Source organism: Nostoc sp. (assembly GCF_036916655.1).
Classification (GTDB): Bacteria; Cyanobacteriota; Cyanobacteriia; order Cyanobacteriales; family Nostocaceae; genus Nostoc.
In genome coordinates this window covers 115343-173013 of record NZ_JBALFY010000068.1, presented here as the reverse complement: position 1 = coordinate 173013, position 57671 = coordinate 115343, and the positions used below count along the sequence as shown (strand labels likewise).

The following is a 57671-nucleotide window of genomic DNA, read 5'->3' as shown; positions in this document are numbered from 1 at the left end:
ATCGTGATCGGAGATTGCCCTATACAGAGCTAGAAAAACTGGCAGATAGCGGACTCCAGGGCATCACCGTCCCCAAAGAATATGGCGGGGCTGGCGTTTCTAACGTCACCTTAGCAGAAGTCATCACACTTCTGTCTGAAGCTGACTCCAGCATTGGACAAATCCCGCAAAATCACCTTTACATGGTAGAGGCAATTCGGCTTAATGCCACTCCAGAGCAAAAGCTCCACTTTTTTGGGCTAGTGCTGGAAGGTAAACGCTTTGGCAATGCTTTTACCGAAGTTAGGACTAAAACTGCTGTAGCTTTCAAAACTCGCTTGACCCGCACAGATACAGGTTATGTTTTGAATGGCAAAAAATTTTACTCCACTGGCGCTTTATTTGCCGATATTGTCCCGGTAGTTGCCTTAGACGATGATGACAAAACCGTAATTGTGTTTGTCCTTCGCCATACTCCTGGTTTAAACGTAATTGATGATTGGTCAGGTATGGGACAGCGTACTACCGCCAGTGGAACTACAATCATTGAGAATATCCAAGTAGAAGAGCGGGATATTTTACGCCATTATCTAGCATTTGAAGAACAAACAACCATCGGGGCCGTTGCTCAAATTATCCATGCCGCAGTTGATGTCGGCATTGCCAGAGCAGCCTATAAAGACGCAATTCACTTCATCCGTAATTATACTCGACCGTGGATAGAAACAGACTTAGAACATGGCTATGAAGAACCATTGATTATCTACGGCGTAGGTGAAATATCAGTGAAACTTCATGCCGTAGAGGCATTACTAAAACGAGCCGGAGAATTTATCGATCGCGCCTTTCAAGAACAAACTCCAACCACTGCTATAGAAGCTTCAATTGCAGTTGCCGAAGCGAAAGCATTTGCCGATGAAGCCTCGATTTTTATCACCAACAAATTTTTTGAACTCAGTGGTACAAAATCCACCTTAGAAGAATTTAACCATCATCGCCACTGGCGCAACGCCCGCACTCATACCTTACACGATCCCGTGCGCTGGAAGTATATCAACGTAGGTAACTATTACCTCAATGGCGTTAATCCTCCTCGTCACGGTGCGTTTTAAGGAGTGCTGAGTGTTGAATATTATTCTTCTCCTGCCCCTTTGCTCTCTTTCCCAATTCAAATAAAGGTAATGAATATGGTTGTAGCTGCATCTAGAGAATCAAAAGATTACATTACTTTGGCTAGTGCGATCGCAGAGGAATTTGCTCAAACAGCAGTTGAAAGAGATATCAAAGGTGGAACTCCCACAGAACAACTGGATCGTCTGCGTGCAAGTGGTTTACTCAAGCTTCTAGTTCCACAAGAGTATGGCGGGTTTGGTAGCGACTGGGTTACTGCTTTGCAAGTAGTACGGGAAATTGCCAAAGGTGACGGTTCCCTTGGTCAACTGATTGGCTATCATTACGTGAATCTAGCAAATACTGGATTATTGGGACGACCAGAGCAAATAGCTAGATTTTATACAGAAACCGCTCGTAATAATTGGCTTTGGGGTGATTCGGTTAATCCCCGCGATCCCGATTTAATCCTGACCCCAGATGTGGAAAATTTCCGTCTCAACGGCACTAAAAACTTTTCCACCGGTGCAAGAAGCGGAGATATCATAGCGATCGCTGCCATCCGCGAAGACCTGGGTAATCTTCTCTTTGCACCTCTACCCAACAATCGAGAAGGTATCGTCCTCAATGACGATTGGGACTACATCGGACAGCGCCAAACCGATAGCGGTAGCGTTGAGTTTCATAACGTTCTCGTCTATCGAGATGAAGTACTAGGAAATCCCGATTCCACCGATCATCCTAGCCCCTTCGCTAGTCTAATTACCCCGCTCATCCAAATTGTGTTTGTCAACTTCTATCTAGGAATTGCACTAGGAGCATTTGAAGCAGCCCGAAAGTATACCCTTTCCACAACCCGTCCTTGGATTTTTTCGCCTGCTGAAAAAGCCTCCCAAGACCCTTATATTATCGAGCAATATGGTAATTTGTGGGTGGATTTGAGAGCAGCCATTAGTCATGTGGATTATGTGAACACCGTCATCCAAGGTGCATGGGAGAAGGGAGAACAACTGAGTGCCGAAGAACGGGGCGAAGTTGCCGTTACCATTGCCACAGCGAAAGTATTCAGCACACGAGTTGCCCTAGAGACAACTAGCAAGATTTTTGAAGTGACAGGCACTCGTACTGCTGCCAAAAAATATGGCTTCGATCGCTTCTGGCGCAACGTCCGTACTCATACCCTGCACGATCCAGTAGTTTACAAAGTCCACGAAGTTGGCAACTGGGTACTTAACGAACAAATCCCAGTTTTCACTTTGTATACGTGAAGGAGGCAGGAGGCAGGAGGCACAAGAGAATTTCTCCCCAATCCCCAATCCCTAATCCCCAATCCCCAATCCCCATATACACAATTTGAACAATGATCCTTAGCCACCACCCTGGTTCAATTGTCGGTTGCGATCGCTTTGCGGCTCCGACAGATTTTGCCCAAAGCCCCCTCTCTCAAGCATTGAAACAGCCTATATTGTTGGGGTTGTTTCTGCCAATCCAGGCAGGCGGTTGGAGTGCCTCCACACTACCACGTACCACCGACTGGAGCTTTGAATACAATAAAGCTCTTGTGCAGCACGCTGAGGCGCTGGGCTTTGACTTGGTGTTTGCGCTGTCACAGTGGCTACCCAAAGGTGGTTATGGCGGTGTGTTCAACGGTCAAGCGCTAGACTCTTTCATGACCACAGCTGCGCTCACAAGCCTGACACACAAGATTATGCTGATCTCTACCATCCATGTGTTATATGGGCCAATTCATCCATTGCACTTAGCCAAGTACGGCGCAACTCTAGACCATATATCAGGAGGTCGTTGGGGCATTAACATTGTGACTGGACATCGTGCTATTGAACACGAGATGTTTGGTTGGAAACGCATTGAACACGATCATCGCTATGAAATTGCCGCCGAGTTCATCGAAGTGCTGCAACGCCTGTGGGGTGACGATGAAAACTTCTCATTTGAAGGCAAGTCTTCATGGAAGCTTAGTGATGCTTACGTTACACCTAAACCGAAATACGGCCGTCCAGTGCTAGTCAATGCCACTGGCTCGGACGCTGGTATTTCCTTCGCTGCACGCTACTCTGACATTGTGTTTATCACTAGCCCAGGGGGTTCTGACTTCGCTAGTGCCATTGAAGTGCTACCCACACATACCCAAAGAGTAAAGCAGGCTGCACGCGACATTGGCCGCGAAGTCCAAACACTCCTCAACCCGATGGTAATCAGCCGTGAAACTGAGCGCGAAACTTGGGCTTACCACGATGCTATAGTCGCACACGCCGACCTAGCTGGTTTTAGCAGATTCGACAGTGACGCGCACGCTTGGAAAGGTCGGGTGGGTAAAGATGCACCAAAGCGCCGAGCTATTGGTGGTAATATCGAGGTCATCGGTACACCAGAGCAGGTAGTCGAGCAGTTTGTACAGTTGAAAAAGGCTGGTGTTAACGGTCTGCAATTGAGCTTTTATGATTTTAAGGAAGACCTAGAATTTTTTGGCGATCGCATCCTACCTCTGATGAAACAGGCGGGTCTCAGGTTATAAATCCTTGTCAATCTGGGAGCAATCTGATAGCGATCGCGTGCGGTTGATTTTTAACCGATCTCATAGAAATAATGTCAACTGCCATAAAGTTACAGAAAACAATCGCACCTCCTTTTATTCCAGACTTCGAGGTTTGATAGTACAGACAACGCATAATGGACTAATGGACATAGACGAATTGAAGCGATTATTACTGAAAGCTTTCTCGCTTCCTGCGATCGCCTAGCCAATAAATACCCCATCTAAAATAGGTGGGGTTAAATACTTACATAGGGTTTTACAAAGCCATTCCATAAAATGTAATCTTCAATCCCGATGGAAAAACCCTTATTATTTGGAACTTAGATCGGATTGCTTTAGCTCCACTCCTCAATAATGCCTGTAATTGGACATGAAATTATCTCACATACAGCCAGAATATACCAGAGATAAGCATTTATGCGATGGTATCGGCACTGCTCAAAAGTCACGTTGCTTATCTACAAGACACTGCGCGTAGCAATATCCTCAAAGCATTTCTGAATTCAAAATATGTATTTTCATCCAATTATTTTTATTTCTGTGAAAAAATACTGAACTATTGAAATATAAAGTAAAAATTTATAAATTTTTAATATTTGCTATAGCATAAAGGCACTCTCGAATTTACTAAAATTTAATGTGTTGTGTTATCTTTGATAGATTCGTAAATGCCAACATTAAATATCTAATAGCAAAGATTTTATGCTGGTTGGCTAGTGAAAAATTTGCTAAACTCAGGAGTATTTATGTCTCTATCTTCTCAACGAATATCTTCTTCATTAGGTTTAACAAAATCAGATATAGAGAGTCTTTTGGTGCTTTTGTATAAGCTGATAAAGCATAATAAAAGCTCATTGCCATTTACAGAATATGACTACAATTATAATTATGTTCCGCCACTGGCTTTAACAGGTGCTACTTCATTACCAATCATTCAAGTAGAATTACCAATTCAAGAATTACCTGATTTAAAATGGGTACTTTTAGTAGCTCAAAAATTAACACTCATTTTGGTAAATGATGCTCTAAGTAATTTTTCTAGCTTCTTCGAGAATGGCATTTCTTACGGACTGGATAATGATACCAAAAGCAATAGTTTAGCCCTGAACATCAAAGTCCAAAGCTTAGAAGATATTGAACAAAGAATAAAAGATGCGGAAAGTAAACAAGATTTAGAAGAAATTGCTTTAAACCTGGCATCGATTACTCAAGATATTACTGAACAACTGATTGCAGCCGATCCATCTAATGTTGTGTCATTTGACCCAGGAGAAATCTCTACATTTGAGGAACAGCTTCAGCAGATTGACGAGCAATTTGAATTGTATCAAATAGGTGTAAATTCAGGAAATATAGGATTTTCATCGCCTTCTGATGTAGAAGATTCAATCACAGACTTGCTAAGTTCCGCTTTCAAAAAAATCATTAAATCCAATGCTAAATTATTGGAATTAGAAAGTACTCAAACATCGCCTATAGAAGTAGAATTTTCTACACAAGCATCTACAATTAAGCCAAGTCTTGAGGATTATAATAAACTATTTATCAAAATCCCTCTCCCAGAAATTAGCGCTAGATTTCAAGAGGATGTGGTTTTTGCCTATATGCAGGTTGCAGGGCCAAATCCACTCATGCTTCAAAAGGTATCAGAACAGGAACAACCTTTACAAATTACCAACGAACAATACCAGCAAATTATTGGTACATCGGATTTGCTTGAAGTTGCGAAGAAAGAAGGTCGGCTTTATAAAGCTGATTATTCTAAGTTAAAAAATATGGAAAATGGTAATTTCCCTAACAAACAAAAGTATATCTATTCGCCTTTGGCATTATTTGCAGTACCACCATCTGGTAGCTCATCTCGCTCTTTAATACCAGTAGCTATCCAATGTCAGCCACAAGATCCAGTATTCACACCTCTAAATGGCGACAACTGGAAGATCGCTAAGAGTATTGTCCAAATGGCGGATAGTAACTACCACGAACTGGTTAGCCACCTTGGTCGTACTCACCTATTTATCGAACCTTTTGTAATTGCTACTAAGCGACGATTACCAGCAAGCCACCACTTAAGAATTTTGCTGGAACCTCATTTTGAGGGAACTATATTAATCAATTACGGCGCGCATAAAATTTTGATTGCCCCTGGTCGTGAAGTAGATGCGATTTTAGCTAGTAAAATTGAGAGCGATCGCCAGCTAACTGTTGAAGCTGCCCAAGATTATTTGCATCATTTCAACGATCTTATATTTCCCCAAATTTTGGCAAGTCGCGGCGTTAATAATACTTCTCAGCTACCTGAATATCCTTATCGAGATGATGGACTGCTAATTTGGAATGCTATTCATAAATGGGTGCGTGCCTATTTAAGCAGTTACTATACCAGTGAACAGCAAATCTTAGCTGACCAAGCGTTACAAAATTGGGCCAAGGAATTAATTTCTGAACAAGGAGGTCGCCTCCAGAATTTTGGTGAAGATATTTCAGGCACAATTAAAACGCTAGATTATCTAATTGATGCTGTTTCTACAATCATTTTTATTGCTAGCGCCCAACACGCTGCGGTTAATTTTCCACAAAGCCAACTCATGACCTATGCACCTGCTTTTCCTCTAGCAGTCTACTCTCCAGCACCGACTAATCCTGACCAACCAGGCGACTTTATGAGGATATTACCCCCGCTAGACCAAGCTAAAACCCAACTGAAGTTAACTTATTTGCTTGGCTCGGTCTACTATACGCAGCTAGGGCAGTACTCTAACTCATACTTTAAATCTAAGCCAGAACTGAGTTCGGCACTGCTTGCTTTTCAAAATGAACTCAAAGGAATTGAGCAAGAAATTAATCAGAAGAATTCTAAAAGGATAATGCCTTACAAATTCTTGCTACCTTCCCAAATTCCACAAAGTATAAATATCTAGCAAATATACCAGGCGATTAGAAATCGCGGCTACACAAACAAAGTCCGCCTACGCGGACTTAAAGAATTTGAAACCCACGGAGGTGGGTTTTGTCTGTATAGCCGCGAATTCCATTCGCCAGGGCAGGTGTGTTTTTACTTGCCCACTCGACAATTAATTTACGCCCCGCAGTTTGCGAGTGTTATCAACTAAACTCTGAGCAAATTGATCGAATCTTTGGGAAAGTTTCTCATCCAATAACTTACCTTCAGGAGTAAAAGCACCATAAGCCTGTCCGATCGCAATTTGTTCGGGAATCACCCAACCATGTACCCACCGAACAATTAGCCGTAGGTCATTTAAGGCGTTGCTATTAGGCTGACCACCCAAGACGCTAATTAGTCCTGTCACTTTATCAGATAATTGCTCAAAGCTCATCAAATCCAGAGCATTTTTCAGGACACCACTAACGCTACCATGATACTCAGGTGTCGCTAAAATTAATCCATCAGCCTGACTGACAGTATCCTGCAACCGCTTAACATCTGGGTACTCTGAATACTCTTTTGCCCCAGTGCAAAATGGTAGCTGCAACTGCCGTAAATCGAGAATTTCTACCTCTGCACCGAGGGCTTCTACCCTTTGCACTGCTACTTGTAAAGCAAGCTGGGTATAAGAGTTGGATCTTAAACTACCACCAATGCCAATAATTCTGACCATAATTAACCCACAAACTATTAATTAGCTACTAGTACCAGATTTCTTAAAAACGGAATCGTTATGACTATGCTATCTTAGCGATTTGTGTCAGAATGTGTCAAATTAGTATCTACTGGGGACTGGGGGAGAAGCAAGGGAGCAGGAAGCACAGGAAGAAGATATTTATTTTCCCCCCGCACCCTGCCCCTCTACCTCTTTGCAATGCCTACTCTTAAAACTGCATAAATCTAGATAACGATCCAGGTTGCTTAACTTCATGGAATAGTCGGCAGAAAATTGGGAATGGTTTTATGTGGAAGTTAGACTAGATAAGAAAAGTGTAATTTCCAGTTATTACAATTTTTAATAGAAGAATAGGCATAAACCATAGCTCAACTTGTGCCAGCAGACAAAGGGTAATTATTATGACAAACTTGGGAAAAAAAGCATTGATAAAAAAGCAGTCCTTAAACCGCAGCGCTTGGGTTAGTGCGTTGGCAAAACCCGCCGTAGGCATCGCTGCTAGTTTGATTATGTTGCCAGGAATTTTTGTTGGTACTCCTGTCATGGCACAAAAAGCAGAAACCACCTCTCTAAATTATGGCGACTTGATCAAAAAAGCAAAGGCGGGAGAAATCCAAAAAGTAGAGCTTGACGAAACCGAACAGCTAGCAAGGGTTTATCTCAAGGGGCAAAAGGATGATGCACCACCGCAACAGGTGAGACTTTTGGCGCAAAATACAGAGTTAATTAACATTCTCAAAGAGAGGAATGTTGATTTTGGTGAGGTTTCTTCTGCTAACAGTCGAGCTGCTGTTGGACTGTTGATTAATCTCATGTGGATTTTGCCACTGGTGGCTTTAATGCTATTGTTCCTCCGGCGCTCTACGAATGCTTCTAGCCAAGCGATGAATTTCGGCAAATCCAAAGCCCGCTTCCAAATGGAGGCAAAAACTGGAGTTAAATTTGAAGATGTCGCCGGCGTTGAAGAAGCGAAAGAAGAACTCGAAGAAGTTGTTACTTTTCTGAAACAGCCAGAAAGATTTACCGCTGTAGGCGCACGGATTCCCAAAGGAGTGCTGTTAATTGGCCCTCCTGGTACTGGTAAAACTTTACTAGCAAAAGCGATCGCCGGCGAAGCAGGTGTACCATTCTTCAGTATTTCCGGTTCGGAATTTGTAGAAATGTTCGTTGGTGTAGGTGCGTCTCGTGTGCGCGACCTCTTCAAAAAAGCCAAAGAGAATGCCCCTTGCCTAATATTTATCGATGAAATTGATGCAGTCGGTAGACAACGGGGTGCTGGTATCGGTGGCGGTAACGATGAGCGCGAACAAACCCTCAATCAACTGCTCACCGAAATGGATGGTTTTGAAGGGAATACAGGCATCATTATTATTGCTGCCACAAACCGCCCAGATGTTTTAGATACAGCGTTACTCAGACCAGGACGCTTTGACAGACAAGTGATGGTAGATCCACCCGATCTCAAAGGGCGACTAGAAATTTTGAAAGTCCATGCTCGGAACAAGAAAATCGATCCTAGCGTATCATTAGAAGCGATCGCTCGCCGCACTCCTGGTTTTACTGGCGCAGACTTAGCCAACTTACTCAACGAAGCCGCCATTCTCACCGCGAGAAGACGCAAAGAAGCTGTCACCATTTTAGAAATTGATGCGGCTGTAGACCGAGTTGTTGCAGGTATGGAAGGTACTGCCTTAGTAGACAGCAAGAGCAAGCGCTTGATTGCCTATCATGAAGTTGGACACGCTTTAGTGGGCACATTGCTTAAAGACCACGATCCTGTGCAGAAAGTGACATTAATTCCACGGGGACAAGCACTGGGATTAACTTGGTTTACTCCCAACGAAGAACAGGGGTTAATTTCCCGTTCTCAACTTAAATCCAGGATTACTGCTACTTTGGGTGGTCGCGCCGCCGAGGAAATCGTTTTTGGGAAACCAGAAGTGACCACAGGTGCTAGCAATGACTTACAACACGTGACAGGGATGGCGCGGCAGATGGTGACACGCTTCGGGATGTCAGAATTAGGCCCATTGTCACTAGAAAATCAGAGTGGAGAGGTATTTTTAGGGCGCGACTGGATGAATAAATCAGACTATTCTGAGGAAATTGCCGCCAAAATTGATTCACAAGTACGCGAAATTGTCAGCAATTCTTACATCAAGGCCAAAGAACTGTTGGAAGAAAACCGCGTAGTTTTGGAGCGTTTAGTCGATTTGCTAGCTGAACAAGAAACAATTGAAGGCGATTTATTCCGTAAAATTGTTGCCGATCATGTTCAGGTAGCCGATGAACAATTGGCTGTACCTCATTAGAAATAATGTAGAGATGTAGCAGTGCTACGTCTCTACAAGGGTTTCGGATAACGCATCTTTAATTTTTTCATCAAATGTCTATTAAGGAATAGGGAAAAGTCAATAGTCTATAAACTTTAGACTACTGAAAATCCAAAGATTAAGATTCCCAACTTTTTTCAGAAGTTGGGAATTTTTTTGTTGTAAAAAAATTACATGACTACCTCAGCCTTCCCAGAAAGTAGCACACCTCAAGTCTTGTCACTGTCAAGCTTAGGCTATTGTATTATATATACCCAAACGATGTACTACAAATAGACATAGATATTATGAAACATAGATTTTGGGCAAGCTATCTGCTTGCTACTTTAGCATTTCTCTCTTTCGAGCCTGTAAGTACTACTCAAGTTTTAGCAACAGAATCAGTTTACCAACTAGCACAAGCTAAAGCAGCTTACACCCAATATATGCTGCTTGGTTATAATGAAACTAAACGGAGAAACTATAGAAAAGCTTTATTGAATTTTCAGCAAGCAGAACGCCTACGTCCTGGAGACAAGTATGCTACTTCTGCAATTAGAAATGTTACAAGTTACATCCAACGGGGTAAAAATCGTATTGCCTTTGTTCCAGGTAGACCTGGTAGGGTCAGGTCAGCAGGAACACGGGGAAGTTGCTTTCAAGCTGGACAACATCTTATTCCCCTGACACCAACAGATAAGGAAGCTCAACGAACCACAGCAGAACATCCCACATTTTTTTTCTACCTTCCTCAAACCTCTACAACAGTGCAAGCCCTAGAATTTGTTTTGCGGGATGGTGATAGCATTGACCCATTATATAAGGGAACTTTCAAACCTGTTGGGCAGAATGGTATTGTTAGTGTAAATATACCCGCCGATCAGTCATCTCTACAAATTGATAAAGAGTACAATTGGACTTTTTCGATGATTTGTGATACCAATAACCGCGATAAAGATTCTTATGTAGAAGGTACAATTGTGCGATCGCAAGATGAAAACCTATCTCTTCAGCTAAATCAACCAACTACAGACTTAGATCGTGCAGTTTTATTTGCTACAGCCGGATTTTGGGAAGATGCTCTGAGAACTTTAGCTAATTTACGCCGCCAGCGCCCTAACGATCCTGAAGTTGAGAAATATTGGGAAGATTTATTGAATTCAGTAGAGATTAAAGAAGTTGTAAACAAGCCTTTATTGCCCTGTTGTACTGCCCAGAAATAAGTTAACAATTATTTAAAAACCTACTTTTGATAGAGGAGCCGGGTTTTTACCCTTTCATGCCTAAGAGGCTGTTTCAAAAGTCTAATTTAATACCGGCCCTGGTGATTAGAAATCGCGGCTACACAAACAAAACCCACCTCCGTGGGTTGAAGAACTTGATTTTGCGTTAGTCCACGGAGGCGGACAATGCCAGTGTAGTAGCGAATTATATGACTCTGTTGGCGAATTGCGATCGCTATCCTCAAAAGCTTGAGATGTCGTAGCGTTTCACCCCAGGAATTGCGGTTTACATGAATTCGCCAACAGTCTCATTATATTCGCCCAAAACTTTTCAAACATCCTCTAATACAGCACAGTTGAAATGTAGGGTATTATAAGGTTGTTAAGTCTAGCTAAAAATCAAAATTCATGGAATTTTTAGACAAATAATATGCAAACTGATAAGGAAACTCAAGAAGTAATCATCTTTATCCCTGCATTTACTTCTAAGGAAAAGGATTACTATATCAATCATTATTTAGCAATTGGTCTAACAAACAGATTAGAGAACCAACGAATTTATTTAGAGGCAGAAGAGGTTAAAATTTCCGGTCAAACCGGAAGAAGATTTTCTTGTGAAGACACCGATGGGATGAAGAAAACAGTAGATATTTATGAAATATATTGGAAAGATTTAATTGACGATCTAAATGACAAAAGCATAAGGGAGAAAGTTTTTAGAGGAATTTATTTATTTTTTTATTGGTTTTTTGCTTTATTTAAAATTGGAAAAGTGTCTAAAATATTTTTTCTGCAAATACTGATTATTTTATTTTTAATAATAGCTTGGGAATATAGCACCTTAACTATAGCACTTACTGCTATTGGAAATGATCCCAATGCACTTGGATTTAATGTGCCAAAAGATATAGCTGATACATTAGGTAACTTAGGTAAAACTTTTGGTAGCTGGCCGATCTGGCTAATTACTAGCGCTTTACTTAGTATATTGCCAATACCTGCAAACTCACTAATTAATTTGCTTGATTTTATGGTTCGTTATGCTGAAGATGAAACACAAAAAGAGTTAGGAGGTTTAAGGGATAAGCTTAGACATAGATTAGCTTCAGCGCTAAATGATACATTAAATGAAACTAAGTATAAAAAAATTACAGTTTTAGCTCATAGCTTAGGGACAGTTTTAGCTACTGATTTATTAGCAGACTATAAACATTCAAGCTTGAAAAAAATAAACTTTATCACTTTAGGTAGTCCCTTAAAAACACTAGCTTCTATTTCAGACTGGATATCTGAAGAAGTTGTTAAATGCTTGAACAGTGAATCTGTAGAAAAGTGGCATGACTTTTATTCAGATCAAGATTGGCTATGCACTAAAGTACCTATATCACCTGCAATGGAAAATAATAAATTTAAAGCTACATCCATTTCTCTTAAAGTATCCTTAATTAAACAGATAACTGGGGAATCTCATGATGCTTACTTCTTTGATAAAACTGTGCTGCAAAAAATTATAGAATGACTAGTTAAATTCTGGGTTTGGGTTGCAAAGTTCTTGCTAGTTGTCGCCATATCCGAGAAATAAGCAACGAAGGGGACGATTCTTTGGGCTTCGTCATGGACGGCAGTAATGTAAGTTTGTAATTAAGTTCCACGTGACCAATGAGTGAAATTAATAATCCAAAAGCTCAAGTCTGCGGTGAAGCAGGTTGATGAATTTGTGTTAGCAACACTTAATTAATCGGACATTACATCACTAATTCTCATGCTTAGTATGAGAACTCTTAACTCCTAACTCCCCAAATTTAGGACTCCACCACCCTTTTTGAGTACTGAAATAAGCCACATCTTTATGTTTAGTGTCCTTACGCGATCGCGAATCGCTACATCGCAACATTGTCTTACTCTGTCCCTCTTTGATGTAACTGTACTCCTCTAGAGGCTTTTTGCATACCGGGCAGGGATATTTCGTAATCTTGACAGCAGGCTTTTGTTGATTTTCAGACTGGGCAGCTTTAGTTTGTGGTGGCTGCCAAGTTTTGTTAAAGTCGCTCCAAAATAGCACGACGTTTTCACAGCCTTTTGTACATTTGAGGAAATATTTCTTTTTGACCTTAGTACTCGGAATTTTGGCGAGAAAATTTTTGCATTCAGGGCATCGCGTTTTGGAAGTTTCATATTTGCGATCGCTGATTACATTAGCTTTACCTATTGAGGAACTTGGAACTATAGTTTTAGCTTTGGAAAGTGCTGGTATGAAGTAATTTTGATTCCAACTAGTTAAATAATGCTGCCAAGAATTCTTTCCTTCGGAAATTGCATCAAGGGCATCTTCCATTTTTGCTGTGAATTCTGCCTCTAGTAAATCAGGCAGTGCTTTAAGTAAAAACGCATCAACTTCTAACCCTAACGCTGTCGGTTGCAGATGGTCTTTTTTCAACTCGACATAATTTCGTTTTTTTAAGGTAGCAACGGTAGGAGCATAAGTACTTGGGCGACCAATTCCTTTACGTTCCATCAGTTGCACTAATTTTGGTTCACTATAACGGGGTGGTGGTTGAGTCTGCTTCTTTTCATGTCCAGCATTCTCCAGTTTCAATGCCTGTCCCTGTTGTAATGAAGGTAAAACACTATCCTTGCTGAGATTGTTCCAGTATCGAGCATAACCGTAAAATTCAATCACTTGCCCTCTGGCTGACCACAGTAAAGAACCAGACTGAGTAATCACCAAAGTTTTACGCAACTGGGCTGCACGACACTGAGAAGCAATTGACCGTTTCCAGATCATCACATACAGATTAAACTCATCATCAGGGAGTTCTAAACGCAACTGAACTGAGGGACGAAATACGTCCGTTGGACGAATGGCTTCATGTGCTTCTTGAGCCGATTTGCTACTGCGATGCTTGGCGACTTGCTGCGGTACATTCTGCGGGTCGTTTTGCTCTAACCATTTACGGGCGCTAGCACAAAATTCTGGACTCAGCATCACTGAATCTGTTCGCATATATGTAATTAGCCCTGCCTCATAGAGCTTTTGGGCCACAATCATGGTTTTGTCGGGAGCAAACCTCAGCTTTGAACCGGCTGCTTGCTGAAGGCTGGAGGTTGTAAATGGTGGAGGCGGCTGGCGGTTAACGATTTTTCCTTCAAAGTGAATTACCTGATGAGGATGCTGCTGTGCTTCTTCAACTAAACGTGTTGCCTCTGCTTCGGAAAGAACGCGCTTAGACTCTGGTGTTTCTGGACTATTACCTACCTTTGCATCATCATTAGTTTCAGTTTCTTGCTCTGCTGCGTCTTTTGCAGAATCGACCGTCCCTTTGTAAAAAGCCCGAAATCCTTCCGCATAATCTACCCAGACACTCCAGTAATCTTGGGGGACAAAAGCTAGAATTTCGTTCTCTCGCTGACAAATTAGATGTAACGTGGCGCTTTGGACTCTGCCAACACTCTTAGCGCCGTTATTCAATGCCCAAACTAAAGGGCTACCTTTATAACCTACCAGCTTATCTAGGCAATCTCGGCACAGCCCTGCACCGATTAAGTTTTGGTCTAGCTTTCTGGGGTTTGCGATCGCACTCTGTACCGCCGATGCTGTAATCTCAGTATAAATTACTCGTTTCGGTTCCCTTAGACCAAGGGTTTCTTTGAGATGCCAAGCGATTGTCTCACCTTCTCGGTCTGGGTCAGTTGCTAAGACAACTTCATCAACTTGCCTCACCGCAGACTTAAGCTTCTGGATTGTTTCTTTCGCTCGTTGGTCACGCGGAACGTAATTACACCGGACATTACTGCCATCCATGACAAAGCCCAAGGAATCGTCCCCTTCATTGCTGAGTTCTCGGATGTGACCACAACTAGCGAGAACTTTCCAATCTGCACCCAGAATTTGACTGAGTTTTTTGACTTTTCCGGGAGACTCTACCACAAGCAGGCGTTTGATCATAATTCAGGAGGCAGGAGGTATACACGCATTCAAGTGTGGGATTGAAGTGAGAACACAGCCCATGCTGTTTTACTCTCGATACAATTATTTTTATACTAAAAGAAGTCAGCAAGAATAAATCAAAGTATTTTCTATTTTATTTGCATTTCTTAAACATTCTGCGATCGTCAGGTTTAGTTAAAAATTTTACTCTTTTTATTTGGTCAAGCCATTTTTATACCCTGCTAGAACTGCATTAAGGGAACTCCAAGAAATAAATTATCCAATATTGTGGGGTGGGCATCTTGCCCGCCCTATAAACTGGGCGGGCAAGATGCCCACCCCACAAGAGTTAATTGAATATTTTTTTATTTGGAAGTCTCTAATAAAAAAGATCGGGAGATTTGCATAAAAATACTTCATTTCAATGAAGTAAATAAATACCTGTTCTAAAGGTGTTATTGCACATACAGGGAGAATGGTAAATTTTTCCTGTAATGTTCATTACTTAACCGCATGCATCATTTAGTTAAGTAAACCGAACAGTTAAAAACATCACACTCAATTCAGGAAAATTATATTATGCCCAGACTAATTGTTTCTTCACCCTCATCCATAGGCACTGTGAATTCCGATCTAGTAGTTGGCAAAGAGGATAATACACTATTGCCAACAATTCCAGCAATTGGAATTGAGGTTAGAACAAGGGGAGTCATTAATACTCAAGCAGGTAATGACACTATCTCTGGCACTGGTATTGGTGGCGGCGACGGCTTTGATGCAAGCACTGGTACTGGCATTGCTAACAGTGGCATCATCAATGCAGGACTAGGAGACGATACTATCTCTGGCGTAGGCACTGGTGGTTACGGGTATAGAAGTTATTTACCTGGTACAGGTATCTCTAACACTCAGGGTGGCTACATTTATGGAGGAGACGGAAATGATTTGATCAAAGGAACCGGAACGGGAGGCGGCGGTTTGGGAGCAGGCATCACCATCGGTATTAATAATACTCAATATAGCCGTATTGATGGAGGAAAAGGGAACGACTCAATCTTTGGAACTGGTAGTAGTATAGGAATCTCTAACACTCAGCATGGCCGCATTGATGGAGGAGAAGGGAACAATTCTATCAAGGGAACTGGTGGGGGTCGTTACTCTGGAGGAGATAGTACAGGCATCCTCAACAGTGGTGGCAGCGTCATTAATGGAGGCATCGGAAGCGATTCTATTACTGGTATCGGCACGGGTGCTAATGGGGCTATAAATCCTGTTGGTATTAATTCCCCTGCGGGGAATGGTGTAGGCATCTCTAACAGTGGTGATAGTGTCATTAGTACAGGGCTGGGAAATGACTTGATTTCTGGCAAGGGTACAGGTGGTGCAGGGGACTCGATCCCTTCTTATCCTGAAGCTGGGACAGTTGCCCCTGGTGTAGGTATAGGCATTGTTAACAGTAGTACTATCGACTTAGGCGGCGGCAACGATACCATCACTGGTACTGGCATTAGTAAAGGTATAGGTATTCTTAATACTAGTGGCATTATTTATGAAGGGTCAGGAGCCGATATCCTTACTGGCTATGGCACTAGTGTTGGCATTCAAGGCGGCACGATTGATGGCGGAAACGATAACGATTACTTCAAAGCTCGTCGAATTGATGCTAGCGGTAATTCCGTTGCAAACCAAGGTGGTGCTATTGCCAATGTCTTGATTAAGGGTGGCAGTGGAAACGACACATTTGATGTTGGTTACGGCAATGCTACCATCGATGGTGGATCGGGATGGGACAAGCTAATTCTGCCTAATTTCAGAAATAATTACATTATTACAGGCAGTTCCAACAATTACACCATCAGGCGCGATCAATTTACCCTACATGTCTTGAATATTGAGCAAATTGCCTTTATTGGTGCTGCTCAACAGCAGAGTGTACTTGGGATTCATAGTTAGGGATTTACAGCAAATATAAAAAATCCTCTTCCAGATGGGAGAGGATTTTTTTTGGTAGCATTTTGCGTTTGCTTGGATTCTTGATCTAACGTTTGTAAACTAAGAAACCTGCGATCGCATCTAAAAGTGCTTCTGGTTCATCTGCGCGGATCAAATGACTGCTATTCTCAAAAATTCTCAAATCGGCGTTAGGAATTGCCTGTGCAATTTCTTCCGAAAATTCTGGGGCGCAAATCCAGTCATACCGACCTGCAATCACTAAAGTTGGTGCGGTAATTTTGTATAACTGGTCAAGAATATTGTAGTTGCGGAGAAAACCGCCAAAAGCAACATTAATCGCATCAATTGAGAGAATATTCCGCTGCCAAGCAATGCCTGACGTGGTAGGCTCATATCTTAGCGAATACATTGGCCCCAACACTTGAAAATACTGTCTTAGCTGTTCCTCATTTTCAAAGTTTCCATCCCAAAGCCTTTGAGCGCTTGCTTTTTGTTCTTCAGTTCCCTTTGATGCAAGGATTTCCTTAGCCCGTTTTAAAAAGCCACTATGGGCTGCTGTGGCAATCACAATCAGATGAGAGACATTCTGAGGATAGCGGACTGCATAAGTCAAAGCCACCATACCACCATAAGAGCCGCCAATCACAACAATTTTGTCCAAACCAAGGTGTTGGCGCAAAGCTTCCATATCTTCAACATTATTGTCTAAAGTATAGGTTTCTTTAGGGCCACGGGCAGACCTTCCTTGACCGCGATGGTCAAAATAGACTAGTTGTAGTTTTCGGCTTAAAGCCGAGAAGGTTGGTTTGAAGGAAGTATGATCTGCACCAGGCCCCCCATGAATTAGAAAGGCAACAGGTTTAGAGGAGATGCTTGCACCATCCACCACTAATGCAGAACCTTCCACATCAAAGAAAATTTCTGTATCTCGTATTTTCGCTCGCATTTTCGGGATTGTATTAAATCAGATGACTTCAATTCAAAATAGTAACAACTTGCGTAGGAAGTCCTTTGCTACTCAAATGCACTGTCTTATATCAGATTTTTGGCGCGCGCTACTCAAAAGCCATGCCAAAGCAGCATCAACATTACTAACCTGCTCCCCTGGCGGTATGGCTGGGCGATTTACCATCACAACCTTTATGCCCAGTTCTCGCGCGGCAATAATCTTGGGCTTTGTGGCATCACCACCGCTATTTTTACTAACGATAGTATCAATGTTGTTGTGAATTAGAATTTGTCTCTCATTCTTGAGGGTAAAAGGCCCGCGATCGCACAATACCATCCCCAGCGGTACTAAAGCATCATCGCCAGGCGGGTCAATCATCCGCATCAGAAACCAAATTTTCTCTAGGTGAGCAAAGGCAGCAAGTTCTTGTCTACCAACTGTTAAAAAAACTCGCTGTGCCTGGTTTTGCAGGGCTGTGGCTGCGGCTTTAACGCTATCAACTTCAATCCAGCGATCGCCACTTACTTTTTCCCAAGGCGGACGAATTAACATCAGACGGGGTACTCCGACTTCTGTTGCAGCATCGGCGGCATTGAAGGAAATTTGAGTCGCAAAAGGATGAGTTGCATCAATTAATAAGTCGATTTGCATGACTCGCAGATAGCTAGCCAATCCAGCCACACCACCAAAGCCTCCAACCCGTAAATCGCCCAAGGGTACTGACGGTTCACGGGTGCGACCAGCTAAAGAGGTGATTACTTCTAACCCTTGGATAGTCGCAACTTTGGCAGCTAGTTCTGCTGCATCTCCCGTCCCACCCAGAATCAAAACACGCATGATTAGTATGAAAATATAAAAAGTAGTCAGAATTCAGAATTCACACCTAATGTGAAATCACATAGAGTTTCAACCTAGTTCCCTGCTGTATTTATCGAACAGAATTCAGGAGTCAGGAGTCAGAATTCAGAATAAATTTTGTATGACTGCCGGATAGCGCAAGTGTTAGCGAGTCTGCGTTCGCGGAGCGTCTTTATTCTGACTCCTGAATTCTGACTGACTTCTGAATTCTTCTTCATTTTCTCTCACCGACTTAATTCGGCAGACTGCTCCAAAATCCACGCAGCCTGAAAAAAGTCGCGCTCACAAAACATCGCATAACGATAGGTTGAATGCACAGCAGTAGTGTTAATGGCATAATTGTCAACTAAATTTTCTAATTGTTGTGTTAGTGGTTGAAAGTCTGCGCTGCTGTAAGTACGAATCCAATCGCTATATTGATGATTCGGAATACCATTACTAGCCAATTTTTCTCCTAAAAAGGCATACAAACACATACAGGGAGCCATTGCCGCCGCAGTTAAACCCACATCTCCACCCCAAGCAGTTGCTAATAAAAAGTCCGTATAGCGGCGGGTAGCAGGCGCAGGTTCCACGGAATGCAAATTGACTCCCCACTCAGAGGCATAGCTACTATGCAGGCGCAGTTCTTCTAAAACTCCACTAGCTAAGTTATGAAATGTGGTGAAACCTAACCAATCTGGTGCTTTAGCGGCGGCGATACTGTACGCACGGGCAAAAGCTTCTAAGAAAAAAGCATCTTGCCCTACGTAGTAAGCAAATTTCACCTGCTCAAGAGTCCCATCACCAATGCCTTGAACGAAAGGATGCTCTAGGCAAGCTTGGGCTAAGTCTTGATTTGCTGCCCATAATTCCTTAGATAAAGTCATCTGTTACTTGTCATTTGTCATCTGTTATTATCCCACTCAAAAAGGTAAGAACTGAAGCAAGACTGAGCCGAGACTTCCAAAAAAGTCCATGAAACTGGGACTACCAGTACTTACCTTGTCATTTACTGGTGTTTGGAGTTCTTTAATAAAAGCTTGGGCTGTTAGCGTACCAGGGCTGTTGTTTTGGGATGTAAACAATTTTTCAGCAACTTGGGCATCTTGAAATGCACCTTGTCTATCTAGGATTTGGTAGCGAGCGACACCACGAGCTAAATAAGCACCCGCATATTCTGGTTTAATAGCGATCGCTTGATTAAAATAAGTGATTGCTTGCTGTTGGTTGCCTTTTTGCCCTTCTGCTATACCCCAAGCATAAAATTCTTCTGATGAAGCTACTTGTAATGGTATCCCAACTGCACCCTGAAAGTTAGCGCCATTCAGGTAAGCACCATTTAGTTCTGCATTCGCTAAATAAGTATTTCTCAAATCAGCACCAGTCAAATTTGCCCCACTAAATTTAGCCTCGCTCAGGTTAACACCAAATAAACTAGCACCACTCAAGTTTGCACCCCGTAAATCTGCGCCACTCAAATTTGCACGGCTGAGGTTAGCACCTGTAAGATTAGCACCACTCAGATTTGCTCCAGATAAGTCAGCCAGAACTAAACCTGCATTCGTCAAATCGCAGTTTTGACATTGTTTGGTTGCTAATAACTGTCTAATATGTTCGGTGTTTGCTGCTTGTACCGTTACTGTCAAACTAATAGTGGTTAAAAATGCTGCTGCCCCGATAATTTGGTTTTTCATAATCGTGTAATATTTCTTACTCCATACTAAGATTGACTGAGACGGATTTATACCTCAGCATTATGATATGAGCAATCTCAACAATTTGCCCTCTGTAGTTGTCTATATTACTGATAAATTGGTGATACCTTTACTAGGGAACGCTACGCTAAAGGATTGTAGAAAAGTAGTCAAGCTATTAATTGAGCCAATATTAAGACTCATAACCCCGGTAAGGATGGAAAATTAGCGTCATTCGTCAACGAAATTATACACTACACAATAGGTAAAAATGATGTTACAAAACTAAACTCAAGAAAGCATCTGTAACATCCAAATAATTAGTATTTTTTGAAATCAAGTAAATTATTAGAGCAGTATCCAAGCATACAATTTGCCCTGATAACTAGACTAGCCATTGTCATAAGGGATGGTCTAACTCAGGAGTGAAATGATAGATTTGCTTTTGTATACCCTGATTTTAAATAAATATGAGACTATAGAAACATTAAGACAGTCAGAAAAACGTGAGTCAGCAAGACAAACTCTTAGAAAAAATTCTCTCTGGGACTTCTGATACAGACATCCCTTTTGCCCAACTGTGGCAACTTTTATATACATTAGGCTTTGAGGAACGGATTCGTGGCGATCATCGTATTTTTATCAAAGCCGATGTTGAGGAAATATTGAACCTGCAACACAAAAAAGGAAAAGCCAAAAGCTATCAAATTAAACAAGTTCGGGCAGTGATTATTAAGTATAAGCTAGGAACTAAAAATAATGTTTCGGTATGAAATTATTCTCTATTGGAGTGAATTAGATCAAGCCTTTATTGCTGAAGTCCCAGAATTATCAGGCTGTGCTGCTGACGGCAATTCTTATCAAGAAGCCCTGCATAATATAGAATTGGTTGTGCAGGAATGGATAGAAACAGCTAAAGATTTAGGGCGTCCGATTCCTGAACCTAGACCGCGTTTGATGTATATTTGATTGATACACAGGCTAAGTCAAGCTGATTTTTTAGGCTCATGATAAATATTTGAGTGTTACTGAATTAGGGATAATTTCGCATTCACCCCGCATTTATGCAATGCCAATATTTGACATATCCTAGATAATAATCAGAAAAATTTTCGCTAAAAGACTTAGAAAATTCTATCGGCTGGCATAATCGGATCTAAGTTATAAATCATCCAAAATTGTGGGGTGGGCATCTTGCCCGCCATATAAACTGGGTGGGCGGGCGAGACGCCATTAGTGTCAACTTAACGTGAAACCGCTTGTCCGCCAGGAATTGAAATTCCCGTCTCATAGCTAAAGTCATCTGAAGATGACTAAATATCTCCAGTCTACTTCAGTAGACTTAAGCTATTAGCCCGAAAATTTATTTCCGGGCGGGCATGGAAGCCAACAGTTAAGCTATTTCCAGCTTAACTTGACACCTATGGTGAGACGCCCACCCCACAAGAGTTAATTGGATATTTTTTAATTTGTCAGTCCCTTAGCGTCAAAAAATATCAACGGTGTAGGTTATCGTTGTAGAAATCAATTTTTTAACAAGCCACAGAAAGACCAAGCTATAGTCTAATTGGAAAGCTTAGTCACTGGCAATCTTACAAATCACCATGATATGTGATTTGTATTTGTCAGTACTGTAGTGAATAAGTTGTAGTCCAGAACGTTCTATTTCCTGCAAAAGTTTAGGGATTTCATACTTGTGGTGTCGCCAGATAGTAATCTCTTCACCTTTAGAGATTTCAACTTTTTTATCTATCCCTATCAGACTAAAATTTATAGTGTAATTATGACGTAGTTTGAGATTAGCAACTATACTATCTGTTTTTAGATCGTACTTTCTCACTAGTTCACAATCTTCAGATTTAATCCCAATCTTATTTTTAACCCATTCATATATTTCTTCTACATGATACTTACAGCCGCCTCTAAATATTCCGTCCCATGTAGAGTTAGAACCAATTTCGTTGGTGAACACTAGAAAATCATTTTTTCCCATACTATCTCTAAAATTTTTGAATACCTTATCTCGATTTTGATGATTTCCAATGGTAACTCCTAAGTGTAAAAATATTTTTGCTGTGTCGTCAACTTCAAGACTAGTTTGATTTTGAAACAAAGTTTTAGGTACAGAAGTATTTTCTATGTCAATTGTGGAACTAATAAAATTGACTAATGGAAACCATTTTCTAAAATTATTTCTGGATACCTGAAGCAATTCATAACTAATATCTAAGGCAATATATTTATTAATTTTTCCTAATTTATTGAGTCTGTGGATAAAATTTTTAACAGGATATGAATTTCCAGCACCAACATCTACAATGTTGACTCTCTCGCCAGTTTTAATATTGCTATTCAGATATTTAAAATTACTCTTTAAAAGATCAATTTCTACATTTGCTCTTCCATACCACTTAGGAATAACATATTTTAGATAAAAATCGTCCCAAATTTTTGCACCTCTACCTTTATAAGAATACTTTAGAGGTATTTCTCGTCTAACTTCTAATGCCTCAATGATTCCTAAAACTTCTTCTTCAGAAAAAAGAGAGTAGAATTCAGAACTTGGCTTGGCTGTGCGATTGATAGTAGTTGAAATATCTAAGGGAAGTTGGGAATTGCTATGAAAATTTTGAGCCATTATTTTTGTTCTTTGGTTTTCTTCGATCTGGAAATGGATGAGTCGCAATGCTTGCCAGACAGGTATTCTCCCATACCACTGTCTCAAAACTCAGAATTTCCACCAAAAATAGAAGGTTAATCTAACGTGAATTCGATTGCTCATATAATATCTACCTAATTTGCTCAATCAAAAAACCTCTCCCTGGTTTTACTACGCAGAACCGTCCCTCTCCGAGTCGGAGAGGGACAGACTTGAACTTTAGTTCAAGGCAGGGAGAGGTTCGTCGAACTCACGTTAATCTATAAATCCCCCCATTTGCTACTCTACATAATGACCAATTGTTTTTTTACAATCAAAGTACGATAATTTTCCAAAGATACAGGGGTGAATACCATTGGTTCAGCAACCAGAACTCCAGGAAACTTCGTTGATACAGCCAACCCAGCGCGTGCTGAAAAGTTTAAGTACTTACCGATGGACTTCACTGGGAGCATTGGTCAGTCTGTTGCTGTTAACGATCGCAAACGCACTCACCCCACAACTATTTCGCTGGGGAATTGATGAGGGGATATCGCAAAAAAATCTCCAAATTGTGCTACACAGCGCCGCTTGGATGGTAGTAGCCGCGATCGCTCGTGGTGTATTTAATTTTGGACAAAGCTATCTAGCAGAAGCAGTATCTCAGGGTGTTGCTTATGACCTGCGAAACAAAATTTTCAGCAAAATTCAAAATCTCAGTTTCAGTTTTCATGACCAGGCGCAGACTTCCCAACTCCTAACCCGTGTCACCAGCGATATTGAGCAGATTCGTACCTTTGTTGGCACTAGCTTAATTCAGGTTGTCGGTTCAATTGTGACATTGGTAAGTATTTCGGTACTGTTACTGGTGATGAATTGGCAATTAGCCCTGATTACCCTGACAGTAGTACCTATGGCCGGTTGGTTGATGGCACGATTCATCAGCCAAAATAACAAACTTTTTCGGCAAGTACAAGAGCAACTGAGCAACCTGAATGCTGTATTACAAGAAAACTTGCTAGGTATCCGGGTAGTGAAAGCCTTTGTGCGGGAGTCAACCGAAAGGTCGCGTTACACAACTCTGAATGATGGCCTAGTCAAGGCGAACATGAAGACCATTAGCGCCATCCGTAATACCTTCCCATTGATCTTTTTGCTGAGTAATGCAGTAACACTGGCAGTTTTCGGCTACGGGGGAGCGCAGGTAATTGGGGGTAGATTTTCCATTGGCGAACTAGTGGCGTTTAACTCCTACCTAGCATTGATTCTCCAACCGATTTTGTTGATTGGATTTGCCGCACCTGCGATCGCTCAAGCCGCTGCTTCTGCCGAACGTGTCTACGAAGTTGTCGATGCAGAAGTAGAAATTCGCGATCGCCCCGGTGCTGTCCCTTTTGACACCTGCGGTGGTAGAATTACCTTTGAGAATGTTTCCTTTCGCTATCCAGGAGCGACAACCGAAACTCTCAAAGAAGTATCCTTTGAAACCAAGCCCAATGAACTAATCGCCGTTCTTGGTATGACTGGTTCGGGAAAAAGCACAATTATGAACTTGATTCCCCGCTTTTACGATGTCACAAAGGGAGCAGTTCGCATTGACGGACGAGATGTCACAAGTTTCACACTCAAAAGCCTCAGATCCCATATTGGGATTGTATTTCAAGAAACCACCCTCTTCTCTGGCACAATCCGCGAAAATATTGCCTACGCCAAACCCAACGCCACCTTAGAAGAAGTAATTGAAGTTGCAAAAACCGCCCAAATGCACGACTTTATTAGCAGTCTACCCGATGGCTACGAGACAATTGTGGGTGAACGAGGCGTAGGTTTATCTGGTGGACAAAAACAACGAATTGCGATCGCTCGTACCTTGTTAACCGATTACAGCATTCTGATTTTGGACGATAGCACCTCGGCTGTGGATGCCAGAACTGCTGCCCAAATTCAAGCCGAACTAGATCGCTTAATGCACCAAAAAGCTTGTACAACCTTTGTCGTGGCTCAACGCATTAGCACCGTCCAGAATGCCGATCGCATTTTTCTCATGGATAAAGGACGACTGGTAGCACAAGGCACTCACGAAGAATTGATGCAAACCAGCCCACTCTACGGTGTGATTTTGGAATCTCAGGTAAAACCAAAGGAGAAAAAATGATCCGCAATTAGCATCATTAATTTTGCTCACAGAGTTGTATTGAAGAAGAATTCAGAATTCGACTGAACGCTCACATTGAAATCTCCCATTCATACAGAATACACAACTGAATTCTGACTCCTGAATTCTGTTTTGATAAAGACTTTTAAGGGAACTCCAAGAAATAAAATAAATTATCCAATATTGTGGGGTGGGCAACATGAGCGCCCAGTCTATAGGGCTATCGTGTCGCCCACCCCACAAGAGTTAATTGAATATTTTTTTATTTGTCAGTCCCAAATCCAAAATCCAAAATCCAAAATCCAAAATTTTTATGAGAGGCACTCTTCCTGTTGTTGCATCTGAGCAGACGAGTCAGAAACGTTCCACCCTGCGGCGCTTTTTGCAATATGTGCTACTATATCGCAAAGAAATTCCCATCGCCATCACATTAGTATTAATTGGTGCCATAACCCAGGCAATTGGGCCATTCTTTCTCGGCTGGTCGATCGATCATCTAATTGCACAAGGTAATTTGCAAGGACTACTGCAATTATTAGGACTATTAGGGCTTAACTATGCGATTGGTGTCTTGGCAACTCGCGGTCAAATTATTCGAGTCGGCTGGATTATGCAGCGATTGCTGGCTCAATTGAGGCAAGATATTTTCCTGAAAATCCAAAGTCTACCACTCAGCTTTTTTGACCGCAGCGAAGCAGGCGATTTAATGAGCCGCTTGCTAAATGATGTCAACACCGTAAATCAGGCATTTGGATTGACAGTTGCTCAAATGCTAGGCAACACTTTCAGTTTAGTTGGCATTGTGATTGCAATGCTCTCAATCAACCTGCAACTCGGTTTGTTGAGTAATCTGGTTGTGCCACTGATGATTTTTACCACAAGCTTATTTGCACGTTGGGCGAGAGCCAGATTTCGCGTCACCCGACAAACTATTGGGGAGCTTTCCGCCAAGTTGGAAGAAGATATTGGCAGTGTGCGAGAAGCACAAGCATTTAATCGCGTACAGATGAATATCGAAGAATTCGACGTTCTTAACGCCGCCAATCGAGATGCCAACGTTGAGGCTGTGGCAATTACTTCGGCCTTTTTGCCCTCCATCGATTTTCTCAACACACTAGCAACCGCAGGCGTCCTAGCTTATGGTGGTTATCTGGCGGTAACGGGAGCTGCAACTGTCGGTGTAGTGACATCCTTTTTACTTTACGTCCAGCAGTTCTTCCGCCCGATTCAAATTCTCAGCCAGTTTTATACTCAAGCTCAATCTGCCTTCGCCGGATTAGAGCGAATCTTTCTATTACTAGATGAACCATCAGAACTCAAAGATGCAGCCGATGCCACAGAAATGCCGCCTATTCAAGGTGAGGTGACATTTGAGAATGTCAAGTTTGGCTACAACCCAGATCAACTGGTTCTCAAAGGAGTGAATTTGCACGCCTATCCAGGGCAGATGGTTGCGTTAGTAGGACAGACCGGTTCAGGAAAAAGTACAATTATTAATTTGATTTTGCGCTTCTATGATGTGTCTGGCGGTGCAGTAAAAATTGATGATATTGATGTGCGTAGTGTGACTCAAGCAAGTCTGCGCCGTCAAATTGGCATTGTTCTGCAAGACAATATTTTGTTTACCGGCACAGTTGCCGAAAATATAGCTTTTGGCGTTCCTTACGCTACTCAAGCTGATATCGAAGCAGCTGCCCAACTAGCAAATGTGCATGAGTTCGTTACCTCACTACCACAGGGTTATACAACTCAATTGGGTGAACGGGGCGCACCTCTGAGTCAAGGACAGCGACAACTCATCAGTATTGCTCGTGCGGTATTAATTAATCCTCGAATTCTGATTCTGGATGAAGCCACTAGCAGCATCGATACCCGCACAGAAGCTCTAGTACAAAGTGCGATCGCTCGTTTGCTCCAAGGTCGTACCAGTTTCGTAATTGCCCACCGTCTCAGTACAGTTACTCAGGCAGATCAAGTTTTAGTCATTCAGCAGGGACAAATTGTCGAGCAGGGTACTCACAACGAACTCGTCAATCAGCAAGGTGTCTATGCCAACCTCTACGCTCTGCAACTGGGTGCAGCAGATACAGTGGTTGTTCAAAATCAAAAGTGAATATTATACAACTAGTTTCTTTCGCATGAGGTACAAAGTTTTTGAGACGCGATAAATCGCCGTCTCTACAGCTGTTTTTTATTGATGAGTGCGATCGCCAAAAAATAGACTTGGGTAATTTTACGCCCTTTAAAACCGCGATGTTTAGCAACAAGCAGCTGCGCGTCTACGCACCTAAGCTATAGTTTTTAGTTCACAATAGAGATAACACATCCTTATAATATCAATTGATGCCAACTTCTTCAGCTACTACTCCTCATTTAATTGCTGCTGGTTTTCATGCTCTTTCCGAACCACTTAGGATTAGTGTGCTGGAATTGCTTCGCCAGCGAGAATTATGTGTATGTGATTTGTGCGAAGTCTTGGGAGTAAGTCAGTCGAAACTATCTTTTCACCTCAAAACCCTCAAAGAAGCTGGCTTAGTTAACTCCCGTCAGGAAGGACGTTGGATTTATTACAGTTTGAATTTGCCCCAATTCAGTATTTTAGAGAAATATTTGGCAGATTTTACCCAGAATCAGGTAATTTCATCTGCGCGTCCCTGCTGCGATTAGGACAAGATTTTAAAGCAATACAGTTCAGAATGGGCAACAAAACACTTGTAGAGACGTAGCAGTGCTACGTCTCTACATTCATTTTCGGAGATGTCTAATGTACATCTGTGCATCCCTACAAACTATTGCCCCAATTGCTATACATCAACTTTTTTTGATAAATTTTTATATATAGTGCTATGCTTGTTATTGACATATCAAGTTTTTTTGAAATGATATAAACATACTTTCAAAATTACCGATAACAGTGAAGTAAATGAACGCAATAGCAAAAAAATTAGCGCTCTTATTTGGAGTGTTGGCTTTTGCAATCAGTTGTACAGCTACACCCAATTCATCTACTAAAACTTAGCGATCGCCAAAGGTTACAAAGGATAGTTTTAGGCACGGACAATCATCCAAACTAACCAACTTGTTCATGATGAAACTTTGAATAATGCCAGTTGTATGACCTCTCTAATGAACAAAAAAACTTCCAAACGCCTCTCTTTTATTGACCGCTTCCTGACCTTGTGGATTTTTTTAGCAATGGCGATTGGTGTTGGTATCGGCTATTTTTTTCCGGGAGTAGAAGCATTTATCAACCAGTTCCAAGTAGGAACAACCAATATCCCAATTGCCATCGGGTTGATTTTGATGATGTACCCGCCACTAGCTAAGGTGCGATACGAAGAGTTAGGAGATATATTTCGCAACGGAAAAATTCTTGGTGTGTCACTACTTCAGAATTGGATTATTGGGCCAATTTTGATGTTTTCTCTGGCAGCAATCTTCTTACATGGTTATCCAGAATATATGACGGGATTGATTCTGATTGGATTAGCCCGTTGTATTGCAATGGTAGTTGTTTGGAGTGATTTGGCACGAGGTAATACAGAGTATACGACTGGATTGGTTGCTTTTAATAGTATTTTTCAAGTCATCTTTTATAGTCCTTATGCTTGGTTTTTCATCACTGTGCTGCCGCCACTATTTGGGTTAAAAGGCAATGTTGTAAATGTCAGTATTGCCGAGATTGCCAAAAGTGTATTTATCTATCTTGGCATTCCTTTTCTAGCTGGATTTTTCACTCGTTTCTTTTTAGTCAAAGTCAAAAGTAAACAGTGGTATCATGAGGAATTTGTGCCTAAAATCAGCCCGATCACGCTGATTGCTCTGTTATTTACAATCGTGGTTATGTTCAGCTTGAAAGGCAATTTGATTGTTCAGATACCCTTAGATGTGGTGAAGATTGCAATTCCGCTGATCGTCTATTTCGTCATTATGTTTCTGGTCAGCTTTTATATGGCTTGCCAGATTAAGACAGACTATTCTAGAGCCGCCAGTGTTGCGTTTACAGCCGCCGGAAATAATTTTGAACTGGCGATCGCAGTGGCGATCGCGGTGTTTGGCATTAATTCGGGTGTGGCATTTGCTGCTGTTGTCGGGCCTCTGGTAGAAGTGCCTGTGTTGATTGGTCTGGTTAATGTTGCTTTCTGGTTTGAAAAACGTTATTTTACAACATCTGAGTCAAGAACCTTTTAAATATTTTAAAAATCCGACGAGGAGCAAAATTATGGTACTGCTGAAAACTCATGTGGCTTTGAATGTTACTGATATTGAAAAATCTGTAACATTTTATCGGGCAATGTTTGGCGTGGAACCTGTGAAATATAAGCATGACTACGCCAAGTTTGATATTTCTAGCCCAGCGTTAAATCTCACACTAAATTTAGCATCTAGTATTCAGGCTGGTGGTGCATTGTCTCACTTGGGCGTACAAGTTGAAAGTACAGAAGAAGTGCGATCGGCTATCCAAAGGTTTACGGAGGCTGGATTAGCATTATTTACTGAGGATGATACTGATTGCTGCTACGCTTTGCAAGATAAGGTTTGGGTAACAGATCCAGATGGGAATCGCTGGGAAGTCTTTGTGGTGAAGGTGGGAGATACAACGCCCGAACAAAATTTGGTGGTGGGACAGGCTGTTAATAAGTCGTGTTGTGGGTAAAGAGAAAGAAGAGAAAACGAACCGCCAAGACGCTATCGCGTAGCGTCTCGTTAGAGAAGGACGCAAAGGTAAGAATTGATGAAGAAGGTGATGTTTGTTTGTAAGCATAATTCGCGGCGATCGCAAATGGCAGAGGGATTTACACGAATATTAGGAGAAGGTAAAGTTGCTGTTGCTAGTTCAGGTTTGGCAGCAAGTGAGGTAGATCCCGTCACTGTTGAAGTGATGGCGGAAATTGGTATTGATATTAGCAATCAAACTTCTAAACCTTTAAGTGATTTCAATGCTGATGATTATAATGCTGTGATTTCATTATGTGGTTGTGGTGTTAATTTACCCGAAGAGTGGGTGCTAAGAGATGTGTTTGAAGATTGGCAACTTGATGACCCCGCAGGGCAATCAATTGAAACTTTTCGCCGCGTTCGAGATGAAGTTAAAGAACGAGTTGTAAAGTTAATTGAGAGACTCAATTAACAATTGCTACGAGTAGAAAACAGGAGTCAGAATACAGAATTCAGAATACTCTACCCGTAAAGGTATAGAGTTTTAAGGTGAGAATATTTTAATTTTTTTCGCCCACCAGGGGCGAAAGCGCGTAGCGGGACGTTCGCTTTAGGGAACTCCAAGAAATAAATTATCCAATATTGTGGGGTGGGCGACACGAGAGCCCTATAGACTGGGCGCTCATGTTGCCCACCCCACAGGAGTTAATTGAATATTTTTTTATTTGGAAGTCCCTTAGCGTCTCTGAAAAGAAGGCAATACGTAGCGCTATCACCTACTCGTACAGAATTCATACTGAATTCTGACTCCTGAATTCTGAATTCTTCTTATAAATTAGGTTAGCGATCGCTCGAAGTAATTTAGCTGGCTCCACAGGCTTGGTGATATGCTGCTCAAATCCGGCAGCAATTATCTGTTGATAATCAGCCTCACCAGCATAAGCTGTCAGGGCGATCGCAGGAATTTCCCCTCCTTCTTCTAGTGACAGCGCTCTAATTTGACGAATCAGCATATAGCCATCTACTTCCGGCATTCCAATGTCGCTTAACAGCAGATTTGGCTGGAACTGAGGCATAATTCCTAGTGCTTCTATCGCCGATGCCGACTGGATTACTACCGCGCCAGATTGCTCTAAAATAAAAGCAATTAATTCTCGCGTATCACGCTCATCATCTACAAGCAGAACTTTCAACCCATTTAAATCGGGCAAATCATCAGGTCGAGAGACAACTTGGTAACTATTTAGTGCGATCTCGATCAGCGGTAACATAACTGTAAAGGTTGCTCCCTGTTCTTCACCGAAACTTTCTGCCTTAACTGTGCCGCCATGTAACTCGACAATATGACGAACAATAGCTAATCCTAATCCCAGTCCGCCGAATTTTCTGGTGGTTGCGCCATCAGCTTGTCGAAAGTAGTCAAAGACATAAGGTAAAAAGTCAGGGCTAATTCCCTTACCTGTATCACGCACTTGCAGCTGAACCTGAGAACCAATAGACTGTAAACTGATTTCTACTTGTCCACCTTGGGGTGTAAACTTAATCGCATTGGAAAGTAAATTCCAGATAACTTGTTGCAAGCGACCGGAATCACCTGTTACTAAAAATTTGGAGTTGCAACTTTGGGGCGCTTCCAGCACAACTTGAACTTGGGATTTGAGATTGTCTGGTTGCTGATTAAAATCGATCGATTCTAAATTTTTGTCAGAATTTTCTAATTCCAAATCTAAAATTGTAAATTGCAAATTAATAGATTTAGCTTCAGCTGCTAGACGTACAGTTTCTATGGCTGCGGCGATCGCAGTTTCCAAATTCACAGGAGCAATATTCAGACTCAGTTTACCTTGCAGAATGCGAGATACATCCAACAAATCTTCGATTAATTGGGTTTGCAACTTGGCATTGCGCTCAATGGTTTCAAGAGCGCGAGTAGTGGTTGCTTCATCATACTTTTTCATTTGAAGTAACTTCGACCATCCCAGGATCGGGTTTAGCGGCGTGCGAAGTTCGTGGGAAAGAACTGCCAAAAATTCATCTTTGATTCGGTTAGCTTGGATCAATTCTTCTTTCCGTCGCTGTAACGAAGCCATTAACTGAGCGCGTTCCAGAGCAACCGCCACCTGATCGGAGGTTGCTTGTAATAGAGCAATTTCCCCAGAAGTAAACTGAGTACGGGTGCGACTGGCAAAGGAAAGGACACCAAGCAGCTTTCCCTGAGCAATTAATGGTTGACCTGCGTAGGCTGTAATTTCTAAAGCACGGAGAATGTGAGCATTTGGATGGGTAGAGTGCGGCACATTATTAACAACGATTTGACGGCGTTCTTGCAACACTAGTCCGCACATCCCCTCATTAAATTCTAGGTATTCAATTGCTTGAAATACTTCATCAGTAATACCGTTCCAACCTACTAATCGAAGTTTCTGCTTGTTTTCGTGTGTATCAATTAGATAGTGAAAGTAAAAATGCAAATCCATCTGCGCCGATAGTTTGCTAAACAAGCTGTTCATGAGATCCAAGGGGCGCTCGGTTGAAAGCAAATCACTGGTTGTTTCTGAGAGGAGTTTAAGTCTTTCACTGCGCTCTTGTAAGGCTTGTTCTGCAAGCTGACGTTCGCGAAGGGCGCGTTCGCGTTCGGTGATGTCAATCGCAACTCCCCCTACTAGGCGTTGTCCAGATGCATCGGCAATGGGAAACTTATAGATCAAAAATTCGCCAAGAGTGCCATCTGTGCGTGGAGCAGACTCGATGGTTTGAATAACCTGATTCGTCTCGGCAACTATTCTAATGTTATCGAGGAGGGGTTGAGCAATTTGGACTGGGTAGAGGTCAAAAATGTTTTTATTAATCGCCTTATTTGTTGCTAAATTGAATGTCTTCAAATAAGTTGGACTGAGGTAAAGTACACGCCCCTCTGCATTGGTAATCCAGGCAGCGGCGGGATTATTATCCATAAAAGCTTGAAATTGCTCTTGACTCTGACTCAGAGCTTTTTTCGCTTGTTTGAGATCGCTAATATCCAGAATGAATGCGACTGATTTCTGGCGAGATTCTCCTAAAAGGGAATAGCCAACGACAACCGGGACAATGGAACCATCTTTGCGAATACATTCTTTTTCATAAGGAGTGCAGGTTCCCTTCGCTGTTGCCTCGGCAATAGCTAGTTCATCTAAATAAAGATACTCAGAGGGGGTGATATCAGCCCACCGTAATTTACCTGCTTGAATATCCTCCTGGGTATAGCCAACAATTCGCAAAAACTCGTCGTTGGCTTCCGTGATGCTACCATTAACATCACCAAAAATAATACCAACTATATTTGCTTTGACAAAACTCCTGAGTCGCTCCTCGCTTGCTTGAATTGCCTTCTCTGCCTGCTTGCGAGGGCTGATATCTGTAGTGCTGCCAACTAAGCGTACTGGATTTCCATCAGCATCCCGTTGTACCACTACTCCCTGATCCAACACGTAGATATATTGATGATTTTGGTGACGAATTCGATACTCAGCAGTATAGCGATCGCTATTTGCCAAAGCAACTACCATCTCCTCTTGTACGCGTTGCAAATCTTCGGGATGGACAAGTTCACACCACCAATTACCCGTTGGTTGAGCTTCTGCGAGGGAATAGCCCAAAATTCGGGTTAAGCCCTCGGTTCTTTCAACGGTATTCTGTTCTAGATTCCAATCATAGATGAGACAATTGACAGCAGAGGCAGCTAACTCAAACCGCTCGTTAGCTTGCTTTAATGCTATTTCTGCTTGGTTGCGTACACTCAAATCAACAACAAAGGCAATGACGGTTTCTTGAGTGTCTCCCAACATCACAGAACCGAGCAGAACCGGAATGCGATCGCCATCTTTACGAATGTATTCTTTCTCAAAGGGCTTACAGACTCCGGTAGTTTTCAGTTCTGCCACTGAACGCTCACTTAATAGAAGATACTCAGGCGGGGTAATCTCGCGCCAGTTCATTTGATTAGCAAACAAATCTTCTCGCGTATAGCCGATCGTGTTCAGAAAAGCATCATTGGCTTCCACAATCGAGCCGTTATTCATATCAGTTACGACAACCCCAATGATGTTGGATTCTGCCAGTCGGCTAAACCGCATTTCGCTATTTTGTAACAAGTTTAGGCTTTTCTCTGCTTTGCGTCTAGCAGTTTGTAACTCTGAAAAAAGGGCGGTAATTAAAAAAGATACGAGTGAGAATGTGGTTAGTTGTACCAAAACTTTCAGGCTGAGGAAATGGAAGGAGTAGACTGGCTCAATCAAAAAATAGAGCGAAATCGTAACCGATAAAGCGATCGCTAATACTCCCAGTCTCATACCGCCATACCAGGCGCTCACTGCTACGGCTGCATAAAATAACGTAAATATGCTCGGTTCAAAAACTGGCAGTAACAATTTTGTCAACAGTAGCGCCGCTATGACTGTCAAAATCATCACACCATAAACTATTAACCGAGAACGCATCATCAAAATTTTTTCAGGCACTTTCACCATCATCTTAAGAGTCCTCCCGTTGCTCCGGTTTTGGGAGATACTCGTTTATCACCCTTTTGGGTTCACCCATCTTTTCTAACATTTCTTCAATCAGCTTTAGTGCCATTGGCGAAGGCACTGTAGATCCGTTCTCCCAACGATTCACTGTTCGTAGAGAAACTCCCAACTTGGCTGCAAACTTTTCTTGAGAGAGATCGAGTTGCTGCCGAAGTTCACGGATTAAATCTGAAATTTTGACTTGCTTTCCTAGTTCCATAGTAGGAAGAGTAGGACAGGTGTCTCGCCATTTGTCTCCAGCTTGAGGAAGAATTTCAAGAATCATCAGTTGTTATCAATTTCATCTTTTGGCAAAATACCAATATTCAGTTATCAGTGTTCACCGATTACTGTTCACTGTAGAAGCTATATATAAAATAAACATTAAATTTTTTCTAACAATCGATTGATAATAGTATGATTTTAAGCAATTTGACTAATAGCTATCAGCGATCGCATACAACCAAAAACTTTGTAGTGTATGATATTTTCATGATTTATACCAAACCTATTTTTATATATAAACAACCTATATATAAGTTATAATTAGTGCTTTTCGTCGGGAGTATCCCAAATGTGCAAGTTATATCAAACTCAAGTTACAAATTGTCATTGCGATCGCAACGCAGTGGAGTGTTCGCGTAGTGTCTCGTAGAGAAACAATCCGATATCTTGCGATTGCTTCTCTACGCTGTCGCTTCGTACCCTTCGGGTTCTCCGTTCGCGTAGCGTTCCGTAGGAAAGGAGTACGCAATGATAAATATGTTCTTGCAAAATTGGGATGCTCCCCTTTTCGTTTGATGAAATTTTCCAAATCATTGCTAATTTTGGCAACTATATCTGAACGTAGATTTTAAAATCTGTTGTTAACTTTACTTCTATGGTTAGATGCCAATTACCAAACTATAAAGCTATGGTTCACCCTTATTGCAGAAGAATTCTGACTCCTGAATTCTATTCGATAATGAAAAAACTCCAGAAATGTTTGTAACAAATCTGGAGTCAGGAAAGATACGCATTTACCTATACCAAATTTTCACCCTGAGAAAATCCTACGTCATCAGGGTATACACTCAAATGTAGGTGAAAGGGAATAGGGAACCTTCTCGATTGGAAGTAACGCAAAACAACCTCAGTTTATCTGAGGTTGTTTTGCGAGAGTTGTTTGGCAGAAAGGGTACATCAATAAGTGATGCCCTGTGTTAGATATAAATAATTCAGTATGCATCCTTATTCAGCCACCTTATTGGCATATCAGGATGATTGGGAAAATTTTGTAGGCGCAGCCCATCGTAGACATCGCTTTTTCCAAAAAGAAACTCCAGATGCACTTAAGGCATTCTGGAGCAGTAACAGGTTTCTAACATGAATCAATTTTTACATCAGCGATCGCGCAATGTCGTTAGGGTATATACTCAAATGTATTTATGTCTACTCATCCGCAAATAGAACAGCAAATTACCTTCTTTTCTACCCATAATCTCAATGTATCTACAGAATTCTACGAACAAAAGCTAGGTTTGGAGTTATGGCTTGACCAAGGAACCTGTCGAATTTATACTGTTAATGGCTCTGCGTACTTGGGATTGTGTGAAGCCAGCGAAAAATTAACTCCTGCAACCAACAACCAATCAATTGTCATTTTTACTCTGGTAACACAACAGGTGGATGAATGGTTTGAATATCTCAAAGAACGTGGCGTCGATTTTGAAAAGCCGCCTACACTAAACGAAAAGTACAATATTTACCACTGTTTTTTCCGCGATCCTGATGGTTATTTGATTGAAATTCAACGTTTCGAGACTAAAGACAAGAAAAAGACATAACTTATTTAGTTATGCCTAAGCGTTTAATTTACAGGGCAGGATTTTACAGATTAGAACTTTTATGATTTACTGGGGTACGTGATACCGAATAATGCTCTATAGACATCATCAATAAGTATGTACCTGTTCTTCTATAGATTTATCAAAGTAGGATGCGGGATTTATGCAGCCAGCAGAAAAACTTTACATTTATTTACAATTACTGCAAAACCGTGGGCATCACTCTTGACTTTTATAAAATGTACACCTAATTACTGATAAAAAATTCTTTGTGTTAGGTATTTAACCGGACTTGATCTTGTATAACAGAAGCTAGAATACAATCGGGAGCATCTCAGTGAAAGCAAATATATCTGGCGATTAAAAATCGCGGCTACACAAACTTTCGTCCGCCTGCGCGGATTCAAGAAATTGGAAACCCACAGAGGTGGATTGTGTCTGTATAGCCAAGAATTCTATTCGTCAAGGCTAGATATATTTTTACGAAAGTGAGATCCTCCCAATACAATAATTGTCGCGAGGATATAATGCTTATTGAACAAAATTATTTCCAAAGTAGCTTCTTTGCAAACTGTGCTATTTCTATAGTTATTACTTTTAACCTCTATGATATTTAATGTATTCGGTTTACTAAATATTTTCCCAGTAAATGCATGAAAGCCAAAATACTCGCTTGGCTACGCGCAAAACTACAACTTAAGGGTTCGGTAATGAAATCAATTTACAGACATATCTTATGGTGTGGAGCTTTTGGATTTTTGATTTCTCTACTTTACCATTTTGACAAACCTGTATCCCAACCTATTTTAGGAAGTGTGATTCCTAGTATTGTTTTAGGGTTGTTACTTGTCTTTCGTACCAATACTGCTTATGAGAGATTTTGGGAAGGGAGAAAATGCTGGGGTTCTATAGTAAATAACGTCCGAAATCTAGCGCGACAAATTTGGGTATCAGTTGATGAAATTTCACCAGAAGATAAAGAAAATAAAATTACGGCATTAAACTTATTGGCAGCTTTTGCTGTAACAACTAAATTACATTTGCGTGGAGAAGCTGTCAATCGCGAGTTAGAAGACTTAATGCCGTCTACTAAGTACAAAAAACTGAAGATTATGAATAATCCCCCCATAGAGGTAGCCTTTTGGATAGGAGATTATTTACAGCAACAGTACAATCGTAATTGCCTTAACAGTTACCAGCTAACATCTATGCAAGAATTATTGAATAATCTGGTGGATAATTTAGGTGCTTGCGAACGCATTTTAAAAACACCCATGCCCCTTGCTTATGCTATTCATTTGAAGCAATTGCTGATACTATATTGCTTTTTGCTACCATTTCAAATAGTAGAAAGTCTCGGTTGGTGGACAGGTTTAATTTCTGCCTTAGTTGGTTTTACAGTATTTGGCATTGAAGCCATCGGCTTAGAGATAGAAAACCCCTTTGGCTATGACGCTAATGATTTACCGTTAGATGCAATTTGCGAGACAATGAAACGCAATATTGATGATTTAATTACTTTGACTCCAAATACGCGATCGCATACAAAAAATATCTGATTTTCTGATTTAAGGATATTACAAATTATTGTAGTATTGAAAATACTTCTTGAACAAACTGTTCATATAGTGTTGAGTCTTCGCTCAATACTTGTGTCAAGTTGAAATAGGTGGATATTATTGGATCATTTTGAATACGAGCCTGTACTTCAGTAGTGATACAACTGGCAATTAGGACAGATTTAACCTTTGGGTTCCTCCGAAAAACTTCCTCAAAGGATTTTTTAGCAGCACCGTAACGTTCTAATGCTCCCGCAGGATCAGTTCCTCCTTTTATCTCAATGACACCGACTGTTGTACCTTGATTGTTTAAAAGTGAAATATCTGGCTCACTTGAAAAAAGTATAGAAGTATGATTAGCCAACATTACGCCTCGATAGTCCTCAATATTTCTTAGTTGTTCTTCAAGTCTACCAGGATTATATACTTCAACTCCTGTACCCTGACGGGGAATAAAAGCAGCAAGAAGATTGCGTTCTTTAACCTCTTTGATAAGAAGTCGCTGTACAACTTTTTCTGCTTCTTCCCCAATAGCATTACGCCAAGAACCGTCTATTTGTGTTCCTGTTGAGGCTAGTAGTATTCCATATAATTCTTCCTCAGTTAAACTTTCTATAGAACTATCAATTATGAGCGATATATGTTCATTAAAAAGTCTGGAAAGTGCTAATGCTTTATCTTCTCTTAGAGGATATTTATTTTCTTGATCGAGTTCGATTCTCTTTACATCAATTGCTGCTAAATACTTAACGGCTTTCTGAGAAAGTACGGCAATATTACGATAGTAAGATAACAATGAAGAGTGTTCTCGGATTAACCTAGGATGACAAAATACCTGAATTAGTTGCAAGTTAGGATGTTTATTGATGTAAGTGAATGCTTCCTCTCCAATACCCCATTCTGCCCAATTATCCCAACTGTATAAATGATTTACAGGTAATAAGGCATCAATCTTAGTCCGCAAAGATAGCGTTTTATACTCTTTAAGCTTGCGATAAAAGAAGGTTGAACGCAAGCGATAGTTTATACGATGTGCCTCACTTAAGAGATTTGTTTCGTCTAATGGCACTGTACTCACTTTTCCCAAACATAAACGCATTTACGTAGTTCTGTGCGTCCGTGATTTCCCATTTGCTGACTACTATTTCCTTTGCCTCGTCCTAATGTCCAAATATATCGCGTTTTTAGTCCAAAAGACTCTGCTATATCTGATAAAATAATGTCTACAGGAATTTCCTCTCCAGCATATCTGACGTTATCATTTACCATTGCGACTATACCACCAGGTTTGAGAATACGAGATAATTCATAAATTACAAAGCACATTTCGTAAAAGTAATTACCTACCATTCTAACAATATTCTCATTATTTAATTTACCTTCTTTTTTATAACTTTCTAGTATTATTAATACTTCTTGTAAAGCAGCCTGACTTTTAAAGGTAAAATCTATTTTTAAGAAATCCTGATAGCGTCCTTTAGCAGTATAATAGTCTTCTAAGTAATTACGCTTATCACGGTTCTCTACGGTGCAGGATAGCATTTGCTGACGTAAATACTTTACTTTTTCTTCACTACATCCCAAAAATGCAAGTTCAAGGGCATACGTGCGAGTGTAATCATATCTATTAACATATGGTGGAGACGTAATGACAAAATCAATACTATTCTCTTGAAGAGTTGGAAGAATTTCTAAACAAGAACCTTCATAAAGGTTAGGTTCTGTATTTTCGATAAGACTAGATTTTTTGGTTGCTAATTCTAATAGTGAATCATCAGTAAATAAATCTAGTTGGATAGAATTAATATTTAAATCTGATGTAATCTGCTTTAGCTTTCGATTAATTGCATCTTCAAAAGATAAAATCTCTCCTTTATTAAATTCACTATTTCCCTTTGAACGACCTGAACGACTATCCCAGCGCAGATATTGTCCATCTTTCCTAGTATAACTAATATCCTCCAGAATACAAAACGCAGCATATAGAAGTATGGTACTGATATCTTTATTTTGAATAACATTATTACAATAAGATATATAACCAATTAGTTGTTCTTCATTGATCGCAGAAAATGCTCCACAGGTTATTGCTAAATGATTAAATCTAAACAATTGATCGTAACAATTTTGAAAATTGATTTGTGTTAAATTTTTAATTTCTGATTTTAATAACTCTACATCTATTTTCTGAGCGATGATTCGAGCTTGTGTAGCAAAAATGCCAACAGGTAACAATTCAATTCCCGTAGTTTGCCACCCCAATGCACTTGCAGCAAATAGAGATGAGCCAACTCCTGAAAATGGATCTATCAGTACACCTGCTTCTGGTTTAAATGTTTGAAGAAGATAGGTAACTAGGCGTTCTGAAAATCCTTCTCTATACTTGAACCAGGAAGAAAATGGAGTTTGTTTATTACCCTGATAACTAACTAAGGTTCTATCTAAACAAGAATTATGAATAATTTTGAGTTTAAATTTTTCGTAAAGCTCAGTTCTTTGAGTTGAAGAGGATATAATTTGCATAAAAATACTGAATATTAAATTATTAATGATGACTATGTTAATATTTTGTAGCTAGTTACAAATTTTTATTTACTATAAATCTAGTTATTATTCACATATAATTATTAACTTTTTATAGACTCCGAATTGCAATTTCTAACCCTTCACAGACACGAGTCAGAAAATCTAAATCCAAACTAGCGATCGCATCACTAGGTTTGTGATAATGGGGATTTCGCAAGAATGCCGTATCTGTCACCATCATTGCCGGATAACCCAAATCCCAGAATGGTGCATGATCGCTAAGTCTGGTTTGGGGAACTATTAAACCTCGATTTGGCACGGGTAGCCATTGACTAGCTACGCCAGCTTTGCGAATATTACGGCTCATCCCAATTAAGTCGGGTAATATCCGCAAGTTGCCAATTAAAGCAACAAAATCACCCGTATCTGGGTAGAAGCGTTCCAGAGGACGGGGATAATTTTGGGAACCAGGTGTAGAATCCTTATAGCCCAGCATCTCTAAGGAGATCATTAAGCGTAGCTGTTGCTTTTGTTGGTGCAACAGCGCTGCATAGTCAGCACTACCCAGTAAGCCGTATTCTTCCATATCGAAAGCAACTAGCCTTAAAGGATATCTGACAGGTTCGACAGCAAACTTTCTCGCCAATTCCAGCAACACTGCCACACCTGTAGCATTATCATCAGCTGCAACTGTTCCCGGAACGCCATCATAATGAGCGCCAATTAAAATCGGTGGTAAATCCTTTTTTTGCCCTTTAATTTGGGAAGGTAAATTTAATATCAAGTTATTACAAGCTTTGCCTCTGACTTCAAAGGTGTGGATTTCCACACTCCCCCATTGGGAAAATTCCTGGCGGATGTATTCTTGAACAAAAAAATGTCCAGCCGTTGCCAGGTAAGGATCGCGTTCTCGCGCGATCGCACTGAGGGAAGTTTGTAATCGCTCTGTTAAATTCAACTTTTTCAGATAGTGGCAATAATATGAGAGTTTTCAGGTACTCAAAAAAGCAGAGCAAGCATTATTAAGGTGAATTTACCAACTTGCGGACATTGTAAATAGAAGTAGGCGGATAACAAGAATTGAGGCTGCTTGGGCACACCAACCATCTCAATGCTATTCTAGTCTTGCAACTATCTCCTCTAGCCGCACATCTTAGCTTACTGCTTTAATGATGACTATCATACCATTGAGGTGTTTTTATCTTGTAGCACAAAGCTAGAAGTAGTTCCGCCCAATCATAATAAATATATAAAGACACTTTAGGAGAAGAGTAACGCATGGGCAAGGTAGTCGGCATCGACTTGGGTACAACCAACTCAGTAGTCGCCGTTATGGAGGGTGGCAAGCCGGTGGTGATTGCCAATGCAGAAGGAATGCGAACAACCCCCTCCGTAGTTGGCTTCAGCAAAGAAGGTGAAAGAGTAGTTGGGCAAATGGCACGGCGACAAACCGTCCTCAATCCCCAAAATACCTTTTTTGCAGTTAAACGCTTCATTGGGCGGAAGTATGGTGAACTGAATGCAGATTCTAAGCGTGTGCCCTACACCATCCGCAAAGACGAAGTAGGTAATATTAAAATTGCCTGTCCTCGCATGAATAAAGATTTTGCCCCAGAAGAAATTTCGGCAATGGTGCTGAAGAAATTAGCAGACGATGCTAGTCGCTATTTGGGTGAACCAGTTACCGGGGCAGTGATTACAGTCCCCGCCTATTTTAATGATTCTCAGCGGCAGGCAACCCGCGATGCTGGCAGAATTGCCGGTTTAGAAGTGCTGCGGATTCTGAATGAACCGACGGCGGCATCTTTGGCTTACGGATTAGATCGGGGTGACACGGAAACTATCTTAGTCTTTGACTTGGGTGGTGGCACTTTTGACGTGTCGATTTTAGAAGTTGGTGACGGGATATTTGAAGTCAAAGCCACCAGTGGAGATACCCAACTTGGTGGGAATGACTTTGACAAAATAATCGTAGATTGGTTAGCAGATCAATTTCTGGAAACAGAAGAGGTAGACTTAAGACGCGATCGCCAAGCTTTGCAACGTCTGATGGAAGCGGCGGAAAAGGCCAAAATTGAGCTTTCTGCTGTCAGCGTCACCGATATTAATTTACCCTTCATCACCGCCACGGAAGATGGCCCCAAGCATCTGGAAACTAGTCTGACTCGTTCCCAGTTTGAAGGTTTGTGCGGTGATTTGGTGGGACGATTACGGACACCAGTGAAACGCGCCCTCAAAGATGCCGGACTTTCACCTAGAGATATTGAAGAAGTTGTGTTAGTTGGCGGTTCTACACGGATGCCAATGGTGAAGCAGCTGGTACGAGACTTGATTGGCACAGAACCCAACGAAAATGTCAATCCTGATGAAGTTGTGGGAGTAGGTGCAGCAATTCAAGCCGGAATTCTCGCAGGTGAACTTAAGGATGTGCTGCTTTTGGATGTCACACCCCTTTCTATGGGATTGGAAACCATCGGCGGCGTGATGAAAAAACTCATTCCCCGCAATACCACCATCCCAGTTCGCCGTTCTGACATTTTTTCCACGTCTGAAAATAACCAGAATACTGTGGAAATTCACGTAGTCCAGGGCGAACGGGAAATGGCTGCAAACAACAAGTCTTTAGGACGGTTCAAGCTGTATGGCATCCCGCCAGCACCGCGAGGAATTCCCCAAGTTCAGGTGTCATTTGATATTGACGCTAATGGGATTTTACAGGTAACAGCCTTAGATAGAACCACTGGGCGAGAACAGAGTATCACCATTCAAGGCGCTTCCACCTTGAACGAATCAGAAGTGAATCGGATGATTCAAGACGCGCAAAAATATGCCGATGTCGATCGCGAACGTAAAGAAAGAGTAGAAAAGCGGACTCGTTCTGAGGCGTTGATTTTCCAAGCAGAAAGACAACTTCGAGAAGTAGCACTGGAATTTGGTATGCAGTTTGCCCGAAACCGCCGCCAAAGAATTGATAATATTTGCCGACAACTAAAAGAGAGTCTGAAGGAAAATAGCGATCGCGGTATCGATCAAGCCTACGCCGACTTGCAAGATGCTCTTTATGAGCTAAATCGCGAAGTCCGGGAGACTTATGCTGAAGATGAAGATGACGACTTGTTTGGTACTATCCGTGACATCTTTACTGGCGGTGATAAAGAACGTGAACGCGAATCTCCCAGAGATACATACCGAGAACGCGACTCATACAGCCAAGGCTATGGCAAAGATTACGGTAAAGACTATGGCAGAGATTATAACCGAGATAGTCGTTCTCCCTCTTATGAAAGCCGTCCCCCACGCAAATCTCGTCCTAGCTACCAAGATAACTGGGATGACGAAGAAGACAATGATTGGTTGTAGGTAGAAGGCAGGAGGCAGGAGGCAGGAGGTAAAAGCTCCTTAAGAAGCTAGATTTTACTGGTTGGCATTTTACATTAAATTCTGTCTACCTAATTAGTACTTCTGATCATAGTTAAGAGTAGAAGTTAAAAATTAAATCTTTCAACTTGTAACTCCTCTCTCCTAAACTCCTAATTAATTCAAAATCTAAAATCTAAAATTTAAACAACTAACTATGCAAAATTTGCCGAACTTTCGCGATTACTACGAGATTTTAGGAGTATCTAAAGATGCCTCTGGTGAGGAAATTAAAAAGGTTTATCGGCGGTTAGCCAGGCAATATCACCCCGATCTCAATCCAGGTAATAAAGAATCTGAGGAAAAATTTAAGGATATCGGCGAGGCTTATGAAGTTCTTTCAGATCCAGCCAAGCGATCGCAGTACGACCAGTTTAGCCGCTACTGGAAGCAAAAAGGCTTTGCAGGCAACAAACAAGCGCCAAAGGCGAAAACTTGGCAAAGTAGTGCTAGCGATCGCAACGGCAATCAGGAGGTAGATCCCAGCCAATTCTCCGACTTTGAAAGCTTTATTAATCAAGTTATCGGCGTTAAAAATAAGAGTGCGGCAAATAACTCCAGTAATGGCAATAATAGCGATCCGTTTCGTTCCCCTAGAACAAAAGTTGCCTACACCGTTAACACCCCACCTCGCACAACCCGGCGAGATATAGAAGCCAGATTGACTCTACCATTAGAAAAGGCTTATCAAGGTGGTAATGAGCGTATTCGGTTGGAAGATGGGCGATCGCTAGAAGTTAATATGCCTCCAGGGATGGTATCAGGTCAAACCATCCGTTTGCGAAACCAAGGCGTTGGTGGTGGCGACTTATACTTAAAAATTACCGTTGAGCCTCATCCATTATTTAAGCTAGAAGGTTCAAATATCCTCTGTCAAGTTCCAGTTACTCCCAGTGAGGCAGTTTTAGGAGGACAGGTAGAAGCACCAACGCTTGATGGGCCTGTGAAAATGACTACCCCTCCCGGAGTTAGGTCTGGTCAAAAATTTCGGCTAGGGAATAAAGGCTATCCCAGTGATGATGGTAAACGTGGCGATCAATTAGTAGAAATTCAAATAGTTACACCGAAAAATATTAGTCAAGAAGAACGGGAACTATACGAAAAGTTACGGCAAATTGAAACCTTTAAACCCCGTGCTGATTTAATACGTTAGGGATAATACAGCAGAATTCAGAATTCAGGAGTCAGAATTCAGGAGTCAGAATTCAGGAGTAAAACAGGCTCTATAACTAGTTTTAAGAGGATGTTTGTGTACTTTAGTAACTTGAAATCATCTGTATATAAATATTGACCAAAATAATGACTAATTCGTAATTATTTTGGCTTTCAGTCTTCATCTTGAAAAATAGTTTCTATATTTTGTGAGCCGTGCAAGATACGTACAATTTCTATGCCTTCGTCTATTGGACGATAAAAAATTAAATAATTTTTCACTGGGAAACTTCGCACAAAAGGAGCCAATTCATCTCGTAGTCTGACCATTTGGGGAAACTTGGCCAGTTTTGGAAAGCTTTCTCGCAGAGTATCAAAAAGTTTGTCAGCAGCTTTTAAGTTATTTGGGGCAAGATATTTCCATATATCCTCAATATCTCGCGCTGCTTGAGTAGAAATCCGAAATCGACTCATAGAGAATCGCTGTTAGCCAAATTTTGCTGTCCTAGTGCTTTAATATTTGCAAAAAAAGCTGGAAGTGACTCGTCGTTATATTCAGTATACTGTCCGCTATCGAGTTGTTTAATACCAATGTCAATCTGACTGCGTAACGCTTCTAACTTGAGTTTTTGCAGTTCTTCTTCAAGGCGCTGGAGTTCATCTATCATTTGCTGAAATGCTTGGGCTTCATGCACCACAACCTCAGCTTTCCCATTTACTGTTAGTACAAGCGGGGACTTTGTGGCCTTGATTCGCTCTACGTAATCTTTAGCATTACGCTTAAAGTCAGTAAGAGTTTGAATATTTTCGAGATTAATTCTGATCTGCATCGCATCTAATTAAATGCTTTATCAAAATATCTTATCAGATGCTAGACCTGCTGTGTCTTCTCCAATTCACAATAGGATTTAAAATATAAAAAATATCTTTGAGTAAAGTGACTCAAACAGCCGTGAATCAAAACGGGGCAATGCCACAAAGCAGCGAACCAACTTATTACTCCCTGCTAGGACTGCATCCCTGGGCATCGGTAATTGACATTCGTCGTGCTTATCGGCAACTGAGCAAACTCTATCATCCAGATACTACAGACTTGCCGACTGCGATCGCCACTCCCAAATTCCAGCAAATCAACGAAGCCTACGCCACCCTTAGCCATCCAGAACGACGGTTAAGTTACGATTTAAAAATTGGCTATTCCCGCTTTGGAGTGATTCAACCACCTGCTGATTTAAATCATCCCGTATCAAATTCATATAACTGGTCGAAATCAGCTTACCTCGATGCGAGCGATCGCCCCTTATCATCTGGCGAAATTTTTGCTTTATTTATACTGGTGTTAACATTTGTAGGCTGCCTACTGTTAGCAGTTGCCATTGGCTTAACTCGTGGCGAGGCTGCTTTTCAAACCCATCAGCTGCAATCACTTATATCCATACAACAGCAGATTACTTATATCTCGCAACTAATTACCCATCTGAAATAATTAAAAAATTCCCTAATCCAAAATCTAAAATTCCTATGCCTCTTCTTCCCTCTGATACCCCCCTATATAATCATCCCCTGCCACAAATTGAGCAGTGGCTAAAAGACCAAGGCTGTCAACAAGACGAAACACAGAGGCATTGCTGGCGCGTGCAGCGGCCTAGTTGGCAAGCGGAATTATGGCTCGATGTTGAGCAAATTGTCGTGCGATATGTCCAATCTGGAGAAAATGGACAAGATATCCAACGCTCATTTAAGTATTCTCTGAGTCGGGATGATGTAGAACAAGCGGTTTTTTCTGGCCCATAAAGGAGTGCTAAGTATAATCATCGTGAATTTAGACGAAAGTCGATAGCGATCGCATTTCGATCAACTGTAAAATTTGTTTGGCATTTTACACCAAACATCAGGAATCATAGCTTTACCCATCGATGAAGGAAGGGTGAGATGAGCGATGTCCGAAGACAAGCTGCTCCGAATCTACGCACGTTTGGACGGAAGAAAGCAGGTACATCAAATTTTTCAAATCCGTCCCTTGTCTCACCAACAACTCCGACGCTGGCAAATCCAGTGCGAGACTTTGGTTTACCAACGAATAATATAATCCAAACAGCAACGGAGGAATCAACCAACCTTCAAGCAGCCCAGTCTGCTGATGAGCAATCGTTGTTATCAGAAGCCATTCAGCAACAGTCTTTTGGTCATGACATTAGTCGTATAGCGTTGCGTCGTCCCCAGACAAAACTAACGGTGGGAGAACCAGACGATAAGTACGAGCAAGAAGCGGATCGGATGGCTTCTCCCGTAATCCCCAACTTTCAACGCCAAATAACGAAGGAAGAAGTAGAAGAGATCCAGACGCAGCCATCGGCAGAAACTATCATGCCACTGGTGAAGCAAACGGGGATGGTGCAACACAAACTTGATGATGAATCACAAACCCAGAAATTTGCTCAACCTGTAACTACTCCAAAAACCGATCAATCTGGCATAGAGCCTGATGGAGCAAACTCAGCACCGACTAATACTCACCCAACAGAGGATGTTGGAAGTAAAGCAATCCCTCCAGTAGATACCAAACAAGAAGCCTTATCGACTCAGGCAAGTTTACCTACACCTACTCAGGCTAATTCAGAAGCGGCTTACCCTAGCAACTCCATACCAGAGAAAAGCGGTAATGCAGTCCTTGACAAATCAGCGACAGCTGAACTTGCCAGCGTTCCTCAGCCTGGAGGGATAACCAATGAAGTGGTATCTCCTCAAATCTATACACCGCAAACTGAAGCGGCTGAATCGCCGCAATCTCTTTCTAACTCTGCTGGACAGTTACCCCAATTAGATAAAGCAATTGACCCCTCATCAATGGCGATCGCGGAGGCAGAACAACCACAGGAATTGCCTGAGATTCCCCAGCCAACTATGCCGGAATCGCCAGAACTTGCTCAGGCTGCTCAACAAATTATCCAAACAAAGGAGATAGAGAAAGCTGCCCTGACACAAACAATTGAAGCTCAACAGAATTTTTTACAACAACAAACAGAGATACAAGTCGAAGCAATTCAGGCAGCAACTCAAGGGAAAATTCAAGGCATTACAGCGGATATTGCCGCCAAGAAAGCTGAGGTTCTACAAACCTTCAGTACAACTAAAGCTAATCTGAAAGGGCAAATTGAGAACCACAAGACAAATATCCAAGCTGAAACTACTCGTGGGTTAAATTCATTACAGCAGGAAGTAGAAACTAAGCGCAAAGGGGCTAACACGACAGCTGAGAATGAAGCTAAACAGGTGGAGCAGACAGGACAAACTGAAGCTACCCGTGCTACCACTTCAACAGCAGAATCGGCTACAGCAGTGAATGCAATTGCGAAACAACAGGGCGATCGCTACGGCAGCAAACCAGAGGAAAAAACTGCTGCACGCCAGGGTGCTGGACAAGCTTCTACGGAAGTAGTAGGCAAGCTAACCTCACGCGGGCAATCTTTAGCCAAAGATGCCAGAGAAGCTGCACAAAAAGCCGCACAAGAATTTCGAGTCGCTGGGCAGAAATTAGCGGCTGGCGTGGGGAGTAATACCGCGCAAGTTGAAAAAGCTATCCGAGATAATGCCAATACTATAACTTCTCAATTCATTAGCCAAATTACTCAACAACTGCAAAAGATAGATACGTTACAAACAAAAGCCCTTGCATCTTTAGAAAATTTAAAGTTAAGTTCTATCTCAGGAATTAAGCAAGCTGGTAATTCAGCTGCCGCAGCGGCCAAAATATCTGGGAAGACTGCTGCAACTCAAGTAAGCCAATTTAAAGTTGCTAGCCTCAACCAACTTGACAAAGGGGCACAGCAAGTTGTTGAAAAACTGAATCAAGTTCCTAAAAATAAGAAAAATAATCACAAAGCAATCGATAAATTTGTTCAAGAGACAAAAGAACCATTCCAACAAACGCGATTACAGTTGGAAACAGCACTTTCTTCCCAGGTTAGCGGTGCTAATAATAGTTTGAATCAGCTAGGAAGTGCTGTCTCTGGTCACTTGGATGGATTACAGCAGAAAGTGACAGGTGAAGCAGATAAGGCTACAAGCTCTTTGAGTACTGGTTTAGCTCAAGTTCCAGAGCAGGCAGCACAACAAGTACAACAATCAGTCACAAATAATAGAAACGCTAACGAACAGTTGATTAGTCAATTTGGTGGAGGAATTCAACAGAAAATTGATGAAGCCAAGCAGGAATGGGTTCAACAGCAGCAGAAAGTTAATAACGATATTCGTAGCAAAGTTGATGAAGGTGTTAAATCGAATAAAGATGTAGAAAGTAAAGCTCCAAGTGACTTTGCCCAAGTAGCTCAGTCAGCAGCCGAAAAAGCTGCCGATCCTGGATGGCTTCAGGTTCTTAAGGGAATTGGGGAAGGAATCTTAAAAGTTTTAGTGGGATTGGCAATTTTTGTCGCTGTTGTAGTTGTGGTGATTCTTCTGCTTCCAGAAGAAATAGTAGCAGCGATCGGGATTGCAGGAGTTGCTGCGATCGTTGGTCTGGGCTTCCTAATTTATGGCTTTGTCACTTCCTTTATCAATCGCTGTGAAGAATTTGCAAAGGCATTACATGCCGCTGGTGTGGACGATCCGCCCTGGTACATTTATCTTGCTGCTGGTATTGCGATACCGTTTGTGTCCCTTTTAGATGCTGTTGGTATCTCACCAATCCTTGAAGGAGCGCTTAACATAAGTATTCTCACTGGGAAAGATTTGAATCTTACTCCAGAGCAACGAGCAGAGAAAATCACCGAAGGCGTACTCACGCTTGCTCTCATGTTCATCATGGGCAGAGTTTTGAAGGGTGGCAAACCTGGTGAAGTCCCAGTGGAAGTTAAACCTGGTGAAGTTAAACCTGGTGAAGTTAAACCTGGTGAAGTCAAACCATTAGAAACAAAACTAGGTAAAGCTAATGCTGAACGCCTCATTGCTGAATTAGGGGAAGAACGCGCAAACAAATTGGTTGAAGACTTAACTCCTGATATAGTCAACAAATTACTAAAAGACTTGACTCCAAGTGAAATTCAAGATTTTGTAAGCAAGCTTGGCAGTGAGAAATTAAAACTGTTAACCGAAAAGTTTGGTGGCGAGGTGCTGAAACACTATGGTAGTGACTTCTTTAAGGATTATAAGGGAGTAACCCAAGACACGATTAATCACCTCTTACAAAATGATGGAATTGTTAAAGGAGAGATCAAAGGCTGCCATGATAAAGCCACTTTCCTGAATGAGTTGAATGGCAAAGGTGAAGTTGTTTCAGAAATTCCAGATCCTAGTAACCCCGATGTTATACGTTATGAGTACAAGCTTTATCAAAAAGATGCCGCAGGCAAAATTAAACAGCCGCCAACACTTTCTACTGGAAAAGCAAAACTTAAAACAGTTATTCAGGATCTTGCTGCGAATCCAGACAAATGGAAAGAAATTGGAAATGAAGCTGCTGATGATTCAATTAAGAGAAAAGCTTTTCCCGCATCTGGAGGAGCCTTTGAAGGAACCGGGAAAAATATAAAAATTCGTGGATTCTACCGCCCAAATCAAGTAGACACCTTCTTTCCCAACTTTTAAGACTTATGAGTAATCTTATAAAGGATAAATTAGTAGATAGTATTGTTATTGAACTATCTCAAGATGAAAATTTATTGAAACTAATGGTTCAAATTACAGAACCAAAAGAGTTACTGATTTTAACAAGCTCACTTAACTTCTTTGGTTGGAGCGATCTATTGTATATTGCCTCTGGTGTGGGGGATCAAGAAGGTGTTGGAGTTGACGGAACTGGCTTTCGATATCCCACTGATGAACTAGATCCAGGTGAAAAACCCTTGGAAGGAGTAGAAGTCTACAATCCTCTTGGTGAAGTTCAGGTAAGTATTCCAGCTTTTGAGCGTCTTATGCTCCGTTACTTTCGTACACTAATCTCTGAAGCGAAAAAACTCAATAACCCAATAGTTGAACAACCCTGGTGGAAAGAATTCGTTGCAATCACTAAAAAAATTGAACAAAGGCTTGATGGCGCTTCTTGAACCAGTGAGATCGCTTCTGTGGCTATAAGCTCTATTCTGTCTGATTTCTAATGTGTAGCCAGGGATAAGCGATCGCACTACACGATCGCTCATCGTTTGACTTGAGGTGCGTAGTTTACCGCCGCAGGCATCGCCAATATTGTAAAGTAGGTATAGCTGAAAAAAGCACTCACCAAAAGCGTAGTGGTGAAGGGGTCACAGTCTGGCGGTTCCCGTCGATTGCGTTAGCGACGTTAGGAGCGTCACCCCCGAACCCGTTGGCGCAGCCTCTCGTAGAGAAGAGTTTGTCGATAGATATCGCTTACAATTAAAGTCACTCCTACTCCGACAAAAACTCATGCAAATCGTTCTGCCACCTGAAGTAGAAGCCCTAGTTCAACGCCAAATCACTAGCGGTAAGTATCAGAACGCGATCGCAGTTATTCTTGCAGGCATCAAACTTCTGGAACAACAAGAAGACATCTATCAAGGACGGCTGCAAGACCTGCAAGAAGAAGCGCGTACTGGGTGGGAAGCGTCCGAGCGGGGCGAAGTTGTTGATGGCTCGGTTGCAATGGCTCAAATTCGTGCCAATGTGCAATCGCGCTACGGTGTTTCAGACGAAGCATGACCAGACAGTTTCGCCTTACCAAACCCGCAATTCAAGACATTGAACAGATAGCGGATTACATTGCTACACAATCTGGCTTGGCTAAGTCTGAGGTTTTTCTGAGTAAGCTGGACGCGAAATTTGCCAAAATTGCTCAGTTCCCTGGTCTCAGACGACAGCGTGATGAAATTTTACCTGGTAAGCTAAAACACTTCTAATTTGCATATTAAAATTTTCTTAATATCATGTGGGGTGGGCATCTTGCCCGCCCTGATTATGCAACTTTAATGCTGATTAGCTTATCCGTAGCCTCTCAATAGACAATTACCTCATCCTCTATATGCCCATAGGGCAAGATTATATGCCCATAGGGCAAGATGTGGAGATTTTTCGTATTGTCAGTGGCTATCGAGATATCAAAGCCCTATTTCACGACTCTGATTCTTGATTGGACTTATTAATATTAATTCTCTCCTTTGATTAACAAGCCTCGCGATCATCTCCACCCAACTCACTGAAGCAGAAATTGGCGGTTGGGTTTTATTGTAAATTTACACTTTCCCAAATCGCCGCTCCCTTTGCTGGTAGGCACACAAGGCGCGGTGAAACTCTACTCGGTTAAAATCTGGCCAGAGAGCATCAGTAATATAAATTTCTCCATAAGCCATTTGCCAGAGCAAGAAATTTGAGAGGCGCATTTCTCCACTGGTGCGAATTAATAAATCTGGGTCAGTAACTCCGGCTGTGTACAAGTGGCTCTCAAACACCTGCTCATTAATTTCATCAGGTTGTAGCATACCTTGCTGCACTTGTTTGGCGATCGCCTGACAAGCTTGTAAAATTTCTTGTCGTCCACCATAATTAGTTGCTACTGAAAACCGGATACCGCGATTATTCTTAGTTTCTTCCATAGAACGCGATATTTCTTGTTGGAGCGATCGCGGCAGGTCTTGCAAATTCCCCACAAACTTAATTTGAACATTCTCTTCGACCATTTCCCGCAGTTCTTGGCGCAAAACTCTTTGAAACAGAGTCATCAAAAAATCTACTTCTTCCTGCGGTCTTTTCCAGTTCTCCGTTGAAAAAGCATAAGCTGTCAGCGCTTGAATTCCCCAATCCTGACAACAGCGAAGTAAATCCTTAAGAGCATCTACTCCTCGCTTATGACCCATAATTCGGGGTAGACCCTGACGTTTAGCCCATCGACCATTACCATCCATAATCACCGCCACGTGCTGCGGCAATAGTTCTCGTTTTAAGTCAGTAGGCAAATCTTGCAGTTTAGTTTGTTGTGCTGTCATTTTTTATCTCGAGAAGCGGTCGATGGTAATCCGATTAAACGTGAAACCAGTGCTAGTGTCTTCCCACCTATCCGACGAAGAAAACTCAACAGACCAGGAGCAACAGCTTCCCGATCGACGTTTGGGGACAAAAGAGCCTCTAATGACTCTTTCAGCTTCCTAATCGTCAGCGGTCTATTTAGGGTTCCCCTTTCCGCTAAGGAAATAGAACCAGTTTCTTCAGATACGACGACACAAATGCAATTTTCGACCCGCTCAGTAATTCCCATTGCCGCCCGGTGGCGTGTTCCCAACTGGCGCGAGGCTGTGCGTCCCGAAAGTGGTAAAATTATACCTGATGACACGATCCGTGAGCCACGAATCAATGTCGCTCCATCGTGTAACAAAGTTTTCGGCTGAAAAATTGTCTGGATCAGTTCTTTAGAAACCTCCGCATTTAGCTTTACTCCTGGCACAGAAAAATCTCGCTCATCAATTGGCCCTGTGGTTTCCACAATTAGTAAAGCTCCAATGCGGTTTTTTGACAATTCTTTAACAGCCTCAACAATTTCATCAATTACACTATCAGATTTGGGGATTGCCAGACGGTCGGGTTGAAGTAGCTGACGAAACTCGCCACGCCCCAATTGCTCCAAAAACCGCCGAAATTCCGACTGTAAAGCAACTGCCATCGCTACAGCACAACCAATCACTAACTTTTCCAGTACAAAACTGAGCAGAGGTAGTCCGAGTCTGCCACTTAGTGCTGAGGCTAGCATTAAAAGAATGAATCCCCGCACCATCCAAAGTGTTCGGCGCTCACTAATGATAACTAGTATCATATACGTCAGCACCAGCACTAACACAATATCCAGAGTCCCAAGTAGCAAGGACTGTGACCACCCCAGGTTTGCCAGCCATTGCTTCCACCAATCTCTCATGACATCTGGATTAAACTTTTGCCTCTAATTACGGTTGGTCATTAGTCATTTGTCCTTTGTCATTTGCAAATGACCAATGAATAATGACTAATGACCAAGGACTAATGACTATTTCTTTAATCTTTCTGGTAGGCGATCTTGTCGAATTAAATCTTCATAAGTTTCACGTTGCAAAATTAAATTTGCTTCGCCATTCGCCACTACGACTGCTGCCGGTCGGGGCAAGCGGTTGTAGTTAGATGCCATACTGTAATTGTACGCACCAGTTCCCATAACTACGAGAATATCTCCTGGTTCAGTCTTTGGGAGGAGAGCATTTTTAATCAGAATATCTCCTGATTCACAATGTTTACCAGCAATTGTGACTGTTTGGCTTAGGGGAGAAGACATTTTATTGGCAACAACTGCCCGATATACTGATTGGTAAGTAATCGGGCGAGGATTGTCAGACATTCCTCCATCAATTGCCACGTAAGTACGAATTTCTGGGATAACTTTGGATGAACCAATAGTATAAGCAGTGACGCAAGCTGTGGCAATTAGCGATCGCCCTGGTTCACTCAGTAATTTCGGCAAAGGTAGATTTTCGGCTGCACAAGCTTCTTGGATTACTTGACAAATTGCCTTTACCCACTCTTCAATACTGGGGGGATCGTCTGATTCTATATATTTAATCCCTAAACCGCCACCAACATTTAACTCTGTAATATTTAAACCAAACTTCGCAGCATCTCGGAGCCACTGCACCATCACAGCAGCTAAATCTTGATGCGGTTGGCGCTCAAAAATTTGGGAACCAATATGAGCATGTACTCCTACGCAATTCAGGGCAGATTGTTGACTAACAAAGGTAAAAACTTCATCTAAATCATTGGGATCAAAGCCGAATTTGCTATCTAAGTGTCCCGTGCGAATATATTCGTGGGTGTGACACTCGATACCGGGAGTTAGCCGTAGCATGACACGAATAGGCAGAGAGGATTGGAAGGATGAGGGGGAATTTACTTCCCCTGCTCCCCTGCTCCCCTGCTCCTCTGCTATTTCCACAAGGGTATGTAATTCATACCAGTTATCCGCCACAATGGTGACACCAGACGCGATCGCTAAAATTAATTCTTCACGAGATTTATTATTTCCGTGAAGATAAATTTTATCGGGACTAACACCAGCTTGTAAGGCGGTGTAAAGTTCGCCTCCAGAAACTACATCGATTCCTAAACCTTCAGAAGCAGCGATCGCACAAACTGCTAAACAATTCCAAGCTTTTGAGGCGTACAATACTTGAGATTCGCCCTTGTAGTATTGCTTGAAAGCATCTCGGTATTGCTGACAAGCCGAACGCAGGGTTTCTTCATCTAAAATATATAAAGGTGAACCAAACTGCTCAACTAGGGTCGTGACATCACACCCACCAATTTCCAGGGAGTCATGATTATGGACTCTGGCAGTCAAGGGTAAAAGTTCTTGATTAGGTGATGGATTTGCCTTAGTGTCGTGTCTTTGAGGTAAATATTGACTTCCAGAATGTTGAACCCCAGTGGGGTGAGTCGATACCATAACTATAAAAATTTTCCTTGTTCAAATTACGGGCTTTGAGTTTGTCTCCCGATTCCCAGTGTACAAAGGCTTTGTAACGTTATTCAATAAATGTGATCTCATTAGACTTAGAAATTAAATTACTGACATTAGAAAATCTCAGTGCTATTCTGGAACTCGATCGAGCTTGTTTTGGTGGACTTTGGACTCTGGACGGCTACAAACGAGAATTGGATAGTCCCAACAGCGATTTACTCGGTTTATTTTCCCCGTCCTCCAGCACAAGTTTGCTAGGAATGGGTTGCTTTTGGTCAATTTTAGATGAAGCCCACATTACAATTTTGGCGGTTCATCCTCAATATCACCGTCAAGGAATGGGTGCGGCTTTATTATATTTACTCATTAAGACAGCTTGCGATCGCAAAATGGAGCGAGCTACCCTCGAAGTCCGAGCTTCCAACTTGGCGGCAATATCTTTATATCAAAAATTTGGCTTCAAAACAGCTGGGCGGCGGCGGCGTTACTACCAAGATAACGATGAAGATGCTTTAATCCTTTGGCTGCCAGATTTACAACACCGCAAATTTAAAGCAACTTTAGACCAATGGTATTCCATTGTCAGCGATCGCCTCGAAAAATCCTCTTGGCACTTGCTTTTTAAGTAGTCGGGCATTATTAATTTTGAATTATTGGGGCTGGCGATCGCCCTCAGCAAAAAAATGCAACATTACTAAGCTATATTAGATTTGAATTTATTATAAATAACCTGATTATTTATAATAATAAAATATATAAATTGTTTTTGCTTGATATTAAGAAATATATACGTTATATATAAATGTTTGGGATTAAATCAATAAACCCTTACTCTAAGCAGCCTGCTATTTGTAATAAATCCCAAAAACGCTGGTGAACTAAAGCTCCTCAGTACACTAGCCAGATAAAGGTAGTCAATAGTTAATAATTAGCCCATCAACTAAAGTCATAGCTTCAGGATGTCTATAATCTGTTATACAGGCATCTAAAAGCTTTGCCTGTGCTAAAATCAGCATACCGGCACGACCGCAGATGATGGGATAAAGCCATGTTTGAGCGCTTCACTGAAAAAGCCATTAAGGTAATCATGCTGGCCCAAGAAGAGGCCCGCCGTTTAGGTCACAACTTTGTCGGAACCGAGCAGATCCTCCTGGGTCTGATTGGCGAAGGCACTGGAGTGGCTGCGAAGGTGCTGAAATCAATGGGCGTCAATCTCAAAGATGCCCGAATCGAAGTTGAAAAAATTATAGGACGGGGATCGGGCTTTGTTGCCGTGGAAATTCCGTTTACGCCACGGGCAAAGCGAGTTTTAGAACTCTCCTTGGAAGAAGCACGCCAACTGGGGCATAACTACATTGGCACCGAGCATCTGCTGTTGGGCCTAATCCGCGAAGGGGAAGGCGTCGCAGCCAGGGTGCTAGAAAACCTCGGTGTGGATCTATCTAAGGTCAGAACCCAAGTCATTCGTATGTTGGGAGAAACTGCCGAAGTTTCACCAGGTGGCTCATCCGGGCGCACAAAAACCCCAACTCTGGATGAATTTGGCTCCAACCTGACCCAGATGGCAATCGATAATAAGCTCGATCCAGTGGTGGGACGCGCTAAAGAAATTGAGCGGGTGATTCAAATTTTGGGTCGCCGAACCAAAAATAACCCAGTGCTAATTGGGGAACCAGGGGTTGGTAAAACGGCGATCGCTGAAGGTTTAGCTTCACGCATTGCTACTAAAGATGTCCCTGACATCCTCGAAGATAAACGCGTCGTCACTTTGGATATTGGTTTGCTCGTAGCAGGAACCAAGTACCGGGGTGAATTTGAAGAACGCTTGAAAAAAATCATGGATGAAATCCGCTCGGCGGGTAATGTCATTCTCGTGATTGATGAGGTACACACCTTAATTGGTGCGGGTGCAGCCGAAGGTGCTATTGACGCAGCGAATATCCTCAAGCCAGCTTTGGCCAGAGGTGAGTTGCAGTGCATCGGTGCTACAACCCTAGATGAATACCGGAAGCACATCGAGCGAGATGCAGCGCTAGAGCGGCGTTTCCAGCCAGTGATGGTTGGCGAACCGACAGTTGATGAAACAATTGAAATTTTGTATGGTCTGCGCGAACGCTACGAGCAACACCATAAACTGAAAATCTCCGACGAAGCATTAGTAGCGGCGGCGAAGTTATCAGATCGTTACATTAGCGATCGCTTCCTCCCAGATAAAGCCATCGACTTAGTTGATGAAGCTGGTTCTAGAGTGCGCTTGATTAACTCCCAACTGCCACCCGCAGCCAAAGAGTTAGACAAAGAACTGCGTCAGATATTAAAAGAAAAAGATGACGCGGTGCGCTCTCAAGACTTCGACAAAGCTGGAGAACTGCGCGATCGCGAAATGGAAATCAAAGCTGAAATCCGCGCGATCGCTCAAAGCAAGACCAATGCAACAGGCACAGAAGGTGAAGAACCTGTAGTTACAGAAGAAGACATTGCCCATATTGTCGCTTCCTGGACTGGAGTACCGGTGAACAAACTCACCGAATCTGAATCTGAAAAGCTGCTGCACATGGAAGACACCTTGCATCAGCGTTTAATTGGTCAAGATGAAGCTGTGAAAGC

At 41.8% G+C, this 57671-nt stretch carries 48 protein-coding genes (2 of these 48 running past the window's edge); 30 read left to right on the top strand and 18 right to left on the bottom strand.

Annotated elements, in window-relative coordinates; all coding sequences use genetic code 11:
* The 5 genes from V7L31_RS18995 to V7L31_RS18975 all read left to right on the top strand — a co-directional run.
* On the top strand, positions 1 to 1091 hold the 3' portion of the coding sequence (locus V7L31_RS18995; protein WP_334697672.1) for an SfnB family sulfur acquisition oxidoreductase. Its footprint begins 115 nt before the window's first position; 1091 of the gene's 1206 nt are visible here — the last part of the coding sequence; the start codon falls outside the window, past its left edge; its stop codon occupies positions 1089 to 1091.
* 75 nt (positions 1092 to 1166) lie between these two features.
* A complete protein-coding gene (locus tag V7L31_RS18990; protein ID WP_334697671.1) occupies positions 1167 to 2357 on the top strand; it encodes an acyl-CoA dehydrogenase family protein in 1191 nt (396 codons plus the stop codon).
* A gap of 92 nt (positions 2358 to 2449) precedes the next feature.
* Positions 2450 to 3625: an LLM class flavin-dependent oxidoreductase gene (locus V7L31_RS18985; RefSeq protein ID WP_334697670.1), complete on the top strand. Its 1176-nt coding sequence runs from the start codon at positions 2450 to 2452 to the stop codon at positions 3623 to 3625.
* A gap of 4 nt (positions 3626 to 3629) precedes the next feature.
* Positions 3630 to 3851: a hypothetical protein gene (locus V7L31_RS18980; protein ID WP_334697669.1), complete on the top strand. Its 222-nt coding sequence runs from the start codon at positions 3630 to 3632 to the stop codon at positions 3849 to 3851.
* Positions 3852 to 4392: 541 nt separating this feature from the next.
* Complete coding sequence (locus V7L31_RS18975; protein WP_334697668.1) at positions 4393 to 6567, top strand: lipoxygenase family protein; 2175 nt, start codon at positions 4393 to 4395, stop codon at positions 6565 to 6567.
* A gap of 153 nt (positions 6568 to 6720) precedes the next feature.
* Here the strand turns inward: V7L31_RS18975 and V7L31_RS18970 are convergent, their stop codons facing one another.
* Positions 6721 to 7266, bottom strand: a complete 546-nt coding sequence (locus V7L31_RS18970) for an NADPH-dependent FMN reductase (RefSeq protein ID WP_334697667.1) — start codon at positions 7264 to 7266, stop codon at positions 6721 to 6723.
* Positions 7267 to 7670: 404 nt separating this feature from the next.
* On the opposite strand from V7L31_RS18970, the gene ftsH reads away from it, so the two are divergent.
* The 3 genes from ftsH to V7L31_RS18955 all read left to right on the top strand — a co-directional run bounded on the left by ftsH (position 7671) and on the right by V7L31_RS18955 (position 12323).
* Entirely contained in the window at positions 7671 to 9581 is a 1911-nt protein-coding gene (ftsH, locus tag V7L31_RS18965) for an ATP-dependent zinc metalloprotease FtsH (RefSeq protein ID WP_334697666.1), read from the top strand.
* Between the two features lie 308 nt (positions 9582 to 9889).
* Positions 9890 to 10804: a DUF928 domain-containing protein gene (locus tag V7L31_RS18960; protein WP_334697665.1), complete on the top strand. Its 915-nt coding sequence runs from the start codon at positions 9890 to 9892 to the stop codon at positions 10802 to 10804.
* Between the two features lie 430 nt (positions 10805 to 11234).
* Positions 11235 to 12323 (top strand): alpha/beta hydrolase, encoded by a 1089-nt coding sequence (locus tag V7L31_RS18955; RefSeq protein ID WP_334697664.1) that lies wholly within the window; start codon positions 11235 to 11237, stop codon positions 12321 to 12323.
* Positions 12324 to 12557: 234 nt separating this feature from the next.
* Here V7L31_RS18955 and topA read toward each other — a convergent pair whose 3' ends face one another.
* Positions 12558 to 14750 carry a type I DNA topoisomerase gene (gene topA / locus V7L31_RS18945; RefSeq protein ID WP_334697663.1) on the bottom strand — a complete coding sequence of 731 codons (2193 nt, stop codon included), beginning with the start codon at positions 14748 to 14750 and terminating at the stop codon, positions 12558 to 12560.
* A gap of 561 nt (positions 14751 to 15311) precedes the next feature.
* Here topA and V7L31_RS18940 point away from each other — a divergent pair.
* Positions 15312 to 16685 carry a calcium-binding protein gene (locus tag V7L31_RS18940; RefSeq protein ID WP_334697662.1) on the top strand — a complete coding sequence of 458 codons (1374 nt, stop codon included), beginning with the start codon at positions 15312 to 15314 and terminating at the stop codon, positions 16683 to 16685.
* Positions 16686 to 16770: 85 nt separating this feature from the next.
* Here V7L31_RS18940 and V7L31_RS18935 read toward each other — a convergent pair whose 3' ends face one another.
* The 4 genes from V7L31_RS18935 to V7L31_RS18920 form a co-directional block, all read right to left on the bottom strand.
* A complete protein-coding gene (locus tag V7L31_RS18935) occupies positions 16771 to 17631 on the bottom strand; it encodes an alpha/beta fold hydrolase (RefSeq protein ID WP_334697661.1) in 861 nt (286 codons plus the stop codon).
* Between the two features lie 72 nt (positions 17632 to 17703).
* Complete coding sequence (locus V7L31_RS18930) at positions 17704 to 18471, bottom strand: cobalt-precorrin-6A reductase (RefSeq protein WP_334697660.1); 768 nt, start codon at positions 18469 to 18471, stop codon at positions 17704 to 17706.
* A gap of 245 nt (positions 18472 to 18716) precedes the next feature.
* Positions 18717 to 19361, bottom strand: a complete 645-nt coding sequence (locus V7L31_RS18925; RefSeq protein ID WP_334697659.1) for a TenA family protein — start codon at positions 19359 to 19361, stop codon at positions 18717 to 18719.
* 36 nt (positions 19362 to 19397) lie between these two features.
* Positions 19398 to 20168, bottom strand: a complete 771-nt coding sequence (locus V7L31_RS18920; RefSeq protein WP_334697658.1) for a pentapeptide repeat-containing protein — start codon at positions 20166 to 20168, stop codon at positions 19398 to 19400.
* Positions 20169 to 20674: 506 nt separating this feature from the next.
* On the opposite strand from V7L31_RS18920, the gene V7L31_RS18915 reads away from it, so the two are divergent.
* Positions 20675 to 20941, top strand: a complete 267-nt coding sequence (locus tag V7L31_RS18915) for a type II toxin-antitoxin system HicA family toxin (RefSeq protein WP_334697657.1) — start codon at positions 20675 to 20677, stop codon at positions 20939 to 20941.
* Positions 20928 to 21137, top strand: a complete 210-nt coding sequence (locus V7L31_RS18910; protein ID WP_442944450.1) for a type II toxin-antitoxin system HicB family antitoxin — start codon at positions 20928 to 20930, stop codon at positions 21135 to 21137. The genes V7L31_RS18915 and V7L31_RS18910 overlap by 14 nt, the downstream gene beginning before the upstream one ends.
* 607 nt (positions 21138 to 21744) lie before the next feature.
* Here V7L31_RS18910 and V7L31_RS18905 read toward each other — a convergent pair.
* On the bottom strand, positions 21745 to 22806 hold the full coding sequence (locus V7L31_RS18905) for an L-histidine N(alpha)-methyltransferase (protein WP_334697656.1): 1062 nt from the start codon (positions 22804 to 22806) through the stop codon (positions 21745 to 21747).
* Between the two features lie 376 nt (positions 22807 to 23182).
* Here V7L31_RS18905 and V7L31_RS18900 point away from each other — a divergent pair, with 376 nt between their 5' ends.
* The 6 genes from V7L31_RS18900 to arsC all read left to right on the top strand — a co-directional run bounded on the left by V7L31_RS18900 (position 23183) and on the right by arsC (position 30092).
* The gene (locus tag V7L31_RS18900) at positions 23183 to 24961 is read left to right on the top strand and encodes an ABC transporter ATP-binding protein (protein WP_334697655.1); all 1779 of its coding nucleotides are present in this window, start codon (positions 23183 to 23185) and stop codon (positions 24959 to 24961) included.
* A 313-nt stretch (positions 24962 to 25274) separates the two neighbouring features.
* Positions 25275 to 27074, top strand: a complete 1800-nt coding sequence (locus tag V7L31_RS18895) for an ABC transporter ATP-binding protein (protein WP_334697654.1) — start codon at positions 25275 to 25277, stop codon at positions 27072 to 27074.
* Between the two features lie 230 nt (positions 27075 to 27304).
* Positions 27305 to 27628, top strand: coding sequence for an ArsR/SmtB family transcription factor (locus tag V7L31_RS18890; protein ID WP_334697653.1), 324 nt, complete (start codon positions 27305 to 27307; stop codon positions 27626 to 27628).
* 459 nt (positions 27629 to 28087) lie between these two features.
* Positions 28088 to 29152 carry an ACR3 family arsenite efflux transporter gene (arsB, locus tag V7L31_RS18885; RefSeq protein ID WP_334697652.1) on the top strand — a complete coding sequence of 355 codons (1065 nt, stop codon included), beginning with the start codon at positions 28088 to 28090 and terminating at the stop codon, positions 29150 to 29152.
* 31 nt (positions 29153 to 29183) lie between these two features.
* Positions 29184 to 29618 carry an ArsI/CadI family heavy metal resistance metalloenzyme gene (locus V7L31_RS18880; protein ID WP_334697651.1) on the top strand — a complete coding sequence of 145 codons (435 nt, stop codon included), beginning with the start codon at positions 29184 to 29186 and terminating at the stop codon, positions 29616 to 29618.
* A gap of 78 nt (positions 29619 to 29696) precedes the next feature.
* On the top strand, positions 29697 to 30092 hold the full coding sequence (arsC, locus tag V7L31_RS18875) for an arsenate reductase, glutathione/glutaredoxin type (RefSeq protein ID WP_334697650.1): 396 nt from the start codon (positions 29697 to 29699) through the stop codon (positions 30090 to 30092).
* 319 nt (positions 30093 to 30411) lie between these two features.
* On the opposite strand, the gene V7L31_RS18870 is transcribed toward arsC, so the two are convergent.
* The 3 genes from V7L31_RS18870 to V7L31_RS18860 all read right to left on the bottom strand — a co-directional run bounded on the left by V7L31_RS18870 (position 30412) and on the right by V7L31_RS18860 (position 34980).
* On the bottom strand, positions 30412 to 34128 hold the full coding sequence (locus V7L31_RS18870) for a PAS domain S-box protein (RefSeq protein WP_334697649.1): 3717 nt from the start codon (positions 34126 to 34128) through the stop codon (positions 30412 to 30414).
* Between the two features lies 1 nt (position 34129).
* Positions 34130 to 34447, bottom strand: coding sequence for a helix-turn-helix domain-containing protein (locus V7L31_RS18865; protein ID WP_334697648.1), 318 nt, complete (start codon positions 34445 to 34447; stop codon positions 34130 to 34132).
* A 323-nt stretch (positions 34448 to 34770) separates the two neighbouring features.
* A complete protein-coding gene (locus V7L31_RS18860) occupies positions 34771 to 34980 on the bottom strand; it encodes a hypothetical protein (RefSeq protein ID WP_334697647.1) in 210 nt (69 codons plus the stop codon).
* A gap of 403 nt (positions 34981 to 35383) precedes the next feature.
* On the opposite strand from V7L31_RS18860, the gene V7L31_RS18855 reads away from it, so the two are divergent.
* From V7L31_RS18855 to V7L31_RS18845, 3 genes are all read left to right on the top strand, one after another.
* On the top strand, positions 35384 to 35530 hold the full coding sequence (locus V7L31_RS18855; RefSeq protein ID WP_334697646.1) for a hypothetical protein: 147 nt from the start codon (positions 35384 to 35386) through the stop codon (positions 35528 to 35530).
* Between the two features lie 58 nt (positions 35531 to 35588).
* Positions 35589 to 35987: a VOC family protein gene (locus V7L31_RS18850; RefSeq protein ID WP_334697645.1), complete on the top strand. Its 399-nt coding sequence runs from the start codon at positions 35589 to 35591 to the stop codon at positions 35985 to 35987.
* Between the two features lie 653 nt (positions 35988 to 36640).
* Entirely contained in the window at positions 36641 to 37546 is a 906-nt protein-coding gene (locus V7L31_RS18845) for a bestrophin family protein (RefSeq protein WP_334697644.1), read from the top strand.
* Positions 37547 to 37571: 25 nt separating this feature from the next.
* Here V7L31_RS18845 and V7L31_RS18840 read toward each other — a convergent pair whose 3' ends face one another.
* The 3 genes from V7L31_RS18840 to V7L31_RS18830 form a co-directional block, all read right to left on the bottom strand.
* Positions 37572 to 38615 carry an XcyI family restriction endonuclease gene (locus V7L31_RS18840; protein WP_334697643.1) on the bottom strand — a complete coding sequence of 348 codons (1044 nt, stop codon included), beginning with the start codon at positions 38613 to 38615 and terminating at the stop codon, positions 37572 to 37574.
* A 5-nt stretch (positions 38616 to 38620) separates the two neighbouring features.
* The gene (locus V7L31_RS18835; protein ID WP_334697642.1) at positions 38621 to 40069 is read right to left on the bottom strand and encodes a site-specific DNA-methyltransferase; all 1449 of its coding nucleotides are present in this window, start codon (positions 40067 to 40069) and stop codon (positions 38621 to 38623) included.
* 112 nt (positions 40070 to 40181) lie between these two features.
* Positions 40182 to 41030 carry a M28 family peptidase gene (locus V7L31_RS18830; protein WP_334697641.1) on the bottom strand — a complete coding sequence of 283 codons (849 nt, stop codon included), beginning with the start codon at positions 41028 to 41030 and terminating at the stop codon, positions 40182 to 40184.
* 320 nt (positions 41031 to 41350) lie between these two features.
* On the opposite strand from V7L31_RS18830, the gene dnaK reads away from it, so the two are divergent.
* Together dnaK and V7L31_RS18820 are read left to right on the top strand one after the other, a co-directional pair.
* Complete coding sequence (dnaK, locus tag V7L31_RS18825) at positions 41351 to 43432, top strand: molecular chaperone DnaK (RefSeq protein ID WP_179063778.1); 2082 nt, start codon at positions 41351 to 41353, stop codon at positions 43430 to 43432.
* Between the two features lie 214 nt (positions 43433 to 43646).
* A complete protein-coding gene (locus V7L31_RS18820; protein ID WP_334697640.1) occupies positions 43647 to 44642 on the top strand; it encodes a DnaJ C-terminal domain-containing protein in 996 nt (331 codons plus the stop codon).
* Between the two features lie 173 nt (positions 44643 to 44815).
* On the opposite strand, the gene V7L31_RS18815 is transcribed toward V7L31_RS18820, so the two are convergent.
* Both V7L31_RS18815 and V7L31_RS18810 read right to left on the bottom strand, forming a co-directional pair.
* A complete protein-coding gene (locus tag V7L31_RS18815) occupies positions 44816 to 45115 on the bottom strand; it encodes a type II toxin-antitoxin system RelE/ParE family toxin (RefSeq protein WP_334697639.1) in 300 nt (99 codons plus the stop codon).
* The gene (locus V7L31_RS18810; RefSeq protein ID WP_334697638.1) at positions 45112 to 45471 is read right to left on the bottom strand and encodes a type II toxin-antitoxin system Phd/YefM family antitoxin; all 360 of its coding nucleotides are present in this window, start codon (positions 45469 to 45471) and stop codon (positions 45112 to 45114) included. Before V7L31_RS18810 ends, V7L31_RS18815 begins: the two co-directional genes overlap by 4 nt.
* Before the next feature lie 140 nt (positions 45472 to 45611).
* Between V7L31_RS18810 and V7L31_RS18805 the strand changes: the two genes are divergently transcribed.
* The 6 genes from V7L31_RS18805 (at position 45612) to V7L31_RS18780 (ending at position 51489) form a co-directional block, all read left to right on the top strand.
* Positions 45612 to 46127, top strand: coding sequence for a J domain-containing protein (locus V7L31_RS18805; RefSeq protein ID WP_334697824.1), 516 nt, complete (start codon positions 45612 to 45614; stop codon positions 46125 to 46127).
* 35 nt (positions 46128 to 46162) lie between these two features.
* Positions 46163 to 46435, top strand: coding sequence for a DUF3143 domain-containing protein (locus V7L31_RS18800; protein ID WP_179063775.1), 273 nt, complete (start codon positions 46163 to 46165; stop codon positions 46433 to 46435).
* A gap of 138 nt (positions 46436 to 46573) precedes the next feature.
* Positions 46574 to 50224: a hypothetical protein gene (locus tag V7L31_RS18795; protein ID WP_334697637.1), complete on the top strand. Its 3651-nt coding sequence runs from the start codon at positions 46574 to 46576 to the stop codon at positions 50222 to 50224.
* A gap of 5 nt (positions 50225 to 50229) precedes the next feature.
* The gene (locus tag V7L31_RS18790) at positions 50230 to 50682 is read left to right on the top strand and encodes a hypothetical protein (protein WP_334697636.1); all 453 of its coding nucleotides are present in this window, start codon (positions 50230 to 50232) and stop codon (positions 50680 to 50682) included.
* A 337-nt stretch (positions 50683 to 51019) separates the two neighbouring features.
* Entirely contained in the window at positions 51020 to 51292 is a 273-nt protein-coding gene (locus V7L31_RS18785) for a ribbon-helix-helix domain-containing protein (protein ID WP_334697635.1), read from the top strand.
* Positions 51289 to 51489, top strand: a complete 201-nt coding sequence (locus V7L31_RS18780; protein ID WP_334697634.1) for a type II toxin-antitoxin system RelE/ParE family toxin — start codon at positions 51289 to 51291, stop codon at positions 51487 to 51489. Before V7L31_RS18785 ends, V7L31_RS18780 begins: the two co-directional genes overlap by 4 nt.
* Before the next feature lie 333 nt (positions 51490 to 51822).
* Here V7L31_RS18780 and V7L31_RS18775 read toward each other — a convergent pair whose 3' ends face one another.
* The 3 genes from V7L31_RS18775 to lysA all read right to left on the bottom strand — a co-directional run bounded on the left by V7L31_RS18775 (position 51823) and on the right by lysA (position 55049).
* The gene (locus V7L31_RS18775) at positions 51823 to 52572 is read right to left on the bottom strand and encodes an isoprenyl transferase (RefSeq protein ID WP_334697633.1); all 750 of its coding nucleotides are present in this window, start codon (positions 52570 to 52572) and stop codon (positions 51823 to 51825) included.
* A complete protein-coding gene (cdaA, locus tag V7L31_RS18770) occupies positions 52569 to 53492 on the bottom strand; it encodes a diadenylate cyclase CdaA (protein WP_334697632.1) in 924 nt (307 codons plus the stop codon). Before cdaA ends, V7L31_RS18775 begins: the two co-directional genes overlap by 4 nt.
* Positions 53493 to 53600: 108 nt before the next feature.
* Positions 53601 to 55049, bottom strand: coding sequence for a diaminopimelate decarboxylase (gene lysA / locus V7L31_RS18765; RefSeq protein WP_334697631.1), 1449 nt, complete (start codon positions 55047 to 55049; stop codon positions 53601 to 53603).
* A 92-nt stretch (positions 55050 to 55141) separates the two neighbouring features.
* Here lysA and rimI point away from each other — a divergent pair, with 92 nt between their 5' ends.
* On the top strand, positions 55142 to 55693 hold the full coding sequence (gene rimI / locus V7L31_RS18760) for a ribosomal protein S18-alanine N-acetyltransferase (protein WP_334697630.1): 552 nt from the start codon (positions 55142 to 55144) through the stop codon (positions 55691 to 55693).
* 419 nt (positions 55694 to 56112) lie between these two features.
* Positions 56113 to 57671 carry the 5' portion of an ATP-dependent Clp protease ATP-binding subunit gene (locus tag V7L31_RS18755; protein WP_069071487.1) on the top strand. 910 nt of this gene lie beyond the right edge of the window, so only the first 1559 of its 2469 coding nucleotides appear in the window; its start codon is at positions 56113 to 56115; the stop codon falls past the right edge of the window.

Bases quoted from the DNA above. Each gene is read 5' to 3' on its own strand.
- V7L31_RS18985 (WP_334697670.1), top strand. From the start codon at position 2,450: ATGATCCTTAGCCACCACCCTGGTTCAATTGTCGGTTGCGATCGCTTT.
- V7L31_RS18935 (WP_334697661.1), bottom strand. From the start codon at position 17,631: ATGCGAGCGAAAATACGAGATACAGAAATTTTCTTTGATGTGGAAGGT.
- V7L31_RS18845 (WP_334697644.1), top strand. From the start codon at position 36,641: ATGAAAGCCAAAATACTCGCTTGGCTACGCGCAAAACTACAACTTAAG.
- arsC (WP_334697650.1), top strand. From the start codon at position 29,697: ATGAAGAAGGTGATGTTTGTTTGTAAGCATAATTCGCGGCGATCGCAA.
- arsB (WP_334697652.1), top strand. From the start codon at position 28,088: ATGAACAAAAAAACTTCCAAACGCCTCTCTTTTATTGACCGCTTCCTG.
- V7L31_RS18810 (WP_334697638.1), bottom strand. From the start codon at position 45,471: ATGCAGATCAGAATTAATCTCGAAAATATTCAAACTCTTACTGACTTT.
- V7L31_RS18975 (WP_334697668.1), top strand. From the start codon at position 4,393: ATGTCTCTATCTTCTCAACGAATATCTTCTTCATTAGGTTTAACAAAA.
- ftsH (WP_334697666.1), top strand. From the start codon at position 7,671: ATGACAAACTTGGGAAAAAAAGCATTGATAAAAAAGCAGTCCTTAAAC.
- V7L31_RS18835 (WP_334697642.1), bottom strand. From the start codon at position 40,069: ATGCAAATTATATCCTCTTCAACTCAAAGAACTGAGCTTTACGAAAAA.
- dnaK (WP_179063778.1), top strand. From the start codon at position 41,351: ATGGGCAAGGTAGTCGGCATCGACTTGGGTACAACCAACTCAGTAGTC.
- V7L31_RS18910 (WP_442944450.1), top strand. From the start codon at position 20,928: ATGTTTCGGTATGAAATTATTCTCTATTGGAGTGAATTAGATCAAGCC.
- V7L31_RS18790 (WP_334697636.1), top strand. From the start codon at position 50,230: ATGAGTAATCTTATAAAGGATAAATTAGTAGATAGTATTGTTATTGAA.
- V7L31_RS18795 (WP_334697637.1), top strand. From the start codon at position 46,574: ATGAGCGATGTCCGAAGACAAGCTGCTCCGAATCTACGCACGTTTGGA.
- V7L31_RS18820 (WP_334697640.1), top strand. From the start codon at position 43,647: ATGCAAAATTTGCCGAACTTTCGCGATTACTACGAGATTTTAGGAGTA.
- V7L31_RS18930 (WP_334697660.1), bottom strand. From the start codon at position 18,471: ATGCGTGTTTTGATTCTGGGTGGGACGGGAGATGCAGCAGAACTAGCT.
- V7L31_RS18970 (WP_334697667.1), bottom strand. From the start codon at position 7,266: ATGGTCAGAATTATTGGCATTGGTGGTAGTTTAAGATCCAACTCTTAT.
- lysA (WP_334697631.1), bottom strand. From the start codon at position 55,049: ATGGTATCGACTCACCCCACTGGGGTTCAACATTCTGGAAGTCAATAT.
- V7L31_RS18890 (WP_334697653.1), top strand. From the start codon at position 27,305: ATGCCAACTTCTTCAGCTACTACTCCTCATTTAATTGCTGCTGGTTTT.
- V7L31_RS18955 (WP_334697664.1), top strand. From the start codon at position 11,235: ATGCAAACTGATAAGGAAACTCAAGAAGTAATCATCTTTATCCCTGCA.
- V7L31_RS18855 (WP_334697646.1), top strand. From the start codon at position 35,384: ATGCATCCTTATTCAGCCACCTTATTGGCATATCAGGATGATTGGGAA.
- V7L31_RS18775 (WP_334697633.1), bottom strand. From the start codon at position 52,572: ATGACAGCACAACAAACTAAACTGCAAGATTTGCCTACTGACTTAAAA.
- V7L31_RS18925 (WP_334697659.1), bottom strand. From the start codon at position 19,361: ATGACTTTATCTAAGGAATTATGGGCAGCAAATCAAGACTTAGCCCAA.
- V7L31_RS18880 (WP_334697651.1), top strand. From the start codon at position 29,184: ATGGTACTGCTGAAAACTCATGTGGCTTTGAATGTTACTGATATTGAA.
- V7L31_RS18905 (WP_334697656.1), bottom strand. From the start codon at position 22,806: ATGGCTCAAAATTTTCATAGCAATTCCCAACTTCCCTTAGATATTTCA.
- V7L31_RS18920 (WP_334697658.1), bottom strand. From the start codon at position 20,168: ATGAAAAACCAAATTATCGGGGCAGCAGCATTTTTAACCACTATTAGT.
- V7L31_RS18850 (WP_334697645.1), top strand. From the start codon at position 35,589: ATGTCTACTCATCCGCAAATAGAACAGCAAATTACCTTCTTTTCTACC.
- V7L31_RS18990 (WP_334697671.1), top strand. From the start codon at position 1,167: ATGGTTGTAGCTGCATCTAGAGAATCAAAAGATTACATTACTTTGGCT.
- V7L31_RS18860 (WP_334697647.1), bottom strand. From the start codon at position 34,980: ATGATTTGGAAAATTTCATCAAACGAAAAGGGGAGCATCCCAATTTTG.
- V7L31_RS18895 (WP_334697654.1), top strand. From the start codon at position 25,275: ATGAGAGGCACTCTTCCTGTTGTTGCATCTGAGCAGACGAGTCAGAAA.
- V7L31_RS18815 (WP_334697639.1), bottom strand. From the start codon at position 45,115: ATGAGTCGATTTCGGATTTCTACTCAAGCAGCGCGAGATATTGAGGAT.
- V7L31_RS18940 (WP_334697662.1), top strand. From the start codon at position 15,312: ATGCCCAGACTAATTGTTTCTTCACCCTCATCCATAGGCACTGTGAAT.
- V7L31_RS18960 (WP_334697665.1), top strand. From the start codon at position 9,890: ATGAAACATAGATTTTGGGCAAGCTATCTGCTTGCTACTTTAGCATTT.
- topA (WP_334697663.1), bottom strand. From the start codon at position 14,750: ATGATCAAACGCCTGCTTGTGGTAGAGTCTCCCGGAAAAGTCAAAAAA.
- V7L31_RS18800 (WP_179063775.1), top strand. From the start codon at position 46,163: ATGCCTCTTCTTCCCTCTGATACCCCCCTATATAATCATCCCCTGCCA.
- V7L31_RS18865 (WP_334697648.1), bottom strand. From the start codon at position 34,447: ATGATTCTTGAAATTCTTCCTCAAGCTGGAGACAAATGGCGAGACACC.
- V7L31_RS18780 (WP_334697634.1), top strand. From the start codon at position 51,289: ATGACCAGACAGTTTCGCCTTACCAAACCCGCAATTCAAGACATTGAA.
- V7L31_RS18785 (WP_334697635.1), top strand. From the start codon at position 51,020: ATGCAAATCGTTCTGCCACCTGAAGTAGAAGCCCTAGTTCAACGCCAA.
- cdaA (WP_334697632.1), bottom strand. From the start codon at position 53,492: ATGAGAGATTGGTGGAAGCAATGGCTGGCAAACCTGGGGTGGTCACAG.
- V7L31_RS18805 (WP_334697824.1), top strand. From the start codon at position 45,612: ATGCCACAAAGCAGCGAACCAACTTATTACTCCCTGCTAGGACTGCAT.
- V7L31_RS18870 (WP_334697649.1), bottom strand. From the start codon at position 34,128: ATGATGGTGAAAGTGCCTGAAAAAATTTTGATGATGCGTTCTCGGTTA.